Below are 55,815 nucleotides of genomic sequence, written 5' to 3'. Positions count from 1 at the left end.
TGGTGTGGGGAACGCACATCGTCCGTACCGGCATCCTCCGGGTGTTCGGTTCCAACCTGCGCCGCGTACTCAGCCAGAACATGAGTCGCCGGCCACTGGCCTTCGTCGCCGGTATCGTCGTCACCGCCCTGGTGCAAAGTAGCAACGCCACGGCCATGCTGGTCACTTCGTTCGTCGGCCAGGGGCTGATGGCCATGACCCCGGCCCTGGCGATCATGCTCGGCGCCGACGTCGGTACCGCGCTCATGGCACGGGTGCTGACTTTCGACCTGTCCTGGCTGTCGCCGCTGTTGGTGTTCCTCGGCGTGATCTTCTTCCTCTCGCGCAAGCAGACCCGCGCAGGACAACTGGGCCGCGTGGGCATTGGCCTGGGCCTGATCATCCTGGCCCTGGATCTGATCGTCCACGCCGCCACGCCCATCACCCAGGCCCAGGGGGTCAAGGTACTGTTCGCCTCGCTGACCGGCGACATCCTGCTCGATGCCCTGGTCGGCGCGCTGTTCGCCATGGTTTCCTACTCCAGCCTGGCTGCAGTGCTGCTCACCGCGACCCTGGCCGGCGCCGAGGTCATCAGCCTGCCGGTGGCCATCGGTCTGGTGGTCGGCGCCAACATCGGCAGCGGGCTGCTGGCCTTCATGACCACCAGCATGCAGAACGCCGCCGGCCGCCGCGTGGCTCTGGGCAGCCTGCTGTACAAGCTGATCGGCCTGCTGCTGATCATCCCGGCGCTGCACCCGCTGGTGGAGTGGATGGATTCGCTCGACTTCAGTCCGCAGGAGCTGGTGATCGGCTTCCACCTGCTCTACAACACGCTGCGCTGCCTGATCATGTTGCCGACCACCGCACCGATGGGGCGGCTGTGCAACTTCCTGCTACCAGACCGCGACAACGGCAACGGCCAGGTACGCCCGCGCCACCTCGACGCCTCGGCACTGGCCACGCCCAGCCTGGCCCTGGCCAACGCGGCGCGGGAAACCCTGCGCCTGGGCGACATCGTCGACAGTCTGCTGGAGGCCATGCTCGGCGCCCTGCGCGGCACCCAGACCGCCCTGCCGCAACAGGTGCGCAGCCTGGGCGAGGATGCCGACGCGCTGTACAGCGCGATCAAGCTGTACCTGGCGCAGATGCCGCGTGACGACCTCAGCGACCAGGACAACCGACGCTGGGCCGAAATCATCGAGCTGGCGATCAACCTCAAACTGGCCTGCGACCTGATCGAACGCATGCTGCGCAAGGTGCAACAACAGAAGACCAGCCAGCGACGCGAGTTCTCCCAGGTCGGCCTGCAGGAGCTCACCGGCCTGCAGGAGCAATTGCTGGCCAACCTGCGCCTGGGCCTGTCGGTGTTCCTCAGCGCCGACCCGCAGAGCGCTCACCTGTTGCTACGGGAGAAACGCCGTTTTCGCGCTCAGGAACGGCGCCTGGCCCACGCCCATGTCAGCCGTTTGCAACGCAAAGTGGTGCAAAGTATCGAGACCAGTTCGCTACACTTGGAGCTGATCGCGGACATGAAACGGTTGAACTCTTTGTTCTGCAGCAGTGCCTATGTGGTACTGGGCAGCGCGGACACCGGTGGACTGCTGCTCGACGGTGCGCCAGAGGAAGCCCGCCAGCCCTGATCTCGCCAATCTGGAGACCCACGCTCGCCCATGCGTTGCCTGATGTTCCTTTGCCTGCTGATCTGCAGCCTCCCCTCACTGGCCCTCGACCGTTCGCGGGTCGAAGGCTATCTGTTGCCCAATGGACTGCAGGTCATCCTCAAGTCCGGGTACGAACGCGACCACGTGGCCATTCGCCTGGTGGTCGGCGTTGGCCTGGACGACTTCGCCTGTGAGCAGAAAGAGCTGCCGCACCTGCTCGAACACCTGCTGTTCAGCGGCATCGACGAGACCGGCGAGGGCGGCCTGGAAGAACGCCTGCAAAGCCTGGGCGGGGAGTGGAACGCCTACACCAGCAGTGCCGACACCACCTTCGTCATCGAAGCGCCGGCGCGCAACCAGCGCAAAGTGCTCGACCTGTTGCTGGCGGTGATCCGCGACACCCGCATCGACGCCAAGGCCCTGGCCACCGCCAAGCGCATCATCGAGCGCGAGGACGGCGGCCATTACGGCCACCTGCAGCGCTGGCTCGACCGCCAGGACATCGGCCACCCAGCCAGCGACCAGCTGGCCACCGAACTGGGCCTGAAGTGTCCGGAACGCTCCAATCTCGACGACATGACCCTGGAGCAGGTGCAGGCCCTGCGCGACCATTGGTACGCCGCCAACAACATGACCCTGATCGTCGTCGGCGGCCTCGACCGCCTGCTGCCGGCCTACCTTGAGCGCACCTACGGCGAGCTGCCGGCCACCGAGCCGGAAGAGCGCCGCAACCTCGAGAGCATCAGCCAGCAGGCCGAACAGCGCCGCGACCTGGTCCATGGCTGGCTGGGTGACAACGTCAAGCTGCACTGGCTGTTCATCGAGCCGGTGCTGGACAACGACCACCAGCAGACCCTAGACCTGCTGTCGCGCTACCTGGAATGGGCCCTGTACGACCAGTTGCGGCTGCGCAACGGCTTGTCCTACGGGCCTTCGGTGCAACGCGAGAGCTTCGGCGACAGCGGCATGCTCAGCCTCAATGCCGACCTGGAACGCGACGATGTCGACCAGGCCATCGAGGTGATGCAGCAGCTGTTCGAGCACTTGCGCAAGGACGGGCTGGACCCGGACACCTTCGCCCGCATCAAGGACGCCGCCGTCGCCAAGGAGAGCTGGAGTACCCAGGGCAACAGCGCGCTGGCCGACTACTACTGGGGCGCGCTCAACGACTACGACAACGGCCGTTTCGCCGACCCGGCGCGCAAGCTGCGCCAGGTCAGCCTGGAGCAGGCCAACGACGCCCTGAAGGACATGCTCAAGGACCAGGGTTATCTGCGCATCGAAAAGCCGATGCTCGGGTATGACGAGTTCTATGGCTTGCTGGCACTACTGCTGGGCGTGATCGTCGCGGCAGGGTTGCTGCGCTGGCGGCGGCATCCGCCGCAGCGGCCCAGTGGTGCTACTCGGGAACGGTGAAACAGCGGTATCCTTTCGCGGGTAAACCCGCTCCTACAGGCGCCCCCTGTAGGAGCGGGTTTACCCGCGAAAGGGCCGGCACAGCCCCCCACCATGCCGTCGTAGATCCAATGCCTCCATTACCCCACTTCATCATCCGCATCATCGAACTGCTCAAACGCTACCCCGGCGTCATCGCGCTCGGTGGTTTCCTCTCCGGTATCGGCAGCTTCATCCTGGTCGACCGCCAAGCCGGCCTGGCCAGCTGGGTCGCCGTGCTGATGCTGGTCAGCTGGGTCTGGCTGATGTTCGAGAACACCCTCGTCGGCCTGTTCGCCCGCACCTTCAAGCGCGAGATCCCGCAACCGCTGCTGCGCTACGCGACGCAGATGATCCACCAGGAAAGCCTGTTCTTCGTCCTGCCGTTCTTCTTCATCACCACCACCTGGAACAGCGGCCAACTGGTGTTCACCGGCCTGCTGGGCGCCGCCGGGCTGATCTCGATCATCGACCCGCTGTACTACAAGTGGCTGGCTCCGCGGCGCTGGCTGTTCATGGCGCTGCACACATTGACCCTGTTCGCCGCACTGCTCACCGCACTGCCGATCATCCTCCACCTGACCACCGCGCAAAGCTTCAAGCTGGCCCTGATCGCCGCCATGGCCCTGTCGTTCCCGAGCCTGGCCAGCAGCTTCCCGGTGAACACCTGGCGTCGTGGCGTGGCCCTGGTGCTGGTGACCCTCGCCGTTGGCGGTGGCGGTTGGCTGCTGCGCTCCTGGGTGCCGCCAGCCACGCTATGGCTCACCGAGGTGGCGGTGAGTACCGAGGTGATCAACCGCCAGCCCGGCGACTCGCTGGACGAAATCGCGGCCAGCCGCATCCGCAGCAGTGGCCTGTACGCCTACACCGCGATCAACGCACCCCGCGGCCTGAACGAACGCATCTACCACGTCTGGCAGAAGGACGGCCAGGAAGTCGACCGTATCGCCCTGGATATCCATGGCGGGCGCAAGGAAGGCTACCGCGCCTGGACCCACAAGCAGAACTTCCCGCCCAATCCAGTGGGCAAGTGGCAGGTGCGGGTACTCACCGAGGATGGCCAGGTGATCGGCGTGCTGCGCTTCAAGGTGGTCGACGACGCGGCAGCAGATTGAGTCCACGGGGTGCCGCGCGCCGCCAAGTCCTACGGACAGCACATTTTCAACGAACCCCGGCAGCCTGGCTGGGCTATGATCAGCCTCTATGTTCCCGCGCCCAGTCAGATGCATGGAGCCTATGACCACGCCAAGCGCAACACTGGACACCAGCTGCCAGCCGGCCTGCCTGCGCATCGCCGGTGACTGGACCCTGGCGCACTACGCCAACCTGCGCCGCGACAGCGAGCAACTGCGCAGCCAATGCGCGGCCGATGCCGTGGCCGACCTCAGCCAGCTGGGGCGCCTGGACACCGCCGGTGCCTCGCTGCTGGCCGAACTGCTCGGCGCCGAGCGCCTGTCGCACTGCACCGGCCAGCTCCCGGAGGCCAGCCGCGCCCTGCTCAAGACCGTCTACTGCTCGGTCCAGGACTACTGCATCCCGATCAAGGCCGCGGAACGCAACGTGTTCCTGGTACTGCTCGAGCGCATCGGCTGCGCGGTCGCGACCCTTTGGCAAGACACCCGGCAACTGCTGGGTTTCATCGGGCTGATCCTCGAAACCCTCGTGCGGCGCCTGTTCCAACCCCATCGCTGGCGGGTCACGCCGGTGGTCGCGCACCTCGAGCAGACTGGGCTGGACGCCGCGCCCATCGTCGCGTTGCTGACCTTCCTGGTCGGCGCGGTAGTGGCGTTCCTCGGCGCCACGGTGCTGAAGGCGTTCGGCGCGACGATCTTCACCGTCGACCTGGTGGCGTTTTCCTTCCTGCGCGAATTCGGCGTGCTGCTGACCGCCATCCTGCTCGCCGGCCGCACCGCCAGCGCCTTCACCGCGCAGATCGGCTCGATGAAGGCCAACGAGGAAATCGACGCCATCCGTACCCTGGGCCTGAACCCCATCGAACTGCTGGTGGTGCCACGGGTGCTGGCCCTGCTGATCGCGCTGCCGCTGCTGACCTTCGTCGCCATGGTCTGCGGCATCGTCGGCGGCGCGGTGGTCTGCGCCCTGTCGCTGGGCATCACGCCGGCCATGTTCCTGTCGCTGCTGCAAAGCGACATCGGTGTGCAGCACTTCGTGGTGGGCCTGGCCAAGGCACCGTTCTTCGCCTTCCTGATCGCGGCCATCGGTTGCCTGGAAGGCTTCAAGGTCAGCGGCAGCGCCGAATCGGTCGGCGCCCATACCACCTCCAGCGTGGTCCAGTCGATCTTCGTGGTGATCGTGCTCGACGCCGTGGCCGCGCTGTTCTGCATGGAGATGGGCTGGTGAGCGATCGGCAAGCGGTGATCGAAGCCCGCGGCATCTGCAACCGCTTCGGCAGCCAGAGCGTGCATGAAAACCTCGACCTGGACCTGTATCGCGGCGAGATTCTCGCCGTGGTCGGCGGCTCGGGCAGCGGCAAGTCGGTGCTGCTGCGCAGCATCATCGGCCTGCGCCGGCCCAACGAAGGCACTATCAAAGTGTTCGGCGAAAACCTCGCGCAACTCGGCGAGCGCCAGCGTTCGCAGGTGGAGCGACGCTTCGGCGTGCTGTTCCAGAAGGGCGCGCTGTTCTCATCGCTGACCGTGACCGAGAACGTCGCCTTGCCGCTGATCGAGCATGCCGGGCTGTCGCGCGCCGATGCCGAGCACCTGGCGGGGGTCAAGCTGGCCCTGGCCGGGCTGCCGCTGTCGGCCGCCGACAAATACCCCTCGTCGCTGTCCGGCGGCATGATCAAGCGCGCCGCGCTGGCCCGCGCCCTGGCCCTGGACCCGGACATCCTGTTCCTCGACGAACCCACCGCCGGCCTCGACCCGATCGGCGCAGCGGCCTTCGACCAGCTGATCCTCACTCTGCGCGATGCCCTGGGGCTGAGCGTGTTCCTGATCACCCACGACCTCGACACGCTGTACACCATCACCGACCGGGTCGCGGTGCTGTCGCAGAAGAAGGTGCTGGTGGCAGGCCCCTTGGCCGAGGTCGAGCAGACCGACGACCCCTGGATCCACGAATACTTTCACGGCCCCCGCGGGCGTGCGGCTGCACAGGCCGCCAGCGGTGCACGGCAGGAGCGCTGAACCATGGAAACCCGAGCTCATCACGTTCTCATCGGCCTGGTCACCGTCCTGGTGATCGTCGGCGCCATGCTGTTCGGCCTGTGGCTGACCAAGTCCAGCGTCGACGATGCCTTCAAGGACTACGAGGTGGTCTTCAACGAAGCGGTCTCGGGCCTGTCCCGGGGCAGCCCGGTGCAGTACAACGGCATCAAGGTCGGCGACGTCACCAGCCTGCGCCTCGACCCGAAGGACCCGCGCCGGGTTTTGGCGCGGGTGCGTCTGAGTGGTGACACGCCCGTCAAGGAAGATACCCAGGCCAAGCTGACCCTGGCCGGGGTGACCGGCAACTCGTTCATCCAGCTCAGCGGCGGCACCCCGCAAAGCCCCGAGCTGCGCGGCAAGGGCAGCAAGCTGCCGGTGATCGTCGCGTCGCCATCGCCGATCTCGCGGCTGCTCAACGACAGCAGCGATCTGGTCACCAACATCAACCTGCTGCTGCACAATGCCAACCAGATGTTCTCGCAGAGCAACACCGACCGTCTGAGCAACACACTGGCCAACCTCGAGCAGACCACCGGCGCCTTCGCCAACGAGAAAGGCGGTATCAGCGACGCCATCGAGCAACTGGCCCTGGTCGGCAAGCAAGCCAACGCCACCCTGGCCGAAACCCAGGCACTCATGCGCAATGCCAACACCCTGCTCGGCAGCTCTGGCAAGCAGGCCATCGGCAGCGCCGAACAGGCCATGCAGTCGCTGGCGCAGAGCACCGAAACCATCAACAACCTGCTCAAGGACAACAGCCAGGCCATCGGCGACGGTGCCCAAGGGCTCAACCAGCTGACCCCGGCCATCCGCGAACTGCGCGAAACCCTCAATGCACTCAAGGGCATCTCGCGCCGCCTGGAGGCCGACCCCAGCGGCTACCTGCTGGGCCGTGACAACAACAAGGAGTTCCAGCCATGAAAGCGTCGCTGCGCCTGCTGGCCCTGGTGGCCGCCGCGAGCCTGGCCACCGCCTGCTCGATCCTGCCGCAGAGCGAGCCTGTGGATATCTACCGCCTACCAGTCAGCCAGGCCAGCCAGCACGGCACCCCGGTGGGCTGGTCGCTGCGCCTGAACAAGCCGCTGGCCAGCGAGGTACTGGCTGGGCCACGCATCGCCGTGATTCCCCAGGGCGACGTGATCAGCAGCTACAAGGGCGCGCGCTGGAGCGACCCGGTGCCGCTGCTGGTACGCAACCGCCTGCTCGACGGCTTCCAACGTGACGGCCGGGTACAGCGCCTGAGCGCCGACGACAGCAACCTGCAAGCCGACTACGAGCTGGCCGGCGAACTGCAGGCTTTCCAAAGCGAGTACCAGGCGGGTGGCGGGGTAGAGGTGCTGATCCGCTACGATGCGCGGCTGGTCCAGGGGCGCAGCCAGCGCATCCTCGCCAGCAAGCGCTTCGAAGTGCGCCAGCCGCTGGCCGGCCCCCAGGTGCCAGCGGTGGTCACCGGCTTTGGCGCAGCGAGCGACCAGCTAGCCCGGCAGGTGGTCGACTGGACCGTGAGCCAGGCCGGCCTCGACCAGGCTCAGGCGAAAAACCAGTAGCAGACGAAGATCGCCGCGACCACGCCAGAGAACTCCGCCAGCAAGGCACAGCCGACCGCGTGACGCACGCGCTGGATGCCGACCGCGCCGAAGTACACCGCCAGCACGTAAAAGGTGGTTTCGGTACTGCCCTGGATGGTCGCCGCCACCAGCGCGGGGAAGCTGTCGACACCGTGGGCCTGCATGGTCTCGATCAGCATGGCCCGCGCGGCGCTGCCCGAGAACGGCTTGACCAGCGCAGTGGGCAGGCCGTCGACGAAGCGGCTGTCCAGACCCATCCAGCCCACCGCATGGCGGATGCCGTCCAGGGCCAGCTCCAGCGCACCGGAAGCGCGCAGCACGCCCACCGCCACCAGCATCGCCACCAGGTAGGGCAGCAGGCTCTTGGCCACGTCGAAGCCCTCTTTGGCGCCTTCGACGAAGGCCTCGTACACCTTGACCCGCTTCAGCGCGCCGATCACCAGGAACAACACGATCACGCCGAACAGCGTGAGGTTGCCGAGGATCGACGACAGGCTGGCCAGCGCAGCCGCCGAGAGGGTACCGAGAAACGCCATGAAACCGCCCAGCAGCAGGGCGCCGGGAATCAGGTAGGCGAGCACCACCGGGTCCCACAGGCGCAGACGCTGCATCACCGCCACCGACAGCAACCCGACCAGGGTCGAGACGCTGGTGGCCAAGAGGATCGGCAGGAACACCAGGGTGGGGTCGGTCGCGCCTTGTTGCGCGCGGTACATGAAGATGGTGACCGGCAGCAGCGTCAGCGACGAGGCGTTGAGCACCAGAAACAGGATCTGCGCGTTGCTTGCCGTGGTGCTGCTGGGGTTGAGCTCCTGCAGGGCGCGCATGGCCTTGAGGCCGATCGGCGTGGCGGCGTTGTCCAGGCCCAGGCCGTTGGCGGCGAAGTTCATGGTGATCAGGCCCAGGGCAGGGTGGCCGGGCGGCACCTCGGGCATCAGCCGGGCGAACAGCGGGCCGAGCACCTTGGCCAGCCACTCGACGATGCCGGCTTTCTCGGCGATCTTGAGAAAGCCCAGCCACAGGGTCAGGGTGCCGAACAGCAGGATCATGACATCGACCGACAGCTTGGCCATGGCGAAGATGCTCTCGACCATGCTGGCGAAGATGCCGGCGTTGCCGCCTACCAGCCACTGGGCCAGGGCAGACACCGCCGCCACCAGGAAAAAGCCGAGCCAAAGGCCGTTGAGCATCCGTGTGTACCCCCTGATAAATGCCCGAATCATAACGTATCGGCGGTGCACTGACCTATGCAGTCCCTTGTAGGAGCGGGTTTACCCGCGAACCAGGCAACGCGGTGCGTGGCACCGGCTTTGCCGGTGTTCGCGGGTAAACCCGCTCCTACAAGGGACTGCAAATCGCAACCAATAACAAAAAGCCCCGACAGGTCGGGGCTTTCCGGTTCAGCAGGTCAAGCTCAGCGCTTGGCAGGCTCGCCCACCAGGGCCGCTTCCTGCTTCTCGGCAATCAACGAGGCATAGTACTGCTCGCCCTTGGCTGCGTCGTACATGCCTTCCCAGCGTGCCACCACCAGCGCGGCCAGGGCATTGCCGATCACGTTCAGGGCGGTACGCGCCATGTCCATGATGCGGTCGACACCAGCGATGAAGGCCAGGCCTTCGAGCGGAATGCCGACGCTGCCCAGGGTGGCCAGCAGAACCACGAACGACACGCCCGGCACGCCGGCGATACCCTTGGAGGTGACCATCAGCGTCACCACCAGCAGCAACTGCTGGCTCCAGGACAGATCGATGCCGTACAGCTGGGCGATGAAGATCGCCGCGATGCTCTGGTACAGGGTCGAACCATCGAGGTTGAACGAGTAGCCCGTAGGTACCACGAACGAGCAGATCGACTTCGGCGCACCGTACTTCTCCATCTTCTCGATCACCCGAGGCAGCACGGTCTCGGAGCTGGAGGTGGAGTAGGCGAGGATCAGCTCGTCCTTCATGATGCGCATGATCTTGATCACCGAGAAGCCGAACAGGCGCGCCACCAGGCCCAGCACCATGAAGGCGAAGAAGGCGATGGCGAAGTACACCAGCAACACCAGCTTGGCCAGCGGCAGCAGCGAGCTGAAACCGAAGTTGGCGACGGTCACGGCGATCAGCGCGAACACACCGATCGGGGCGTAGTTCATGATCATGTGGGTGACCTTGAACATGGTCTCCGACACGCCCTGGAAAGTCCGCACCAACGGCTCGCGCAGGTCGGCCTGCAGGCTCGACAGGCCCAGGCCGAACATCACCGAGAAGAAGATGATCGGCAGCATCTCGCCACGCATCAGCGCCGCGAAGATGTTCGACGGGATCAGGTTGAGCAGGGTCTCGATGAACGCATGCTCATGCTGTACCTCGGCTGCGGTGGCCTGGTACTTGGAGATGTCGACGGTACCCAGGGTGCTCATGTCGATGCCGGCGCCTGGATGGAACAGGTTGGCCAGCACCAGGCCGACGACGATGGCGATGGTGGTCACCACCTCGAAGTACAGGATGGTCTTCAGGCCGATGCTGCCCAGTTTCTTCGCATCGCCTACCCCGGCGATACCCACGATCAGCGAGGTAATCACGATCGGGACAACGATCATCTTGATCAGGCGAATGAAGATGTCACCGGCGGGCTGCAGCACGTTGCCGATCCACCAGGCCTTCTCTGCGCTGAAGTGGTTCAGGAGCGCGCCGACCGCAACGCCCAGGACCAGACCGATGACGATCTGCCAGGCGAGGCTCAGTTTTGCCTTCTTCATGTCTTTACCCTTTGTTCTAGTGATCATGGGTACCGACCGGAAAAGCGCGTAACAGAGCCGTTGGCAACGTCACGGGCAGCACGAGTGCTTCCGTCCGGGACCCCATGTAAGGACACCGCAAGCGAGCGAACAGGCGCTCGGGCCAGCGAAAAGGCGGCAACTATTGCGATGGCAAAGGGCGAAATCTAATGCCGGAAACGCATACCCCATACCGATCATGCATAGACTGACAGGTTGTCGCAGGGTACTCGTAAGCCATTGATTTATAACGTTCGGAAATCCGAACATGGCCAAAACGCCATTTTTAGGCCGATTTGGCGGCATGCAAATGAGGGAAAAATCGCTGTGTTCGACAATCCGAACGGCCTCAGCGGCGTCTCGCCACGCCGGGCACATTCGGAAAAAAAATAGATAGATGGTCGACGCAAAATGTGTCTCGTAGGGAAACGCGCGAAGGAGCACGCGCGGATGGCGCCTCGGAAGCCAGGTCGCGCTCAAGTGCCCCTCTGGCACGAACTCGACCTGGAACTTCCGATTCTGCCCGCCTGACCCGGCCCGATGCTGGAGGTACTCCCTGTACCCCTAGGCCACTCCGATCCTGCAACAATCAGAACAGCCCGGCCCCCTGGTCATGTGTCGCCCCTCCTCGGGGCGGCGCATCATAGAAGCGTGAACGATAGAAAGGTTCCGCTTCCATTACGTGACAATGCTCGACCGTCGGTCAGTACCACTTCGGGTCGCGCTTGAGTTGCTCCTGCAACATCGCTTTCATGCCGTCGTCCGGATCGCCCAGCCAACGGTACTGCGCATGGCGGGTGGGGGACTTGTCGCTCGGCAGGCCTTCGGGGACTTCCACGAGCATCCCGTAGGCATCGTCCTTGTCCCAGCTGAACGCCACGATCAGGCGTTTGTAGGTGCAGTTGTCGGCGGTCTCGCACAATGGCCCGACCAGGTATTTGTCACCGTCCTCGGTCACCGCCGACATTTGCGCCTGGGCACTGCCGGACAGGTTGATCACCCAATCCGGCAAGCGTTCTTCGCCCTTGATGGTGTCTTGCCAGGTTTCCCGGTATTCCGGGTCCGAGCCGAGCAACTGATCAGCCCGCAACTGGCCGTCATTGGCCGCCATCACCGCTGCACTGCCGCCCAGCAAGGCGGCAGCCAGGGCGGCACGGAGCTTCATGCCCATCGTCGTCAACCTCGACCACGTCCGAAGAAGAAGGACGCCACGAACAGCACCAGGAAGACGATGAACAGAATCTTCGCGATACCGGTGGCAGCGCCGGCGATACCACCGAAGCCCAGAACGGCAGCGACAATGGCGATGATGAGGAATGTGATAGCCCAGCTCAGCATGGTGGTTCTCCTTCTTTTCCTTGATGAAATCGGTGCGGCACAAGGCGGTCGACCTGGCCCTCAGAACACCCAGCGATCCTGGGGTACGACGTTGTCGACGGTGGCCGGTGCAACCTGCTTCTGGTCCTTGCCACTGACCTGGGCCAGCGGCTCGGCAGCACGGACCAGCGTGGTGGCACGCGAGGACTGCAGCTTCGCCAGCAGGGCAGTCTGCGCAGCCACCTGATCGGCCAGTCGCGAGGTCTGCCAGCTGTGATAGAACAGGCCGACGGCGAGGGTCAGCAGGAGAGCCATCCCGATCACCAGGAACTGGCGCAAAGGCAGTACGGCGATTGATGAGCGGTCGATGGTTGGGCGGTTCATGCCGGCTTCTCCTGCGGTCGTTGTTGTGCAAACCTGAGGAGGTAGTTGCAGCCTGCATGCCAGACTTTGATTTTCTATAAAATCCTTATAAATCAATAAGTTGAAGTTAGGACGCGACACGCGCCAGAACGTATCCTGCACGATGCCCCCCGTGGCATCGTGCGATTTGCACGAATCAGCCCTCGACCTTGGTCGCCACCTTCAGCAGATCGGCGTCCACGCCGCGCACGCCGATGATTTGCCGGGCGATCTCCACTGCGATGGTTTTCTGCTCGCTGCTCACCACCTCGCCAGACAACCGAACCAGGCCTTCATCACTGGCGACCTTGATGTTCAGGCCATCGAGGTTACGGCTGAAACGGAAGCTGTTCTGGATCTTGTCCACTACCCATTTGTCACTGGGCTGTGGCCCCGCAGGCGCATCCACCGGCTTCTCCCGGGCCTTGGCCATCGCCGCGCTGTCCAGGCTGACCAGGTTGTTGACCAGGTACACGCCGTCGGTGGTGCGCGCCACCACACCCGCCAGCTCCTTGGCCTCGGTGCTGTCCACCTTGCCGCGCAGGGTGACCACGCCTTCGCTGCTTTGCACCTCGATGGCGGCTTTTTCGGTCACGCGGCTCCACAGCAGGCGCGCGCGGATCACTGCGGCCAGGGTCGCATCTTCCAGCCGCTGGGCGTACGCCCGCGTCTCCAGCGGGCGCTCCACCAACTGCGGATTGACCTTCAGCTGGTTGTCGACCTGCTCGATGCCGCGGGTGGCCAGTGCGACGTGCTCGGCCAACTGGCGCTCGACCTCGTTCTCGACTTCCCCGGCCAGCCGGGCCTGCCGATCGTCGACAGCGACTTCGATGCGAAAGGGATTGAGCATGCGATTGAGCGACAGTGCGGTTTGCAGGGCCCCTTGCAGACGCGCGTCCTGAACGGGGTCCGCAAACGCCAAGACAGGTAGGCAACTGACCAGAAAGACGGCCGCTCGAGTAGGAAAATTCATAGCTTCATCTCCTTTCGTAGGCAAAAACAACAAATAGTCGCAACCAATGTGCCAGCTCGGATCTCTAACCCAATCATCGATATTCGGGAGCCACGAGCGGTTATTTGGCCATTGGCTAGCATGCAAAGGACAGAATCACTCAGAATGGACCATGCAACTTGCCCGATTTTTCCCACACTAATTAAAGATCTATCCGAAGGAGCGCAGGAAATGGAACCAACACAGGACAACAAAGGCCGCATTCTGTTGGTGGATGACGAGTCGGCGATCCTGCGTACGTTCCGTTATTGCCTGGAAGACGAAGGCTACAACGTGGCCACGGCCAACAGCGCCGCCCAAGCCGACGCGCTGTTGCAGCGCCAGGTGTTCGACCTGTGCTTTCTCGACCTGCGGCTGGGCGAGGACAACGGCCTGGATGTACTGGCGCAGATGCGTATCCAGGCGCCGTGGATGCGCGTGGTGATCGTCACCGCCCACTCGGCCATCGACACCGCCGTCGATGCCATCCAGGCCGGCGCCGCCGATTACCTGGTGAAGCCCTGCAGCCCCGACCAGCTGCGCCTGGCCACCGCCAAGCAGCTGGAAGTACGGCAGTTGTCGGCGCGCCTGGAAGCCCTCGAGGGCGAGGTACGCAAACCCAAGGACGGCCTGGACTCGCACAGCCCGGCGATGATGGCGGTGCTGGAAACCGCACGCCAGGTGGCCACCACCGACGCCAACATCCTCATCCTCGGTGAGTCGGGCACCGGCAAGGGCGAACTGGCGCGGGCCATCCACGGCTGGAGCAAGCGTTCGCGCAAGGCCTGCGTGACCATCAACTGCCCCTCGCTCAATGCCGAGCTGATGGAAAGCGAGCTGTTCGGCCATACCCGCGGGGCCTTCACCGGTGCCAGCGAGAGCACCCTCGGCCGGGTCAACCAGGCCGATGGCGGCACCCTGTTCCTCGATGAGATCGGCGACTTCCCACTCACCCTGCAGCCCAAGCTGCTGCGTTTCATCCAGGACAAGGAATACGAGCGTGTCGGCGACCCGGTCACACGCCGCGCCGACGTGCGCATCCTCGCCGCGACCAACCTCAACCTGGAAGAAATGGTGCGCGAAAGCCGCTTCCGCGAAGACCTGCTGTACCGCCTCAACGTCATCACCCTGCACCTGCCGCCGCTGCGTGAGCGCAGCGAAGACATCCTGACCCTGGCCGACCGATTTCTGGCCCGCTTCGTCAAGGAGTACTCGCGCCCGGCACGCGGGTTCAGCGACGAGGCCCGCAGCGCGCTGCTCAACTACCGATGGCCGGGCAACATCCGCGAGCTGCGCAACGTCGTCGAGCGCGCCAGCATCATCTGCCCACAGGAACGCGTGGAAATCAGCCACCTGGGCATGGGCGAGCAACCCGCCAGCAATGCCCCGCGCGTGGGTGCGGCGCTGAGCCTGGACGAGCTGGAGCGCGCCCACATCGGCGCGGTGCTGGCCGCCAGCGATACCCTCGACCAAGCGGCCAAGACCCTGGGTATCGACGCCTCGACCCTGTACCGCAAGCGCAAGCAATACAACCTATGAAATTATCGATGAGGCTGCGCACGCGGCTGTTCCTGAGCATTTCGGCGCTGGTCACGGTGGCCTTGCTGGGCCTGCTGGTGGGCCTGCTCAGCGTGCTGCAGATGGCCACCGCGCAGCAACAGCTGGTGCGCAACACCAACCACAGCCTGGAAATCGGCTTGAAGCTGCGGCAGAACCTCGGCGAACAGCTGATGCTGATGCTCGACGACAGCACTGCGTCAGAAAGCCTGAAGGCCCTGCAAGACAACTTCCAGGCCTTGCTCGAAGAGGGCCTGGAGCAGGGCGGCGAACGCAGCGGCTTCAGCAGGGCCAGTAGCCACTACCAGGCGTTTCTCCAGGCCTACCGGGAAAGCCCGGCCCCTGCCCGCAGCCTGGCTGCCGACCAACCTCTGGGCGCCGCCTTCAACCAGCTGCGCAGCGATCTGGTCGAGGGCCACCGCCAGGCGCTGGATCACATCACCCAGAGCGAGGCACGCAGCCGTGACCGCGCCCTGCTGGTCAGTGGCCTGATCGGTCTGATGGGCCTGGCGGTGTTGGTGCTCGGTTTCATCACCGCGCACAACATCGCCCGCCGCTTCGGCTTGCCCATCGAGGCCTTGGCCAAGGCCGCCGACCAGGTTGGGCAGGGCAATTTCGACGTTACCCTGCCGCTGACCCAGGCCAGCGAACTCAACCAGCTGACCCGACGCTTCGGGCTCATGGCCGATGCCCTGCGCAAGCACCAGGCCACCAACGTCGACGAACTGCTGGCCGGCCAGCAGCGCCTGCAGGCAGTGCTCGACAGCATCGACGACGGTCTGCTGATCATCGACCGCCAGGGCCGCCTCGAGCACTTGAACCCGGTAGCCCAGCGCCAGCTCGGCTGGAGCGACAGTCGCGTCGGCAGCTCCCTGGTCGCCGCCCTGCAACGCCCGGAGCTGGAACAGCAACTGCGCCAGGTGCTGCGCGGCGGCACCCTGGACCGCCAGCCGGACGATCTGGCCATCGAAGTCGACGAGGAGTCGCGGCTGCTGGCCTACAGCCTGACCCCGGTCAGCCACCCCGAGGGGCCGATTCTGGGGGCCGTGATGGTGTTGCACGATGTCACCGAGCAACGCCTGTTCGAACGCGTGCGCAGCGAATTCGTCCTGCGCGCGTCCCATGAGTTGCGCACACCGGTGACCGGCATGCACATGGCCTTCGGCCTGTTGCGCGAGCGAGTGAAATTTCCACCAGAGGCCAGGGAAAACGACCTGCTCGAGACCATCGGCGAGGAAATGCAACGCCTGACCCAGCTGATCAACGACCTGCTGAACTTCTCGCGTTACCAGAGCGGCCTGCAGAAACTGGAACTGGCGCCATGCGCCATCGACGAGTTGCTCGATCGCGCGCAGTTGCGCTTCGCCGAGCAGGCGGGCAACAAGCAGATCGAGCTGGTCAAGGCGCTGGAGGGGCCACTGCCACGCATCCAGGCCGATGTCGCCCAACTGGACCGGGTACTCGACAACCTGCTGCACAACGCCATCCGCCATACCCCGTCCGGTGGCCATATCCGCCTGCATGCGCGGCGGCACGCCGAGCGGGTGATCATCAGCGTCGAGGACAACGGCGAGGGGATTGCCTACGGGCAGCAGGGAAGGATCTTCGAACCCTTCGTCCAGGTCGGGCGCAAGAAAGGCGGCGCCGGCCTTGGCCTGGCGCTGTGCAAGGAGATCGTGCAATTGCATGGCGGGCGCATGGGGGTGTTTTCACGCCCGGGGCAGGGCACCCAGTTCTACATGGCGCTGCCGGTGTAACCGATGCCGGGCCTTCAGGCCTCATCCCCCCTCGGCGGTACGACCCTGTACCTGCCACGCAGCACCAGCTCGATGAACTGCCGGGCATTGAGCGGGTGGGCGAACAGCCAGCCCTGGCCGTAGTTGACCCCCTCGCTGTTGAGCAGCACCGCCTGGTCTTCGCACTCGATGCCTTCGGCGATCACCCGCAGGTGCAGGTCATGGGCCATGCGGATGATATGCGGCGCCACGCCGCTGCTGGCAGCATCGTGGCCCAACGCATCGATGAACGCCTTGTCGATCTTCAGGCAGTCGACCGGCAGGGTCTGCAGGTAGGCCAGGCTGCAATAGCCCGTGCCGAAGTCGTCGATCAGCACCTGATGGCCCACCGCTCGCAGTGCCTGCAGGTTGTCACGCGCCACCACCACGTCGATCAGCCCGCGCTCGGTGACTTCGAAGGCGATCTGCCGCGGCGACACCCGGTGATGCGCCAGCAAGCGTGCCGCCACCCGGCCGATGCGTGGCACCATCACGTCGCAGGCCGCCAGGTTCACCGAGATGTACAGGTTGCGATTCGCGCGCAACAGATGCCCCAGTTGTTCGAGTACCCGCTGCAACACGAAGTCAGTGATCTCGCAGATTTGCCCGGTGTTTTCCGCCAGCGGGATGAACAGGTCGGGGCTGGTCAGGCTGCCGTCAGGCCGGCGCCAACGCACCAGCGCCTCGGCGCCCACACAGAGACGGCTGTCCAGCTCGATGATGGGCTGGTAGAGCACCTGCAGCTCGCCACGGCGCAGAGCGTTCTGCAGTTCGTTGCTCATCGACCGCCGCTGCAGGATCAGCTGCAACACCAGCCAGCCGATGCAGCAAGCCGCCAGCACGCTGCCGGGGAACAACAGCCAGAGCGTGCCGTTCATGCGCAGGGGCAAGCTGGCCCGAGGGGCCATCAGCACTAGTTGATAGTCCGGCGACTTGGTCGGCATGCGGTACACCAGCCGGTCAGTCAATTCGAGCAGCGCTGTCTGCCCAGACACCCACCAGCCCGCCGCCGGTGGCCACGGTTGGCGCGGGCCAAGTACCGGAATAGCACGGTTGCCGTTGTCGAGCACCACCAGCAAGCTCCCCCCCGGCGGCAGGTCGACCACGTCGGTGAGGTGCCCACGCGAGGTGGATACCAGGAAATTGCCTCGCCCGAGCATCAGCGCGGCCAGGTTCTCGTCGGGTTCGGTGGTGGTGTTGAGCCAATAGCTATAGGTGGGCCCCTGGATATCCGGCGCGCGCAACGGCACGAAAGCCGGCAGCGCGCCGCGGTTGGAGCAGGCGAAGGTACGATCGACGTAGGCCGCTTCGTAGATGAACCGCGAACCCAGCGCGGCCTCGCGCAACGCCACCATCATCGCGGCGCTGCAACCGCGCAGGGGTTGTGCCTGCAATTGATCGACCGAACGGCGCAACTGGCCGAACACCTGCTCGAGGCGCTCGAGAAAGCGTTCGCCCTGGGCATTCATCTGCGCACTCTCGCTCTGTTTCATCTGGTGCAGGGCGATACCGAAGCTGGCGGTGAGCAATACTGCGGCGCTGGCCAATGCTGCGAGGGTGGCCAGCATCCAGGGTCGGTAGAAAAATTGGCGCAGCGCAGTCATGAGAGCCGGCATCGCAAGCATCCAGTTGATTACCAAGGTATAGCAACTGGATGGCGAATTGGCGCGGCCATTGAGCGGAGCGGCTCAACGCATGCGGTTGAGCACCTGCAACATGGCAGCGGTCTGGGCATCTGGAGTGCCGTCGAAGCGCTGCGGCCGGAAGCGCATCTGGAAGGCGGCGATCACATGCCGTGTGGCGACGTCCAACTGCCCGGTCTGTTCGATGGCGTAGCCGAAGCGCGCCAGTTCCTGCTGGTACCAGCCGATGGTCGGTGGGTTGGCGCTGAAATACATCTGCTGGCGCGCCACTGCGTTAGGCTCTGGCCAGATGCCCAGGCCCGCGTCGGCCAGGCGCTTCCAGGGGAACATCGGCCCGGGATCGAGCTTGCGCAGTGGCGCGATATCGCTGTGGCCGATGATGTGCCGAGGCTCGATGCCGTTGCGCTTGACGATGTCCTTGAGCAGGGCGATCAGCGACTGGATCTGCGCTTCGCTATAGGGGTACCAGACCCGGCCATTGGGGGTATCGTCGAAGCCCGGATTGACGATTTCGATGCCGATGGAGCTGGAGTTCAGCCAGGTACGGCCCTGCCACTGGCTGTCGCCGGCGTGCCAGGCGCGGCGGCTTTCATCGACCAGCTGGTAGATGGTGCCTGGGCCGTCGCCGATCAGGTAGTGGCTGCTGACCTCGCCGTGGGTGAGCAGCGCCAGCGAACGCTCCAGCGAGGCGCTGGTGTAGTGCAGGACGACGAACTGAATGCGGTTGTCCTGGTTGGCGGAAGGGTGGCTGCGGTCGATGCGCAGGCCGGTGGAACAACCGGCCACGGTCAACATCAGCGCCGCGATAAGCGTGGATTTAGCGAAGGAAAACACATCAAGAGCCTCTGCCTGGGAGCGCTACAGTATAACCGCTAGCCTTGCTCCACGCGGTTGCGTCCCAGCGACTTGGCGCGGTAGAGCGCCTCGTCGGCGCGTTTGAGCACCTGGTCGCCATGCTCGCCGGTGCGAAACGCACCCAGGCCGATCGACACGGTGATCACCACCCGCTCGCCCTTGAAGTGGAACGGGCAGGCCTCGATCGCCGCGCGCATGCTCTCGGCCACCTGTGCAGCGGCCGGGGGCGAGGTCTGCGGCAGCAGCAGGACGAATTCCTCGCCGCCGAAGCGGGCGATGAAATCGCGCCCGCGCAGGCGCTTGCTCAACTGCCCGGCGACGATCTTCAGCACTTTATCCCCGGCCAGGTGGCCGTAGCCGTCGTTGATCCGCTTGAAGTGGTCCAAGTCGAGGATGGCCATGGCCAGATGGCCGCCGTTTTCCTGCCAATCCTGGATCTCCTGTTCCACGCGCTCGCTCCATGCCGCCCGGTTGGGCAGCCCGGTCAGCGGGTCGATCAGGGCCTTCTGGCGTTGTTCCTCCAAGTGTTCGCGGTAGCCAAGCGCCTCCTGCTCCATGGTCGCCACGCGCTCGGCCAGCCCGTGCAGACGCCCGGCCAGCTCCTGCTCGCGGCGGTCACGGGCGTGCTGGTGCTCGTCCATGGTGGTCAACAGGCCTTCCAGGCGGTTTTCCAGGATGTGCTTGAGGCTGTCGACATCGGCCGCGCCCTGCACGCTGTTCTGCAGGCCGCCGACCTGTTCGCGCAGCTGGTTATCCAGTTCGCGCGCCGCCGAGCTGTTGTCGGCATGCCCGGCACTGGCTTCGTGCAGGTGGCTCTGGAAGCCTTCGAGGCGCTCGTTGAGCTGCTGCAGGTAGGCTTCGAATTCGTGCTGGCCACTGTCGGTGATCGCCAGCATGAGCACCGCCAGGTCGTCGAGCACCGGAATCAACTCGTACCAATTCAAGCCACGAGCCACCCGGTTGCGCATTTCCAGGGCCTGGGCCTTGTGCCGCTCGGGCAGGCTGAGGTCGTCGAGCAGGCCGAGCAGAGTCTGTTCGATATGCGCGGCGACCTGGCTGTAGGGGGGCTCGACAGCGTCGGGGAGGGCATAGGGGCCATCCTCCCCCAGCAACGCCTCGGAGGCCTCGGAGACAATGTCCTGGGAGACGGGGTTCGGGGCGTCGGGCGCTTGGTCCGCGGGTTCGGCGACGGGCTCAGGCCCAGGCTCGGAGCTTGCCGACTCGCTGGGCGACAGCGCCAGGGAGGTCTCGGGCGGGGTCTGGCCGGGTGCCGGCGGCGCCGGTGGCAGATCGGACGCGGCTTGCCCTTCGGGCTGGGGTGACGCGGGCTCTACCTGCGCCGGGTGCTCGGCGATGGGCGCCTGCTCAGCGGCTTCGGCTGCGGGAGCCAATGGTTGCAAAGCATCGATATCAGCGGCTTGCGGCGATTCGCTCGACGCCGGCGACCCGGGCGCAGCTACGCCAGGCACGGGCGCTGCGGCCTCTAGCGGGGGTTGTGCATCCTCGTGCGGCTCGCCGTCACGCCCCCCGAACAAGCGCTGGAGCAACCCCGGTCGGGCCGGCTCGCCCGGCGCGTTCAGCGCGGACAATGCACGCCCCTGCAGGCCGCTCAGCTCGCCCAGCAGCGGCGGTAGCTCCCGCGACTGGCTGACGCCGCCGTCGAGCTTCTTCGCCAGCTTCTTCAACGGCCGGGACAGGTCGCCCGAGAGCGGCAGGGTCTGCAGCTGGGTCACCAAGGCAGTCAGCGCATCGCTGACCTGGTTCATCCGCGTTTCCCGGCGCTGCTCGGAATCCAGCACGGCCTTTTCCAGGCGCGGGATCAGCCCGGCCAAGCCGGCATCCATGTTGTCGCGGCGGATGACCTCGCGCATTTCCTTCATGCATTCGTCGACCGCCTTGTCGCTGCCTTCGGCGGCCAGCGAGCTGCGCACCAGGCCACGGCGCAGCAGGTCGAGACGCGCTTCCCAGCGGCGCTCGAGCTTTTCCTGCTGCTCGATGCTCTTGAGGTATTTTTCTTTCCAGCGCTCAGCTTCTTCGGTCATGCCTTGATCCGCAACGGTGGTGCATCGGGTGGCTGTGATGACTGGCTTTCGGCAAGCGGCGGCAACACTTGAGGGTTGCCAAGCGCCAGGCTGAGCTAGGTCAGGACCGGCAGCGTATCCACAGTCAATGCATCAGGCAATCGGATCTCGACGGCGACTGGAAGGTGGTCGGAAATCGGCTGCGCCAGCACCTCGACCCGCTCCAGGGTCAGGCTCGGGCTGAGCAGGATATGGTCCAGGCAGCGCTGCGGGCGCCAGCTGGGGAAGGTCGCCTCGGCCTGCGGGGCGATCAGCCCCAGGTCGCGCAGGGCAGAACGCTCGAGCAGGTCGTTGGCATGGGTGTTCATGTCGCCCATCAACACCTGGTGGCGGTAGCCGCCGATCAGCTCGCGGATGTAGCTCAGCTGCAGGGCGCGGGTCTTGGCGCCGAGCGCCAGGTGCATCATCACCACGATAAGCGCGTCCTCGCCTTCGCCGAAACGCACCAGGATCGCGCCACGACCGGCGGGGCCGGGCAGCGGATGGTCCTCGAGCAGTTGTGGCTTGAGACGGCTGAGCACGCCGTTGCTGTGCTGGGCGAAACGCCCGAGGTTGCGGTTGAGCTGCTGGTACCAGTAGGGAAAGGCGCCCAGCTGGGCCAGGTGCTCCACCTGGTTGACGTAGCCCGAGCGCAGGCTGCCGCCGTCGGCCTCCTGCAAGGCCACCAGGTCGAAATCGTTGAGCAGCTCGCCGATGCGCTGCAGATTGCCGGCGCGCCCGGTATGCGGCAACAGGTGCTGCCAGCTGCGGGTCAGGTAGTGCCGATAGCGCTCGGTACTGATGCCGACCTGGATATTGAAGCTGAGCAGCCGCAGGCGACCATCCTCGGGCAGGCCGCTGGCCTGCAGGTGATGTTCGTTGACCTGCGGCTGGTGCAGGCCAATGCCACGCGTGCTACGGAAGCGGGGCATGGGTTGCGCCGCTTACTGAGCGGCGCGCTCCTTGGCGATCAGCTGGTCGGCGACGTTCAGCACGCCGTCTGGCCCGCCAGCGGTGCCGAGGTCGAAGCGATATTTGCCGTTGACCACCATGCTGGGTACGCCGGTGACTTCGTACTTCTTCGCCAGTTCCTTGGCCTGGTTGACCTGGCCCTTGATGGCGAAGGAGTTGAAGGTGGCGAGGAACTTGTCCTTGTCGACACCCTGGGTGGCGAGGAAGTCGGCCATGTCCTCAGGGTCGGTCAGGCGCTTGTGCTGGTTCTGGATGGCATCGAACACCGCGGCGTGGACCTTGTGCTCGACGCCCATCGCTTCGAGGGTCAGGAACATCTGGCCGTGGGCATCCCAAGGGCCGCCGAACATGGCCGGAACGCGCTTGAAGTTGACGTCCTTGGGCAGTTTTTCGACCCACGGGTTGATGGTCGGCTCGAAGTGGTAGCAATGGGGGCAGCCGTACCAGAACAGCTCGACCACTTCGATCTTGCCTGGCTGGGACACCGGAACAGGGTTGCTCAGCTCGATATATTCCTTGCCGGCGGTGGCAGGCTCGGCGGCCTGGACGGCAGCCATACCGAAGGCGCTGGCAGCGACCAGCGCGGCGCTGAGAATCAGTTTACGCATGCTTTACTCCTGAGCATTCATTGGTCGCCTCGACGCGACCGGTGCTATGACCGCTGGCGAAGGGCCCGGGTTCTGTAGTGTAACGGCTGCGGACGAAAAAAAGGGCGGTCCGCGCCGCCCTTTCATCTTTAGCCTTGCAGCATTAACCGAATGTTAATGAAGGCCCTGGATATAGCTGGCCAACGCCTCGATATCCTTGTTGCTCAGCTTGCCGGCGATGGTGCGCATGGTCATGGCATCGCCGTCGTTGGTGCGGTTGCCTTCGCGGAAGTCGGTCAACTGCTTGGTCACGTACTGCGAATGCTGGCCGCCCAGGTGCGGGAAACCGGCGAGGGCGATACCCGCGCCATTGGGCGAGTGGCAGCCCGTGCAGGCGGGCATGCCTTTTTGCAGGTCGCCGCCGTTGAACAAGGCGCGGCCACGTTCGACCAGCTGGGGATCGGCGGCGCCCACGCTGCCCTTCTGGCTGGAGAAGTAGGCGGCGATGTCGGCCAGGTCCTGCTCGCTGAAGTTGGTCAGCATGCCGGTCATCTCCAGCACGGTACGCTTGCCGGACTTGATGTCGTGCAGTTGTTTCTCGAGGTAGCGCTGGCCCTGGCCGGCCAGTTTCGGGAAGTTCGGCGCCAGGCTGTTGCCGTCGGGGTTGTGGCAGGCGCCACAGACGGCCGTCTTGGCCTGGCCGGCGGCGGCATCGCCTTGGATAGGTTGCGCAGCAGTGGCCGCACCTGCGACACCCATGGTCAACAGCAGACTCACGACTAGTTTGTTCATCAGCTAATCCAACACGGCTAAGGGTGAAATGTTATGTATCGGGACTGCCGCTCATCCAAAGGATGACCAAACGGTAGTCTTCGGCACTGCAGTCCATGCACAATCCACGCGGCGGCATAGCCTTGAAACCCTGGGTAACATGCCCCACCAGTGTGTCCATGCCTTGCGCCAGCCTAGGCTCCCAGGCTGCCCGGTCACCCCGCTCGGGTGCCTGTGGCAACTGCCCGGCGTGACAGGCCGCACACGTGCGGTTGTACAACGCCTCGGGATCCTGTGTAGCCTGTGCGCCGTAAAACGGCAGGAACATACCGACAGCAAGCAGCCATTGCGCCATGCGCAGCGACCTGACAGGGTTGGGGGCCGCGCTGCGTTCTATTGCGCGAGCTATTGTTCGGCACCCCATGCGCATTCCTCTTCGCTGGAAGAATGAGCACACAAAAACTGGGGCATTATATACTTCCGCCATCCAAACGGAAACGACACCGCTTGCCGGCCTTGGCCTTGGCAACACCCACATCGGATATCCCATGCAAGTCAAGAACCCCATCCTCGGCCTCTGCCAGAAAGCCACATTCGCCCTCAGCGCCGCCAAGGTCGAACAATGCCCGGACGACCAGGGTTACGAGGTGGCTTTCGCTGGCCGTTCCAACGCCGGCAAGTCCAGCGCCCTCAACACCCTGACTCATGCCAGCCTGGCGCGTACCTCGAAAACCCCGGGGCGCACCCAGCTGTTGAATTTCTTCAGTCTGGACGATGAACGGCGATTGGTCGACCTGCCGGGCTACGGTTATGCGAAAGTCCCGATCCCGCTCAAGCAGCACTGGCAGCGCCACCTGGAAGCCTACCTGGGCAGCCGCGAGTGCCTGCGCGGGGTCATCCTGATGATGGACGTGCGCCATCCGATGACCGACTTCGACAAGATGATGCTCGACTGGGCCAAGGCCAGCGGCATGCCGATGCACATTCTGCTGACCAAGGCCGACAAGCTGACCCACGGCGCGGGCAAGAACACCCTGCTCAAGGTGCAGTCGGAGATCCGCAAGGGCTGGGGCGATGGAGTGACCATCCAGTTGTTCTCGGCGCCCAAGCGCCTGGGCCTGGAAGAGGCCTACCGGGTGCTGGCCGATTGGATGGAGCTCGAAGACAAGCCGGCAGCCTGAGAGCCACACAGACTACCTGTAGGAGCGGGCTTGCCCGCGAAGCATCCAGCGCGGTGGATGGCCTGGGCTTTGCCCAGGTTCGCGGGCAAGCCCACAGTGTTCTTCACGAGCTCCGAGTCAAATTCCGGGCAAAAAAAACCCCGGACTTCGTATGGGGAGGGGGAAGTTCGGGGTTCAAGTCCGGACCGCTAGGGCGAGGTCCAGATATCTGCCAACACTTAACACAACATAGGAGCATCGAAAGGCTTCACCAGCCATTCATTAACTCTGAGTGGCGTTTCACCGGTTTAGTTCCTGGGCTCTGGAAACTATTTGCGATAGTTTCATGAAACTTCAGAACTGTCTGACAGGATCCGCAGCACTCGCCACGGATCCTACACAGCTTTGCCCGCTCGATCAGTGAGCTTCGTCCCAATTCGAACCAATGCCTACCTCGACCAGCAGCGGCACATCCAGCTGCGCGGCGCTGCTCATGTGCGTGCGGATTTCATCCTTCACCTGCTCGATCAGGTCTTCGCGCACTTCCAGTACCAGTTCGTCGTGCACCTGCAGGATCACCCGGGCATCCAGGCCGCTGCTGCTCAACCAGTTGTCGACGTTGACCATCGCCCGCTTGATGATATCGGCGGCGGTACCTTGCATCGGCGCGTTGATCGCCGTGCGTTCGGCGCCCTTGCGCAGGGCCGGGTTCTTGGCGTTGATGTCCGGCAGGTACAGGCGACGGCCGAACAGGGTCTCGACGAAGCCTTGCTCGGCGGCCTGGGCACGGGTGCGCTCCATGTAGGCCAGCACGCCTGGGTAGCGGGCGAAGTAGCGGTCGATGTAGTCCTGCGACTGCTTGCGATCGACGCCGATCTGCTTGGCCAGGCCAAACGCGCTCATGCCGTAGATCAGGCCGAAGTTGATAGCCTTGGCGCTACGGCGCTGGTCGGTGGTGACGTCTTCCAGGGCCACGCCGAACACTTCCGCGGCCGTGGCCCGGTGCACGTCGAGGTCGTTGCGGAAGGCATGCAGCAAGCCCTCGTCCTTGGCCAGGTGAGCCATGATGCGCAGTTCGATCTGCGAATAGTCCGCCGCCAACAGCTTGTAGCCGGGGCTGGCGACGAAGGCCTGGCGAATGCGCCGGCCTTCGGCGGTGCGGATCGGGATGTTCTGCAGGTTCGGGTCGCTCGACGACAACCGCCCGGTGGCCGCCACGGCCTGCTGGTAGGAGGTGTGGATACGCCCGGTGCGCGGGTTGATCTGCCCAGGCAGCTTGTCGGTGTAGGTACTCTTGAGCTTGCTCAGGCTGCGGTACTGCATGAGCACCTCGGGCAGCGGATAACCCTGTTCGGCGAGTTCGTCGAGCACCGCCTCGGCGGTGGATGGCTGGCCCTTGGCAGTCTTGCTCAGTACCGGCATGCCCAGCTTGTCATAGAGGATCGAGCCGAGCTGCTTGGGCGAGCCGAGGTTGAATTCCTCGCCGGCCAGCTCGAAGGCGCGGCGCTCCAGCTCGGCCATCTTCACGCCCAGCTCGCCGCTCTGCACCTTGAGCAGCTCGGCATCGACCAACGCGCCCTGGCGTTCGATGCGCGCCAGCACCGGCACCAGCGGCATCTCGATGTCCATCAGTACCGGCTGCACGCTCGGCGTCTGTGCCAGGCGCGCCTGCAACGCCTGGTGCAGGCGCAGGGTGATGTCGGCGTCCTCGGCGGCGTAGGGGCCGGCCTTGTCCAGGTGGATCTGGTTGAAAGTCAGCTGCTTGGCACCCTTGCCGGCGATGTCCTCGAAGGCGATGGTGGCGTGGTCGAGGTACTTCTGCGCCAGGCTGTCCATGTCGTGGCGGGTGGCGGTGGAGTTGTACACGTACGACTCGAGCATGGTGTCGTAGGCCACGCCGCGCATCTCGATGGCCGGCGAGCCGTTGGCGAGGATGTTGATATCGTACTTGGCGTTCTGCCCGACCTTGGCCTTGTTCGGGTCTTCCAGCAGCGGCTTGAGCGCCAGCAGCACGGCCTCGCGGTCCAGCTGGGCCGGGGCGCCTTCATAGTCGTGGCCCAGTGGCACGTAGGCAGCCTCGTGCGGCGCGACCGCGAACGACAGGCCGACCAGCTGCGCCTGCTGGGCATCCAGGCTGGTGGTCTCGGTATCGAAGGCGAACAGCGGCGCCTGGCGGAGCTTTTCCAGCCAGGCGTCGAAATCGGCCTGTTCAAGAATCGTGTGGTACTTCGGCTCGACCTGCGCCGCCGGAGGCTCCACCGCCTCGATGGCCTCGCCAGCCTGGGCCGCGTCACGCTGCACCTCGGCGATCCAGCTCTTGAACTCCATCTCGGTGTACAGCGCCAGCAACGCCTCGCGATCGGGCTCACCGCAGACCAGCGCCTCGACTTCGATGTCCAGCGGCACATCGAGCTTGATGGTGGCCAACTCGTACGACAGGAATGCCGCGTCGCGATGCTCTTCGAGCTTGGCCGGCAGGGTCTTGGCACCACGGATGGCCAGGGACGGGACCTTGTCGAGGTTGGCGTACAGGTCGCTCAAGCCTCCGCCGATGCCGGTCAGCAGGCCGACCGCGGTCTTTTCGCCAACGCCCGGCACGCCGGGAATGTTATCGACCTTGTCACCCATCAGGGCGAGGAAGTCGATGATGTGCTCGGGGCCGACGCCGAACTTCTCGTGCACGCCGGCAACGTCCAGCACGCTGCCGGTCATGGTGTTGACCAGGGTGACGTGGCCGTCCACCAGTTGCGCCATGTCCTTGTCGCCGGTCGAGATGATCACCGGGCGGCCCAAGGCCGCGCTGCTGCGGGCCAGGGTGCCGATCACGTCGTCCGCCTCGACGCCCTCGACACACAGCAACGGGTAGCCCAGGGCCTTGACGCTGGCGTGCAGCGGCTCGACCTGTACCCGCAGGTCGTCCGGCATGCTCGGGCGATTGGCCTTGTACTCGGCGAACATGGCATCGCGGAAGGTGCCACCCTTGGCGTCGAAGACCACGGCGAATAGGCTGTCGGGGTATTGCTTGCGCAGGCTCTTGAGCATGTTCAGCACACCCTTGACCGCGCCGGTCGGCATGCCCTTGGAGGTAGTCAGCGGTGGCAGGGCGTGGAAGGCGCGGTAGAGGTAGGAGGAACCGTCCACCAGGACGAGGGGCGCTTGGCTCATGAGCAGAATCAACCTTTTCGGCGGGTCCGGAGCTAGAATAGCCGGATCAATGACGACAAAGGGACAAGGTTATCATGCGTAGACTCAATCGCCTGTTACTGCTCGGCCTGTTGGCAACCACGCCTGTCGTCGCAATGGCAGCGGATGATGCGCCATCGGCCGATCCCGATGTAACCATCCGCACCGAAGGCGACCGGACCATCCAGGAATACCGCCAGAACGGCTTCCTGTATGCGATCAAGGTCACGCCGAAACATGGCAAGCCTTATTTCCTGGTACGCGCCGATGGCTCCGATGGCAATTTCATTCGATCCGACCAACCGGACATGCTGATTCCGTCCTGGAAGATCTTCGAGTGGTAATCTGACGCGTAACGTTCACATCAACCTGGCACTTCCCGGCGGAAGTGCCCGCATGGGCAACTCTTCATCATGTCAGTCTTCACCCCCGTGACCCGGCCTGAGCTGGAAACCTTTCTGGCGCCGTACGAGCTGGGCCGTCTGCTCGACTTCCAAGGCATTGCCGCCGGCACCGAAAACAGCAACTTCTTCGTCAGCCTCGAACAGGGGGAGTTCGTCCTGACGCTGGTCGAGCGCGGCCCGGTGGAGGACATGCCGTTTTTCATCGACCTGCTGGACGTGCTGCACGACGCCGACATGCCCGTGCCCTACGCCCTGCGTGACCGCGACGGCAACGCCCTGCGCGAGCTGTGCGGCAAGCCGGCGCTGTTGCAGCCACGGCTGTCGGGCAAACACATCAAGGCCCCCAACAACCAGCACTGCGCCCAGGTCGGCGAGCTGCTGGCGCACATCCACCTGGCCACCCGCGAGCGCATCATCGAGCGCCGCACCGACCGCGGCCTGGACTGGATGCTGGCCAGCGGCGCCGAGCTGCTGCCGCACCTCAGCGCCGAGCAGGCCGCGCTGCTGCAGCCAGCGCTCGCCGAGATCGACGCGCACAAGGCGCAGATCCTGGCCTTGCCGCGGGCCAACCTGCACGCCGACCTGTTCCGCGACAACGTGATGTTCGAAGGCACCCACCTGACCGGCGTGATCGACTTCTACAACGCCTGTTCGGGGCCGATGCTGTACGACATCGCCATCACCGTGAACGACTGGTGCCTGGACGAGCACGGCGCCCTCGACCTGCCACGGGCCCAGGCCCTGCTGGCGGCCTACGCGGCGCTGCGGCCGTTCACCGCGGCCGAAGCCGAGCTGTGGCCGGAAATGCTGCGGGTGGCCTGCGTGCGCTTCTGGTTGTCGCGCCTGATCGCGGCAGAATCGTTCGCCGGGATGGATGTGATGATCCATGACCCGCGTGAGTTCGAGGTGCGTCTGGCGCAGCGTCAGCAGGTGGCGTTGCACCTGCCGTTCGCGCTCTGATACCGCGTCGCCTGCTTCGCGGCTAAAGCCGCTCCTACAGGGATAGTGACGCTCTGTAGGAGCGGCTTTAGCCGCGAAAGGGCCGGAACCGCCTTACAACTGTTCCAGGCAACCGGCGAGGTCGCCACCCAGCTTCTCCAGCAACCGCTCATACCCCTTGGCATCCACCGGGTCGGTGCCCCCCAGCGGGTCCAGTTCCGCCAGCCGCACCGGCAACCCGGCAGTCAGGGTTTCGGCCAGGCGCGGGCGGATCGGTGGCTCGCTGAACACACAGGTCTTGCCCACCTCCTGCAGGCGCTTGCGCATCGCAGCCACGTGCTGCGCCCCCGGCTGCACTTCGGAAGCCACGCTGAAAACCCCAGTGTGCTTGAGGCCGTAGGCATCTTCGAAGTAGTCGAACGCCTCGTGGAACACGAAGTAGGGTTTGCCGGCGACACCCGCCACCCGCGCCTTGATGCGTGCATCCAAGGCATCCAGACGCTCGACGAAGGCCGTGCGGTTGGCCATGTAGCGTGCGGCGTTGTCAGGGTCGGTACGCGCAAGGTCGGCAGCCATGGTGTTGGCGATCACCCGGGCATTGGCCGTCGACAACCATAGATGCGCATCCAGACTGCCGGGGCGATGGTCATGATCGTGATCGTCGGCACCGGCCTCGTCATGAGAGTGGCTGTCCTCGGCGAAATGGCGCAGCCTCATGCCCTTGAGCGAGTACACGGCCACCGTCGGCTTGCTGCGCCCGGCCAGCACGCGGACCAGGAAGTTCTCCATATCCGGGCCGACCCAATAGACCAGGTCGGCGTCGGCCACCTTGCGGATGTCCGATGGGCGCAAGGCGTAGTGATGCGGCGACACGCCGGGCGGCAGCAGCACGTCGGGGGTGCCGACACCATCCTGCACCGCTGCGGCGATTTGCTGCAGAGGTTTGATGCTGGTCAGCACGCGCACGTCGGCCTGCGCCGAGCAGGCGATGAAAGCGACAAAAAGCACTAGGAATCGGGACACGTTCATTACTCGAGTCGTCAGAAACAGGTAACATAATAACGTCTCCATCCAGAACCGTCGCTGCCCATATGTCCATCACGCCGCTGGCCAACCGTCCCCACGATCATTCCCATTGCGTGCACAGCGCATTGTCCGAAGCCGATGCCCTGTGCACCCGCCAGGGCCTACGCCTGACCGCACTGCGCCGGCGCGTGCTGGAGCTGGTGTGGCAGAGCCACAAGCCGCTGGGCGCCTACGACATCCTGGCCGTGCTCAGCGAGCAGGACGGCCGCCGCGCCGCCCCCCCCACGGTGTACCGCGCGCTGGACTTCCTCCTGGAAAACGGCCTGGTGCACCGCATCGCCTCGCTCAACGCCTTCATTGGTTGCAGCCACCCGGAGCACGCGCACCAGGGCCAGTTCCTGATCTGCCGCGAATGCCACGTGGCCATCGAGCTGGAACAGCAGAGCATCAGCGATGCCATCGTCAGCAGCGCCCAGGGCGTGGGCTTCAGCGTCGAGACCCAGACGGTCGAGGTGGTCGGCTTGTGCAGCAACTGCCGGAGCGCAGCATGAGCGATGCACTGATCCGCCTCGAGCAGGTCGGCGTCACCTTTGGCGGCGAGGCGGTGCTCGACAGCATCGACCTGTCGGTGGCGCCAGGCCAGATCGTCACCCTGATCGGCCCCAACGGCGCCGGCAAGACCACCCTGGTGCGCGCCGTGCTCGGGCTGTTGAAACCGCACCGTGGCAAGGTGTGGCGCAAACCGAAGCTGCGCATCGGCTACATGCCGCAGAAGATCCAGGTGGATGCGACGCTGCCGCTGTCGGTGCTGCGCTTCTTGCGCCTGGTGCCCGGCGTGGACCGCGCCGCCGCCCTCTCGGCGCTGCAGGAAGTCGGCGCCGAACAGGTCATCGACAGCCCGATCCAGACCATTTCCGGTGGCGAGATGCAGCGTGTGCTGCTGGCCCGTGCGCTGCTGCGCGAGCCGCAACTGCTGGTGCTGGACGAGCCGGTGCAAGGGGTGGACGTGGTCGGCCAGACCGAACTGTACAACCTCATCACGCGCCTGCGCGACCGCCACGGCTGCGGCGTGCTGATGGTCTCCCACGACCTGCACCTGGTGATGAGCACCACCGACCAGGTGGTCTGCCTGAACCGCCACGTGTGCTGCTCGGGCCATCCGGAGCAGGTCAGCGGCGACCCGGCGTTCGTCGAGCTGTTCGGCCAGAACGCCCCGAGCCTGGCCATCTATCACCACCACCACGACCACAGCCACGACCTGCATGGTGCGGTGGTCGCCCCTGGCGCCCATGTTCACGGAGAGCACTGCAAGCATGGCTGATTTTCTTCTATATGCCCTGCTTGCGGGTCTTTCCCTGGCGCTGGTGGCGGGCCCGCTGGGCTCTTTCGTGGTCTGGCGGCGCATGGCCTACTTCGGCGACACCTTGTCGCATGCCGCGCTGCTGGGCGTGGCCATGGGCTTCGCCCTGGACGTCAGCCCGGCGCTGGCGGTGACCGTCGGCTGCCTGCTGCTGGCGATCCTGCTGGTGACCCTGCAACAGCGCCAGCCACTGGCCTCCGATACCCTGCTCGGCATCCTCGCGCCCAGCACCCTGTCCCTAGGCCTGGTGGCGCTGAGCTTCATGCATGACGTGCGCATCGACCTGATGGCCTACCTGTTCGGCGATCTGCTGGCGATCAGCACCACCGACCTGGCCTGGATTCTCGGCGGCAGCGCCCTGGTGCTGGTGCTGCTCGCTGCGCTGTGGCGCCCCTTGCTGGCGGTGACCGTGCACGAGGAGCTGGCGACCGTCGAGGGCCTGCCGGTGGCGGGCCTGCGCCTGGGCCTGATGCTGCTGATCGCGGTGGTCATCGCCGTGGCGATGAAGATCGTCGGGGTGCTGCTGATCACCTCGCTGCTGATCATTCCCGCCGCCACGGCGCAACGCCATGCCCGCTCGCCCGAGCAGATGGCGCTGGGCGCCAGCCTGCTGGGCGTGGTCGCGGTCTGTGGCGGCCTGGCCATGTCCTGGTTCAAGGACACCCCGGCCGGGCCATCGATCGTGGTCTGTGCCGCGGTGCTATTCTTGCTGAGCCTGGCCCTGCCTAAACGGTAGGTATTTCAGGGTGCGCCACGGCGCATCCTGCAACCATTTGGCAGGTAAATGGTCTGTAAGACTTGTTTTCGAGCGTGCGCACCTGGGTGTAGACTTGCTCGCTTTTTGCGCAAATAGAGAGTCGCAGGAATGAAGCCGTTCGCATCCCGTTATCTGCTTGTTGCCGCGTTTTCCCTGTTCCTGGCCGCTTGTTCCAGCGCGCCGGTCGAGCAGGCCACCGCACCTGCCCAAGCCGATGCCTGGCAGCAGCTGCAGCAAAGTATCGCCAGCAACGAGCTGGCCACCGCCGAAGACCAGTTGGCTGCCCTGCAGACGCAGTCGCCCGACGACGCGCGCCTGGAGCAATACCAGCGCCAGCTGGCCGAGGCCTATCTGCAGCGCAGCCAGATCGTGCTGCAGAAGGGTGACGTCAACGCCGCAGCCACCGCCCTGGCCCGCGCCCGCGCGCTGATGCCCCAGGCCCCGGCGGTGACCGGTGGCGATGCCGTGGCCATGGCGCGCAAGGCCGAGCTGGAAAAGGCCGAGGCAGCCTTGAAAGCGGCCGAGGCCAAGCCCGCCGCACGGGTCATTGATCCAACCGCGCCCAGCACCGTGGTGGCGCTGAAAACCACCGATATTGCAGCGATGCGTCGACAACTCGACGAGATCGCCAAAGACGTGGTGAATTATCAGTGTGACGTGGTGTTCCAGGTGCCGCGCACCGAGGACGCGCCTTGGCTCAAGACTTTGCTGCAGAAGCGCGTGCACAAGATCGACAGCGGGTTCGCGTTGAAGCAGAAGCACGAGATCCAGCGCTCGTTGCCGGCTCAGGTGGTACTGATCCCGCATCAGCGTTGATTTTTTCGCGGATTTACCCGCTCCTACAGGATATTCGCTATCCCTGTAGGAGCGGGTTTACCCGCGAATAGGCCCTATCAGGCCGGCACAGCTTCCGCCGCCGCCTCCCGCTCCCACACCCGATGCCCCTCGACCGCCTTGACGAATGCATCCACCGCCTTCTGGTCATCCCCCAGCAGCAAGCCCTTGTCCGCCTTGAGCCCCAGCCCATCGACCAACGCCTTGCCTTCAGCCGCGAAGCCGATAGCCTTGAGGTGCTTGTAGGCCTCGAGCAGGAAGTGCTTGGCCAACCCGCTGCCCGCCAGCGCCTCCAAGGCCTTCTTGCCACCCGGGACGATCACCCCATCGAACATCACCGAAGGCATCCCCTCCATCGAGGCATCGACTGCCAGCGCCTTGCCATCGGCCGTTTTCACCGGCGCCGAGGTCGGCCCCAGCACGAGCATGCGCGCGCTGTGCGCCTCGAGGGCCTTGCGCCAGTGATCGACACTGCCGGCATCCACGCCATCGGCCACCAGCACGGCAATCTTGCGGCCCTTGATGCCGACATCGCCCAGGTGGTTCATCTGGCTCAGGGCCGGCGACTGCTTGAGCTGGCTGCCCTTGACCTTCACGCTGCCAGCCTTGGGCGCCGGCAGGCCGAGGTTGGCCGCCACCGCCGCTGCCAGCTTCAGGTCGATGTTGGCGAGGATCTCGTTCACCTCGCGGGCGCGGATGTGCTCGCGCTCGACCTTGCCCAGCTCGAAGCTGTAGGCCTTGATGATGTGCTGCTGTTCGGTCTCGCTCATGCTCTGGAAGAACAGCCGCGCCTGGGAGAAGTGGTCACCGAACGACTCGCTGCGCTGGCGGATCTTGTGCGCATCGATGCGCTCCTGGTAGCTCTCGAAGCCACCATCCTCGGGGCCGGCGGGTGTTTCCTTCGGCCAACCACCGTCGATGGAGTTCGGCTCGTAGGACGCGCGCCCTTTGTGCAGCACATGCTGGTGCATCGCATCGCGCTGGTTGTTGTGGTTCGGCGCCACCGGCCGGTTGATCGGGATCTGGTGGAAGTTCGGCCCACCGAGGCGGCTGATCTGGGTATCGGTGTAGGAGAACAACCGCCCCTGGAGCAGCGGGTCGTTGGTGAAATCGATGCCCGGCACGATATGCCCCGGGCAGAACGCGACCTGCTCGGTTTCGGCGAAGAAGTTGTCCGGGTTGCGGTTGAGCACCATTTTGCCCAGGGGCGTGACCGGTACCAGCTCTTCGGGAATGATCTTGGTCGGGTCGAGCAGGTCGAAGTCGAACTTGTGTTCATCGGCCTCCGGAACGATCTGCACACCCAGTTCCCATTCCGGGTAATCGCCGGTCTCGATGGCTTCCCAGAGGTCGCGGCGCTGGAAGTCGGTGTCCTTGCCGGCCAGCTTCTGCGCCTCGTCCCACAGCAACGAGTGCACGCCCTGGCGCGGCTTCCAGTGGAACTTGACGAAGCTGGCCACCCCTTCGGCGTTGATCAGGCGGAACGTGTGCACGCCGAAGCCTTCCATCATCCGCAGGCTGCGCGGGATGGCGCGGTCGGACATGGCCCACATCACCATGTGCGCCGACTCCGGCACGAGGGAGACGAAGTCCCAGAAGGTGTCGTGGGCCGAGCCGCCGGTGGGCATTTCATTGTGCGGTTCTGGCTTCACCGCGTGAACGAAGTCGGGGAATTTGATGGCGTCCTGGATGAAGAACACCGGCATGTTGTTGCCGACCAGGTCGAAATTGCCCTCATCGGTGTAGAACTTCACGGCAAAGCCGCGCACGTCGCGCACCGTGTCGCCTGAGCCACGCGGGCCCTGCACGGTGGAGAACCGCACGAACACCGGGGTGATCTTCTCCGGGTCTTGCAGGAAGCCGGCCTTGGTCAGCTCGGCATGCTTGCCGTAGCTCTGGAAGTAGCCATGCGCCCCAGTACCACGGGCATGGACGATGCGTTCGGGTATGCGCTCGTGGTCGAAGTGGGTGATCTTCTCGCGCATGATGAAGTCTTCGAGCAGCGATGGCCCGCGCGCGCCGGCCTTGAGCGTGTTCTGGTTGTCGGCGATGCGCACGCCCTGATTGGTGCGCAGGGCTTGGCCGGTGGCGTCGCTGCGCACGTCTTCCAGGCTCTGCAACTTGGCATTGGTGTTGGCCCGGTCCGGGGTCTGGGTGCCGGCAACTTCGCTGTTTCTGGGCGCGTCCGGTTTCTTGCTGGGCATGATCGGCTCTCCTCGTCAGTCTTCAGGCGTGCCCATTCGGGCTTGTCTTGTAGTGACTGGAAGGCTTCGTCGAGCGTTCAATCGAGTTTACCGGTTGTCGCGTTATGCCCGCCGAATTGGTGCATTACGAAATTAATGCTAAGAACAGCTATGGGAAAACGCTAAAATGCGCCGCTCCCAGCTAACCGCTGACCCAAATTCCATGCGCCCCACAAGGTTCGCTACGTGATCGAGTTCCAACAAGTGCACAAGACCTACCGCGTCGCCGGTAGGGAAATCCCAGCCCTCAACCCGACCAGCCTGACCATCGAAGACGGTCAGGTGTTCGGCCTGATCGGCCATTCCGGCGCCGGCAAGAGCACCATGCTGCGCCTGATCAACCGCCTGGAAGAGCCTTCCGGCGGCAAGATCATCATCGACGGCGAGGACGTGACCGCGTACAACGCCGCCCAGTTGCGCGGCCTGCGCCAACAGGTCGGGATGATCTTCCAGCATTTCAACCTGCTGGCCTCCAAGACCGTTGCCGACAACGTCGCACTGCCGCTGACCCTGGCCGGCGAGCTGTCGCGCAGCCAGATCGACCAGCGCGTCACCGAGCTGCTGGCCCGCGTGGGCCTGCAGGACCACGCCCGCAAGTACCCGGCGCAGTTGTCCGGCGGCCAGAAGCAGCGCGTGGGCATCGCCCGCGCCCTGTCCACCAACCCGAAGATCCTGCTGTGCGACGAAGCCACCAGCGCCCTCGACCCGCAAACCACTGCCTCGGTGCTGCAACTGCTGGCCGAAATCAATCGCGAACTGAAGCTGACCATCGTCCTGATCACCCATGAAATGGACGTGATCCGCCGGGTCTGCGACCGCGTGGCGGTAATGGATGCCGGGCAGATCGTCGAGCAGGGCTCGGTGGCCGAGGTGTTCCTGCACCCGCAGCACCCGACCACCAAGCGCTTCGTGCAGGAGGACGAGCAGGTCGACGAAGGCGAACAGCGTGACGACTTCGCCCACGTACCGGGGCGCATCGTGCGCCTGACCTTCCAGGGCGAAGCCACCTACGCGCCGCTGCTGGGTACCGTGGCCCGCGAGACCGGCGTCGACTACAGCATCCTCGCCGGGCGCATCGACCGCATCAAGGACGTGCCCTATGGGCAGCTGACCCTGGCCGTCACCGGCGGCGACATGGAAGCGGCCTTCGCCCGCTTCACGGCAGCTGACGTACATATGGAGGTACTGCGTTGATGGACGCCCTGAATTTCTTCGCCAACGTCGACTGGGCCGAAATCTGGCTGGCCAGCGTCGACACCATGATCATGCTGTTCGGCTCGCTGTTCTTCACCGTGTTGCTGGGCCTGCCGCTGGGCGTGTTGCTGTTCCTCTGCGGCCCGCGGCAGATGTTCGAGCAGAAGGGCGTTTACGCGCTGCTGTCGCTGGTGGTCAACATCCTGCGTTCGCTGCCGTTCATCATCCTGCTGATCGTGATGATCCCGATCACCGTGCTGATCACCGGCACCTCGCTGGGCGTCGCCGGTGCCATTCCACCGCTGGTGGTGGGCGCCACGCCATTCTTCGCGCGTCTGGTGGAAACTGCCCTGCGTGAAGTGGACCGCGGCATCATCGAGGCGACCCAGTCGATGGGCGCCACCACCCGCCAGATCATCACCAACGCGCTGCTGCCGGAAGCCCGTCCGGGCATCTTCGCGGCCATCACCGTCACCGCCATCACCCTGGTCTCCTACACTGCCATGGCCGGCGTGGTCGGTGCCGGCGGCCTCGGCGACCTGGCGATCCGCTTCGGCTACCAGCGCTTCCAGACCGACGTGATGATCGTCACCGTGGTGCTGCTGCTGATTCTGGTTCAAGTCCTGCAGAGCGTGGGCGACAAACTGGTCGTGCATTTTTCCCGTAAGTAACCCCAATGGGGTCGGCCCGGCCGGCCCGTTCGGGGGCCGTCGCGGCCCTCACAAGGAGTGATCAATGAAGAAGCTGCTTGCTGTCGTCGCCGCTGTCGCGGCCTTCTCGGCGCATGCCGAAACCCTCACCGTCGCCGCCACCCCGGTGCCCCACGCCGAAATCCTCAACTTCGTCAAACCGCAACTGGCGAAGGAAGGTGTCGAGCTGAAGGTCAAGGAATTCACCGACTACATCCAGCCCAACGTGCAGGTGGCCGAGAAGCGCCTGGACGCCAACTTCTTCCAGCACCAGCCGTACCTGGATGAATTCAACAAGGCCAAGGGTACCGACCTGAAAAGCGTGGTCGGCGTGCACCTGGAGCCCCTGGGCGCCTACTCGAGCAAGTACAAGACGCTCAACGAGCTGCCAGATGGCGCCACCGTGGTCATCCCCAACGACGCCACCAACGGCGGCCGTGCCCTGCTGCTGCTGGACAAGGCCGGCGTGATCGCGCTCAAGGACAACAAGAACATCCTGTCCACCGTGAAAGACATCACCGGTAACGACAAGAAGCTCAAGTTCCGCGAACTGGAAGCCGCGACCATCCCGCGCGTGCTGACCCAGGTCGACCTGGCGCTGATCAACACCAACTACGCGCTGGAAGCCAAGCTGAACCCCGAAAAAGACGCCCTGGTCATCGAAGGCAGCGACTCGCCGTACGTCAACATCCTGGTGGCCCGCCCAGACAACATGGGCTCCGATGCCATGAACAAGCTCAAGGCGGCCCTGCACTCGCCCGAGGTCAAGCAGTTCATCATGGAGAAGTACAAGGGCGCGGTGGTTCCAGCGTTCTGAGGCAACAGGAGCGGCCCTTCGCGGCGCAAGGCCGCTCCTACACACAGGCCATGTATTGCTTATCACTCGTCCAAGGCCTGCAGGGCCTGGCGCGCATGGCCGCCTTCCAGGTAACGCCCTATCAGCAACGACAGCTGCCCGCCATTCAAGGCCTTGCCATCGACGCTCCAGCGGCCCAACGCCAGGGTCACCTGCCGGGTCCGCGCATCGAACTTGGCATCGGGCTCCCAGAACCTGCGCTTGTGGAACATCGGTAACGGCGCATCCTCGGCCAGCTGCAACACCACCGCCAGACCCGGCGAGACCTTGACCTGGTATTGATCGAAGCAATGCAGCGCGATCGGCTCCGGGGCATTGGCAAAGCGCACCGTGTCGCGTGTCAGCACCAGCGCGGGAGTGGCCGCACGCTTGATGAAGCGCCAGCCGAACACGCCCAGCATGACCCCAGTGACGGCAATGGCTGCGGCCAGCACGCGGAAGAAGGTGATCAACCCAGGCTTGGCGCCGTGCACGTCCACGCCCATAAGCAGCCATGCCGCAGCGACCATGCAGCCGAACGCCACCACCAGCAGAAACCGCCCGCGCAGCTGCGCACCCTCACGCACGATGCTTTCGCTCGGCACAGCCTGGGCACGCTCTTCCAGCTCGCGGCGGATATCCTCGCGCTGGCGCGCCAGGAAGTCGCCAAGGGCGGTCGTCAGCCTGCGCGACAACCCTGGCAGGTCCGGGACATCCTCGGCCAGGCGGGCCAGCGCCTGTTCGACCAGCACTGGCCTCAGCGCCTGGCCTTGGCGCGCATCTTCGGCGGACATGCCCAGTGCCTGGATGCGCTGCAAGGTCGGCGGGTGGGTATCGGTGGGGTGGGGCAGTTCATCCGCCAGCTCGGCGTCCGGCAGCACGATAGGCTGCTGCGCCAGATGGTTCAGCACCGCGCCCAGCAAGTCTTGCGGCCACAGTTCCGGCTGGCCGCACAGGTGCCGATGGTGTTCATCGATCAACGGCTCCAGCGCACCGATCCGCACCAGCGAATCGACCACCGCCTGCGGGCCGTCGATCCGTGCGCCTGCGGCATCGGCCAGCAGTTCGCGCTCGCGGCTCCAGTGGCTGACGGCATGGTCGAAACGCTGCATCGAATAGACCGCCAGCGCGAAGGCCGGCAAGGTCAGCAAGCCGCGCAGGAAACCGGCCTCCATGTGTTCGCCAAGCACGCCGATGCTGCGCCAAACACCTTGGTAGATGGGGGCGAAACGCATGCTGTAGGCAGTGTCCTCGCCCGAGAAGTGCGCCAGCTCATGGGCAATCACCGCATCGCTTTCTCGGCGGCTGAGCACCGCCAGCAACGGCAAGGGCAAGTACAAGGTACGCCCCTGCAGGCGACGCTCCTCCGGCTGCAGCAGGACATCGGCCGAGGTCACGTAGAAGCCTTCGAGGCAACCGACCACGATGTTGTCCGGCTCCAGTGCATCGAGCCGTCGCGCCAGCGAGCGCACCCGGGCCCACAACGCAGGCGCCTGCTGCTCGGTCAGCGGCGTGCCGAAGACGTCGTGGGGTTCGGGCTTGAACAGCTGCAGCATGGTTTTCAGGTGCCCAGGCAGGCGGTACAACGGCCAGAGCATCGCCAGCATCAACAAGCCGACCAGCAGTTGCAGCTTGAGCACCCCGGCCGAAGTCTGTTTCAGGGCGAACAGCCAGAGCGCCTCGTAGCCGATTTCCAGCACGGCGGTCAGGGTCAGCAGCAGCATCAGCGCAGCCAGCACCAGTGGCAACAACTGCCGCACCCGGTGGAACAAGCGCACCAGCCGGGCCCGTGAGGCTAGCGCGGCCTTGCCAGCCCAGTGCAGGGTCACCAGGGAAGCGATGCCCAGCAGCGTGAGCAGGGCCGCCAGGGGCTGCGACCACTGCGCCAGCACGGAACCGATGCGGGCGAAGGTCAGCTCACGCTCGGTCTCGTTCAGGCGCAGCACCGCCATGCTGTTGGCCATGTAGGGGTTGACCAAGCGGCCGTTGAACTGCACGTCACGATGGTCGCGCACGCGCTGCATCTCTTCCACCTGGGCGATGAAGACGTGCAGTTGGCCGCGATCCTCCAGCAGCAGGGTGCGGTGCTCATCGGCGCGATGGCCCTGCCAGAGGGCCATGGCCCAGAGCAGCAGCGGCAGCACTACCAGCCGCCAGGCAAGAATGCGCGTGTCGCGCGAGGTCATATCAGGCTCTCCATGCCAATGCTCGAAGGCGGTCATCCTAACCGACAGGGGAGTGCTTCGAAAGCGCGGCCCGGCTCAGTCGCGCTTGACCAGCCCGGGCAACTGCGCCACCAGCTTCTGGTTGTTGAACGGCGCGCGAATGAAGCCGCGCTGGCGTCCATCCGGGCCGACGATCGCCAGGTTGCCGCTGTGATCCACGGTGTAGCCCGGCTTGCTGGTGTCGGCCGGGATGAACGGGATGCTCAGGGCATTGGCGAGTTTCTGGGTGTCCTCGATCGACCCCGCCACGCCGACGAAGTCCTTGTCGAAGTAGCCCAGGTACTGCTTGAGCTGGTTCGGCGTGTCACGGTTCGGGTCCACGCTCACCAGCACCACCTGCAGGTGCTCCACCGCCTCCTTGGGCAGCTCGCTCTTGACCTGGCGCAACTGGGCGAGGGTAGTCGGGCAGATGTCCGGGCAGTAGGTGTAGCCGAAGAACAGCAACGACCACTTGCCCTGGAGGTCGTCCATCTGCACTGGCTGGCCGTCCTGGTTGGTCATGGTAACGTCTGCCACCGTGCGGCTCTGTGGCAGCAGGATGATGCCGGCGTCGATCAGCTCGGCGGGGTTGGGCTGGTTGCGCTCGTTCAGCACCTTGTTGACGGTCAGGCCGATGATCAACGCGACCAGGGCAACGAGGATGAAGACGGTTTTCTGGGTTCGGGTCATAGGCTCAGCAACAGGTAGTGGTCAACGAGCAAGGCGGTGAACAGCGCGAACAGGTAGCCGATAGAGTACTTGAACGTGCCGATCGCCGCATGCGGCCGGCTGCCACGGTACAACACCCAGGCCCAATGCAGGAAGCGCAGGCCCAGGGCCAGGGCGCAGACCAGGTACAGCGGGCCGCTCATGTGGATGGCGTACGGCAACAGGCTCACCGCCAGCAGGATCAGGCTGTACAGCAGGATGTGCAGGCGCGTGTAGCGCTCGCCGTGGGTCACCGGCAGCATGGGAATGTCGGCCTTGGCGTACTCGGCCTTGCGGTGGATGGCCAGCGCCCAGAAGTGCGGCGGCGTCCAGGCGAAGATGATCAGCACCAGCAGCAGTGGCTCGGCACCGACGTGACCCGTGACCGCCACCCAGCCGAGCAGCGGCGGGGCAGCGCCGGCCAGGCCGCCGATGACGATGTTCTGCGGCGTGGCACGCTTGAGAAAGCCGGTGTAGAGCACCGCGTAGCCGAGCAGCGAGGCCAGGGTCAGCCAGGCGGTGAGGGCGTTGGTGAAGATCAGCAGCAAGGCCATGCCCGCCAAGGCCAGGGCCAGGGCGAACAACAACGCTGGCAGTGGCTCGACCCGGCCCTGGGCCAACGGGCGCTGGTTGGTGCGCGCCATCAGCGCGTCGATGCGCCGGTCCAGCACATGGTTGACCGCCGCCGCGCCGCCCGCGCACAGGCCGATGCCGAGGTTGCCGAACAGCAGCACGCTGGCACTCACGGTGGTCTGGCTGGCCAGCAGCATGCCCACCAGCGAGGTGATCAGCATCAGCACCACCACCTTGGGCTTGGTCAGCTCCAGGTAGTCGCGCCAGCCTGCCCGCCGAACGTCTAGAAGCGTCGCCATGCCGAATGCCTCACAGGCTGCGCCACGCCGGCGCCGATCACTGGCGTCAGGCGCCAGCCTTGGCCGACACGGACCTTGTCGACCACACGGATGCGGTAGTTCACTAGCACCATGCACAGCAGCAGCATCGCCCCCCCGGCGTTGTGCGCCACGGCCACCGCCACAGGCAGGTGGAACAGCACGTTGCTGATGCCCAGGCCCACCTGCAAGGCCAGCGCCAGCAGCACCAGACGCGCCAGGCCGGCAAGGCCGCAGCGGTACAGTTTCCAGCTGAGCAGCAGCAGCACTGCGGTGACCAGCAGCGCACCCAGGCGGTGGCTGATGTGGATCGCCGTGCGCGCATCGCTGTCCAACTGCCCGCCGAGGTAGTTGGGGCCGACATGCTGAGTCAGATGGAAGCCGTTGCTGAAGTCCGCCGCCGGCCACCACTGGCCATGGCAGGTGGGCAGGTCGATGCAGGCGACCGCCGCGTAGTTGGCGCTGACCCAGCCGCCCAGGGCGATCTGCCCGACCACCACCAGCAAGGCCAGGGCCGCGATCCGGCGCAGGCTCAGGGGCAGCTTCGGCAACGGCGCAAAGGCCCGCGACAGACGCAGCGACAGCAGCATCAGCAGGCTCAGGGTGGTGAAGCCGCCAAGCAGGTGCGCGGTGACCACCTGTGGCCACAGCTTCAAGGTCACCGTCCACATGCCGAAGGCCGCCTGCGCCAGCACAACACCCAACAACAGCACGGGCAAGCGATAGGGCTGGCCATCGCGGGCATGCCGACGCAGCGCCTGCACGGCGAGCAGGGCGATCACCACGGCGAGGGTGCCGGCGAAGTAGCGGTGGACCATCTCGGCCCAGCCCTTGGCGGCTTCCACCGGGTGGTCGGGGAAGTGCAGCTCGGCGTGGGCCAGCTGCGCTTCGCCCTTGGGCACGCCAATGAAGCCATAGCAGCCCGGCCAGTCGGGGCAACCCAGGCCGGCGTGGGTCAGGCGGGTATAGGCACCGAGCAGGACGACCAGCAGTGCCAGCAAGGTGGCGAACACAGCAAGGCGAAATCCGGGTCTGGCCATGGCAGGCTCCTAGCCGATGTTGGACAGCTTGAGCAGGTGGCGCAGGTCGTCGAGCACATGCTTGCCGTCGACCTTGGTGTCGTAGCGCAGCACCAGGTTGCCGTGCGGGTCGACGATCCACAGCTGCGGGCCGGCTTCGCCGACTTTCTGCCGGTAGCGCGCGGCGTCGAGGGGGTAACGCTGCAATTGCGGGTATTCGCGGTCGAGCAGCGCCTGGTAGGTGCCGTCCAGTGCCTGGGCGGTCGCCAGCGCGTGGCTGGCGCGGGTGGCATCGCGGCCCAGGCCAACCTGGATCTGCCGCGCCAGGTAGACCAGGCGCTGACAGTCCTCGGTGCAGGCCTGGGGTGTGCTGACCAGCAGTTGCCAGCGCCCGTCCTCGCCGGCGATGCCGAGGTCGGCGCGGCTTTCGCCGTTGCCGATCATCGCGCCGTGGTAGCTGCGGCCTTCCGGCACCCAGAACTTGAGCTTGTACATGCAGGTGGCGAGGACCATCGGCCCGAGCACCACCAGGAGAATCAGGATCAGTTGCAAACGCCCGCGGGCTCTGGGCTTGCTACGTTCAGGCACTTCCAGCGGAGTGGCGACGGCCATGGGCTTTCTCCTTCTTCTTGCTCTTGTGATGCCAGCCGAAATACAGGTAGAGCAGCACCAGGGCGGTGGCCAAGGCAAACCACTGCACGGCGTAGCCCAGGTGTTTTTCCGGGCCCATGGCCACTACCGGCCAGTCCAGGCGGTAGCTGGCCGGGCCGGGCGCCAGGCGCAATTCATGGCTGAACCCTTCGCGCGCCAGCTGTTGCCACAACTGCCCGGCGTCGACTGCGGTCAACAGGTGCGGCCACTGGCCTCCGACCGGGTCGGGGTGCAACTGGAAGGTCCTGCCCGGCGCCACGTACACCGAGGCCTCCAGCGCCAGGGCCTGGTCCGGGGTGGTGAAACGCACCGGCACGCGGCGATCGGGCCACGCCAGCCAGCCGCGGTTGACCAGCAGCCACAGGCCGCTGGCCTGGTCATGGAACGGCTGCAGCAGCTCGACTCCGGCCTGGCCATCGCGCATGCGGTTGTCGAGCAACAGGCTGTGCTCGGCGTCGAACCGGCCATATAGATGCACGCGGCGATAGGCGTTGTCTTCACCCTGTAGCAACTGGCTGGTGGCGATGGGCGCATCCAGCTGGCGCTCGGCGTAGCTGGCCAGCAACAGGCGCTTTTCGTCAGCGCGACCGAGCTGCCAGCAGCCCAGCGCGATCAGCCCCGGCAGCAGCGCGAGCACCACCAGGGTGGGTATCCAGCCAGGGCGAAAGGGCCTCATCGGAGCCTCGCCAGGTCGACCGCTATACTTATCCACATCACTGCATCCCCCCGGAGTAGCGCCATGCTCAAGGCCGCGATTGTCCTGATGCTGTTGGCCACGATTGCCAGCCTGTTCAGTGGCCTGGTGTTCCTGGTCAAGGACGACGAACACTCGACCCGCCTGCTGAAAGCCCTGACCGTGCGCGTGGCCCTGGCCGCGGTGACCGTCGGCCTGGTGGCCTGGGGCTTCATCAGCGGTCAGCTGGTGTCGCACGCGCCCTTCTGACAGTTTCATCTGACCCTGTAGGAGCGGGTTCTCTGTTCACAGCACATACACAAAGATGAACAGCCCCACCCAAACCACATCGACGAAGTGCCAGTACCAGCTGGCCGCCTCGAAGCCGAAGTGCTTGTCGGGGTTGAAGTGCCCGCGCAGGATGCGCACGAACATGACGATCAGGATGATCGTGCCCAGGGTCACGTGGGCGCCGTGGAAGCCCGTGAGCATGAAGAAGGTCGCGCCGTAGATCCCCGAGCCGAGCGTCAGCCCCAGTTGGGTATAGGCCTCGTGGTACTCGTAGGCCTGCAGGGCGATGAAGCTGGCACCCAGCAGGATGGTCAGGCCCAGCCACAGCTTCAGCGCGCCACGGTGCTCGCGGCGCAGGGCATGGTGGGCGATGGTGATGGTCACGCTGGAGCTGACCAGCAGGATGGTGTTGATCAGCGGCAGGTGCCAGGGGTCGATCACCTCCTTGGGTGGTGGGAACAGTTTCGGGTCGGGGGTGTGCAGCAGCGGCCAGGTGAACTCGAAGCTCGGCCACAACATGTGCGCAACGCCTTTCGCGCCTTCACCCCCCAGCCACGGCCCGGCCAGCACACGCACATAGAACAGCGCGCCGAAGAAGGCCAGGAAGAACATCACCTCGGAAAAGATGAACCAGCTCATGCCCCAGCGGAACGAGCGGTCCAGCTGTGGGCTGTACAGCCCCGCGCGGCTCTCCCTGACCACCGCGCCAAACCAGCCGAACAGCATGTAGGCCAGAAACAACGCGCCGATGAAGAAGATCAGCGGCCCGTGGGAATCCGGGTGCCCGGCCTTGAGGTCGTTGAACCAGGTGCCCAGGCCGAACACCGTGATGAGCATGCCCAGGGTGGCGATGATCGGCCACTTGCTCTGCGCCGGGACATAGTAGTGGTCATGACGTGCCATTGCCGTTCTCCTTCCCTCAGCGGGCGCCCTGGGCGTTGGCTACCGTGGCATGGGCCACCGGTGGATGACGCGCAGTGATGTCGAACAAGGTGTAGGCCAGTGTCAGGTGCTTCACGTTGGCCGGCAGGTCGCGGTCGACGATGAAGCGCACTGGCATCTCGATACGTTCGCCGGGCTGCAGCACCTGCTGGGTAAAGCAGAAGCACTCGGTCTTGTGGAAATACGCCGCCGCCTCGGCCGGGGTGATGCTCGGGATGGCCTGGGCGCTCATCGGCTTGTCGGTGGGGTTGTGGGCAATGAAGATCATCTGGTTGACCGCACCTGGGTTGACCTCGATCTGGTCGGCGGTGGAGTAGAAGTCCCAGACCATGTCGCTGGCGTTGGTCGACATGAACTGCACCCGCACCGAACGGGTCTTGTCGCTGACCTGGCTGCCCTCGTACTGCCCACCGGTCTTGCCGTTGATGCCGAAGGCTTTGCACATCACGTCATAGATCGGCACCAGGGCGAAGCCGAAGGCGAACATCACCACCGTCAGCATCAGCAAGCGCAGGACCAGGCGTTTGAGCGGCAGGCCGGACATGGGCGGTTTCCTATTTCACTTCCGGAGGCGTCTGGAAGGTGTGATAGGGCGCCGGCGAGGGGATCTCCCACTCCAGACCCTCGGCCCCATCCCACGGCTTGGCCGGTGCCGGCGCGCCGCCGCGGATGCACTTGATGACGATGAACAGGAAGAAGATCTGGGTGGTGCCGAACAGGAAGGCGCCGATCGAGGACACCATGTTGAAGTCGGCGAACTGCAGGTTATAGTCGGGAATCCGCCTCGGCATGCCGGCCAGGCCGACGAAATGCATGGGGAAGAAGGCCATGTTCATGCCGATGAACGACAGCCAGAAGTGCAGCTTGCCGAGCGTTTCGTCGTACATGTGGCCGGTCCATTTCGGCAGCCAGTAGTACGCCGAGGCGAAGATGCCGAAGATCGCCCCAGGCACCAGCACGTAGTGGAAATGCGCCACCACGAAGTAGGTATCGTGGTATTGGAAGTCCGCCGGGGCGATGGCCAGCATCAGCCCGGAGAAACCGCCAATGGTGAACAGGATGACGAAGGCGATGGCGAACAGCATCGGCGTCTCGAAGGTCAGCGAGCCTTCCCACATGGTGCTCACCCAGTTGAACACCTTGACCCCGGTAGGCACGGCGATGAGCATGGTGGCGTACATGAAGAACAGCTCGCCGACCACCGGGATGCCGACCACGAACATGTGGTGGGCCCAGACGATGAACGACAGGAAGGCGATCGCCCCGGTGGCATAGACCATCGAGGTGTAGCCGAACAGCGGCTTGCGCGAGAAGGCCGGGATGATCGAGCTGACCGCCCCGAACGCCGGCAGGATCATGATGTACACCTCGGGGTGGCCGAAGAACCAGAACACGTGCTGGAACAGCACCGGGTCGCCGCCACCCGCAGCGCTGAAGAAGCTGGTGCCGAAGTGGATGTCCATCAGCATCATGGTCACCACCCCGGCCAGCACCGGCATCACCGCGATCAGCAGGAACGCGGTGATCAGCCAGGTCCAGACGAACAGCGGCATCTTCATCAGGGTCATGCCCGGGGCACGCAGGTTGAGGATGGTGGCGATCACGTTGATCGCGCCCATGATCGAGCTGATGCCCATCAGGTGGATGGCGAAGATGAAGAAGGTCACGCTGGCCGGCGCATAGGTGGTCGACAGCGGGGCGTAAAAGGTCCACCCGAAGTTGGGCCCGCCGCCGGGGCTGAACAAGGTCGAGACCAGCAACAGGAACGCTGCCGGCAACAGCCAGAAGCTGAAGTTGTTCATCCGCGGCAAGGCCATGTCGGGGGCGCCGATCATCAGTGGGATCATCCAGTTGGCCAGGCCGACGAAGGCCGGCATCACGGCACCGAACACCATGATCAGCCCGTGCATGGTGGTCATCTGGTTGAAGAACGCCGGCTCGACGATCTGCAGCCCAGGCTGGAACAGTTCGGCACGGATCACCATGGCGAACGAACCGCCGAGCAGGAACATCGTGAAGCTGAACCACAGGTACATCGTGCCGATGTCCTTGTGGTTGGTGGTCAGCACCCAGCGCATCAGGCCCTTGGCCGGGCCGTGGGCATGCTCATGGCCTTGGGCGTGGTCGTCGATCACTGCACTCATGTCCTGTCTCCTGCAATCCATTGATTGCCGCGAGTAACCCGCTTCATTTCGCTTCTGCCTGCTTGAGCGCCAGCACGTCCTTCGGCGTGACCATGTCGCCCTTGTTGTTGCCCCAGGCGTTGCGCTCGTAGGTGACCACGGCGGCGATGTCGACTTCCGAGAGCTGCTTGCCGAAGGCCGCCATCGCCGTGCCCGAGCGGCCATGGAAGACCACGCCCAGGTGCTCTTCCTTCGGCCCGGTGGCCACTTTCGAGCCCTTGAGCGCCGGGAACATCGGCGGCAGGCCCTGGCCCTCGGGCTGGTGACAGGACACGCAAGTGGTGTGGTAGACCTTGTCGCCGCGCTCGACCAGTTCTTCGAGGGTCCATTCCTTGCTGGTGAGCTCCTTGAGCTTGGCCGCCTCGGCCTTGCGCTCGGCGAGCCAGGTGTCGTAGTCGGCCTTGGACTTGACCTCGACCACCACCGGCATGAAGCCATGGTCCTTGCCGCACAGCTCGGTGCACTGGCCCCGGTAGATGCCCGGCTTCTCGATGCGCGTCCAGGCTTCGTTGACGAAGCCCGGGATGGCATCGCGCTTGACCGCGAAGGCCGGCACCCACCAGGAGTGGATGACATCGGCCGCGGTCACCAGGAAGCGCACCTTGGCGCCCACCGGCAGCACCAGCGGCTGGTCGACTTCCAGCAGGTAGTGCTCGTCCTTGGGCGCCTGGTTGTGGATCTGCTCGGTGGGGGTGGCCAGATTGCTGAAGAACTCCACGTCCTGGCCCAGGTACTTGTAGTGCCACTTCCATTGGTAGCCGGTGACCTGGATGTCGATGTCCGAATCGCTGGCGTCGTAGATGTCGATCAGGGTCTTGGTGGCGGGGATGGCCATGGCCACCAGGATCAGGAACGGGACGACGGTCCAGAGGATCTCGACCCAGGTGTGCTCGTGGAAGTGCGCGGCCTGCTGGCCAGTGGAGCGGCGGTGCAGGACCATAGACCAGAACATCGCGCCGAACACCACGATGCCGATGATCACGCAGATCCAGAAAATGGTCATGTGCAGGTCGAAAACGGCGTTGGAGACTTCCGTCGCCCCGGGCGCCATGTTCACGGTCCAGGCAGCGTTGGCCTGACCGAAAACCGTCCACAACACGAGGCCCATCCAGACATGTGGATGTCGCATCATTGCGGGTTCCCCTTATCGTTCTTGTTGTCCCGGAGGCGTGGCCTGCGGCAAGGGGGGGACGGCGGTCAAGACTGCCTGGCTTCGACGACCGAGCCCCTGCATAAAGCAGTCGGGCCTCATCAACGAATCACGTTCAACGGGAGTATAGACAGGGACCAATCCGCCGCAACGACGGGGATGAAATGAACTTCACGTGCAGGAGAAAACGCTCGAAAGGCGCACTCCAGAGCGGTTATGGCAAAATAGTGGCTAATCGTTATACCCAGGATCGCACACGTTTGCGCGGTTTATAACAAATGCGTCTTAGGTATGTTGTATACCGAGCTAATTTAGTGTCTTCCGTTTGAAACGTAACGTCCCTGGAGTTGTCATGAACATCGCAGCTGTACGCGAGCAGATCCAACAAGCCCATCAACATGAAGGCCGCACCGGCCAGCTCGCCGAGCGTCTGGCACTGCAACTGCCTCACCTGCACCCTTCGATCCAACTGCCCGAGCAGGACGCCCAGGGAACCTTGACGCGCTTCGTCCGCGCCTACGTTGAACAAGTACCGGAGTTGCTGGAAGCCGCCCACGAGGTGGCCCGCGAGGCCGGGATAGAGTCGCAGATCAAGCCGGTACTGAAGATTGCCGAAGCCTATTTCCTGCAACCGCCCAAGGAAGTGCAGGAACAGGTAGGCCTCGATTGCCTGCTGGATGAGGCGTACCTGGCGCACCGCCTGGTGGAGGAGGTCAACGACCTGTACATCCGCCACTTCCAGCAGCCGTTGATTCCGGTGGACACCACCGTCGCCAACCTGATCGCCCACCAGCTGATCGGCGAGGCCTTCGCCAACCAGCTGGATGAGGTGGTGCACCATTCGGTGGACGAGATGCTCGACGACGACAGCTTCGCCAGCGAGTCGGTGGAGGCGTACCGCGAAACCTTGAGCAGCCCCGCGACCGGAGCGGCCTGGAAGCGCTGGCCGTGTTTGTCGCGGCAGCTTGGGGTGGAGCTGGGGCAGCCTTCCTGAGGCTGGTTTTTTTATAGCCTATCCCGGCCTCTTCGCGGGTAAACCCGCTCCTACAGGTGCACCACCCATGTTGAATCTGCGTTGAACCTGTAGGAGCGGGTTTACCCGCGAATAGGCCAGGCCTGCCTATCTCAGGCCCCAACCCCCGCCGTCGTGCGCATCCGCCCCTCGATCCGCCGCTTCAACCGCCGCTGCTCGATCACCAGCCGCGATCCCTGCGCCGCGTTGCTGCGCCCCCAGTCCTCCAGCAACTCCAGGCACGAGTGGTCGATGTAGTTCAGGTTGCCCAGCGGCACATGCAGGGTGGTACCCGCCGGCACCGAGTCCAGCACCTGGGTCAGCGCCGGCACCTTGAGGAAAGTGGCCGAGCCGCTCAGGCGCAGTTCCATGTGCCCGACCGGCGCCAGCTCGACCAGGTTGATCTTCAGCCGCGCCGCCTTGAACGCCAGCTTCAGCAGGGTCAGGGCAAAGCCCAGCAGCACGCCGGTGAGCAGGTCGGTGAAGACGATGGCCAGGGCCGTGGCGGCGTAGGTGAACATCGGCATGCGGCCGTAGCGGCCAAGGCCACGGAAGGCCTTGAAGTCCACCAGCTTGATGCCGGTGTACACCAGCACACCTGCGAGGCTGGCCACCGGGATCTGCTGCAGCACGCTGCTCAGCGCCACGACGAAGGCCAGCAGCCATACACCATGCAGGATCGCCGAGGCGCGGGTGCGGGCACCGGCCTGTACGTTCGCCGAGCTGCGCACGATCACCCCGGTCATCGGCAGCGCGCCGAGGATGCCGCACAGCATGTTGCCAATGCCCTGGGCCGACAACTCACGGTCGAAGTCCGAGCGTTGGCCGCTTTGCATGCGATCGACCGCAGCGGCGGACAACAGGGTCTCGGCGCTGGCGATGAAGGCCAGGGCGAAGGCGGCGACCAGCAAGGTCGGGTCGGCCAGTTGCATCAGGTCGGCGGGGCGGATCCAGTCGATCGCCTCGGACAGGTCGGCCGGTACCACCACCCGATTCACCGGCAGCGCCAGCCACAGGCTGACCAGGGTCATGGCCGCCACGCCCAGCAACGCACCAGGGATGAACCGCAGCCGTTGCGGGCGTAGCCGCTCCCAGCCCCACATCAGGGCGATGGTGCCCAGGCCTAGGGCCCCGGCCTGCCAACCAGCGCCAGCGGGCTCGGAAGGCAGCGCGGCCATTACCGTCGCGGGAAACGCCAGCAGGTTCTGCATGCCCGATGGTTGCGGCGCCGTGTCGAACATCACATGCACCTGGGATAGCACGATCAGCACGCCGATGCCCGCGAGCATGCCGTACACCACCGCAGGCGCGGTGACCCGGAACCAGCAGCCCAGGCGCAAGCGCCCGGCCAGCAGCTGCAACACTCCGGCCAGCAGCAGGATCGGCCCGAGCATGGCCATGCCATGCTGGCGCACCAGCTCGAACACCAGTACTGCCAGGCCCGCCGCCGGGCCACTGACTTGCAGCGGCGAGCCGGCCAGAAAGCCCACCACCAGGCCACCGATGATGCCGGTGATCAGCCCCTTGGCCGGCGGCATGCCCGACGCGATGGCAATGCCCATGCACAAGGGCAGGGCGACCAGGAAGACCACCACCGACGCCAGCAACTCACGCGGCAGGGCCGCTTTCAACTGTGTAATGTTCACCGTGTTTCTCCTTTCTCTGTCGCACGGCCATTCCGCTGGCCGTGGGCACGTGGGCCCCTGACAAACGCGCGAGCGCGGGCCGCCAGCGAGGATGCCGGCAGGGCAGTCAGGGAATTCAAGGCAGCCGAAGGCCGCGCCACACCCTCAGCGGGTGCAGCCGGCTATCAAGGTTCTAGCGGTGGATGGGTCGCTTAGTAGCGGCCTCTCGGAGTGGCGCAGGGGACCGGCTCGCCAGCGGCCAGGGGCAGGAAGCTGTCGCTGGCGGCGTCGTAGGCTTCGATCTTGCTGGTCTCGATGTCGTAGACCCAGCCGTGGATGTACAGCTGGCCGGCCGCCAGGCGCGAGGCGACCGAAGGGTGGGTGCGCAGGTGATGCAGCTGGGCGATGACGTTTTCCTTGGTCAGCACCTGCATGGTCTCGTGCTCGCTGCCGCAGGAGCAGTTGTTCTCGACCACGGTGCGGGCGACTTCGGCGTGGCGCAGCCAGGCACCGACGGTCGGCATCTTGTCCAGCGAGTGCGGGTTCAGCACCGCACGCATCGCGCCACAGTCGGAGTGGCCGCAGATGATGATGTGGTGCACTTTCAGCGCGAGTACCGCGTACTCGATGGCGCTGGAGACACCGCCGTTCATCTGGCCATACGGTGGCACCACGTTACCGACGTTGCGGGTCACGAACAGGTCGCCGGGCGAGCTCTGGGTGATCAGCTCGGGGACGATACGCGAGTCGGCGCAAGTGATGAACATGGCACGCGGCGTTTGTGCCGTGGCGAGCTTCTTGAACAGCTCCTGCTGATCGGGGAAGACGTCATGGTGAAAACGCAGGAAGCCGTCGACGATGTGTTTGAGCGCAGCATCGGCGCTTTCGGCAGGAGCCTGCGGAACGACCTTGGATGGGTCCTTGACGGGCATGATTCATCCTCTTGACGGTGTGTAGGTAAATCCATTTTACCGGGGAAAGATTCTGGCTATGCAGGGAGTTAGATGACACGCACGGGCCATTGATCACAGTCTTCGTCGACTGGATGCCTACGCTAGCGGGGAAAACTTAACTGAAACTTAATTCGAGGGCTCTAGAACGGCTGTTCCAGATGGCAGAGGCGGGATTTGGATAATAGCAAAAAAGCATCAAATGGCTAGGGGTATTAGTGAAGTTATTTGTAGGAATTAGCCTCACTAGGGACATCCACGGGGCTTGCTTCGCGGCGGTTCGGCGCCCCGATAAACCCGCTCCTACACAAACCATCTTGTGCACGTCAGAACAACGCCAGCTGCCCGCCCGGCGGGCAGAACGCCGAGCAATCCAGCGTCTGCGCCTCGCGCCCGGCAAACTGCAACCGCTTCATGGCCCGGGCAAAGCGCTGCGCCAGCAGCTCGGCGAACACGCCTTCGCCACGCATCCGCGAACCGAAGCGGCTGTCGTACAGTTCACCACCGCGGCTCTGGCGGATCAGGCTCAGCACATGCGTCGCCCGCTGTGGGTAATGGTCCTGCAGCCATTGCTCGAACAACGGCGCCACTTCCAGCGGCAGGCGCAACATCATGTAGGCCGCGCTCTGCGCACCCGCTTCCTTGGCTGCCTGAAGCAGATGCTCCAGCTCGCTGTCGTTGATCATCGGAATCATCGGTGAGCACAACACGCCCACTGGAACGCCGGCCTCGCGCAGCACTCGGATGGCCCGCAAGCGCGCCTTGGGCGACGCCGCGCGCGGCTCCAGCACCCGCTTGAGTTCGTCGTCCAGGGTGGTCAGGCTAATCATCACCCGCGCCAGACGCTGGCTGGCCATTTCCGCCAGCAGGTCGAGGTCGCGCAGCACCAGCGACCCCTTGGTGACGATGGTAACCGGGTGGCGATAGCGCAACAGGACTTCGAGCAAACGCCGGGTGATTCGCTGCTCGCGCTCGATCGGCTGGTAAGGGTCGGTGTTGGCGCCCAGGTTGATCGGCGCGCAGACGTACCCTGGCTTGCTCAGCTGTTGTTCGAGCACCTCGGCGGCGTTGGTCTTGGCGATCAGCTTGGTTTCGAAATCCAGGCCCGGCGACAGGTCCCAATAGGCGTGGCTAGGCCGCGCATAGCAGTAGATACAGCCATGCTCACAGCCTCGGTAGGGGTTGATCGAACGGTCGAAGGGCAGGTCGGGCGAGGTGTTGCGGGCGATGATGGTCTTGGCGATCTCGACCCGCACCTCGGTGCCCTGGGTGGGTGGCACCTCCTGGTACCAGCCATCGTCCTCGACCAGCGAGCGGCTGGGCGCGAAGCGGTTGTGCGGATTGCTGGCGGTACCGCGACCGCGGATGGAAGTCGGGAGCATGGCGCGAGCCCTTGAGACACTGTATTTACGTACAGTATCGCAAGGGCCCGACCATTGCCACTACCGTCAGGCGGAGCCAAGGCCCGCCAGGTCACTCGGCGGGTTTCTTCAGCTTGGGATTGGGGAAGAACTGCACCGTCTGCACCTGGGCCGGGGCGGCCTTGGGCGCCTGGTGGTTGACCCGCGTACCGAGCTCCTTGGGCACCGACAGGCCTTGTTCGTTGAGCGTATCGGTGAAGCCGCAGGCCACGCATTCGCGGTGCGGCACGCCGTCCTCGTTCCACATCATCAGCTTGTCCGGCTCGCTGCACGCCGGGCATACCGCCCCGGCGATGAAGCGCTTCTTGGTCTTGTTCACGACGACCTCGCTCATGCTGCCGCGTCCTCGCTCAGGCCACAGTGGCGCAGCAATGCATCAATGGAAGGTTCACGGCCACGGAAGTCGACGAACAGCACCATCGGCTCACGCGAACCACCACGGGCCAGGATAGCCTCGCGGAAGGCGCGGCCGGTCTCGGCGTTGAGCACGCCCTCTTCCTCGAAGCGCGAGAAGGCATCGGCCGACAGTACTTCGGCCCACTTGTAGCTGTAGTAACCGGCCGCGTAACCGCCGGCGAAGATGTGCGCGAAGCTGTTGGGGAAGCGGTTGTAGGCCGGCGGGCGCATCACCGAGACCTCGTCGCGCACGCCTTCGAGCACCTGCAGCACGCTGCGGCCGTCGCCATGGCTGGCATGCAGCTCGAAGTCGAACAGCGAGAACTCCAGCTGACGCACCATCATCATGCCCGACTGGAAGTTCTTCGCCGCCAGCATCTTGTCCAGCAGGTCCTGGGGCAGGGCGGCGCCGGTTTCGTAATGACCGGAGATCAACGCCAGGCCCTCGGGCTCCCAGCACCAGTTTTCCATGAACTGGCTCGGCAGCTCGACCGCGTCCCAGGCCACGCCGTTGATGCCGGACACGCCGGCATGCTCGATGCGGGTCAGCAGGTGATGCAAGCCATGGCCGAACTCGTGGAACAGCGTGGTCACTTCATCGTGGGTCAGCAGCGCCGGCTTGCCGGGCGCTGCCGGGGTGAAGTTGCACACCAGGTTGGCCACCGGGCTCTGCAACGCGCCCTCGGCGGTGCGCCGGCGGTCGCGGGCGCCGTCCATCCAGGCACCGCCACGCTTGTTGGCGCGGGCATACAGGTCGAAGAAGAAGCGGCCGACATGCTGGCCGTTTTCCTTGATCTCGAACAGGCGCACGTCCGGGTGCCAGGCATCGAAGCCCTTGAGCTCGGCGATCTCGATGCCGTACAGGCGCTGGACGATGGCGAACAGGCCACCGAGCACCTTGTCGATCGGGAAGTAGGCGCGCAGGGTTTCCTGCGAGACGCTGTAGCGCTGCTCGCGCAGCTTCTCGCCGAAGTAGCCGGCGTCCCAACTGGCAAGCTCCGCGCAACCCTGTTCGGCGGCATAGGCCTTGAGCTGCTCCAGGTCCTGGGCGGCGAACGGCTTGGAGCGCTTGGCCAGGTCACGCAGGAAGCTCAGCACCTGGTCGCTGGACTCGGCCATCTTGGTCGCCAGGCTCAGCTCGGCGTAATTCTTGTAACCCAGCAGCGCGGCCAGCTCCTGACGCAGGTCGAGGATCTCGCGCATCACCGGGCCATTGTCGAACTGCCCGGCATTCGGGCCCTGATCCGAGGCGCGGGTGCAGTAGGCGGCGTACAGCTCTTCGCGCAGGGCGCGGTCACTGGCGTAGGTCATCACCGCGTAGTAGCTGGGGAATTCCAGGGTGATCAGCCAGCCGTCGAGGCCCTTGGCCTGGGCCGCGGCGGCCATCTGCGCCTTGGCCGAATCGGTCAGGCCGGCCAGGGCGGCTTCGTCGGTGACGTGCTTGGTCCAGGCCTGGGTGGCGTCGAGCAACTGGTTGGAGAAGCGGCTGCCCAGCTCGCTGAGCTTGCTCTGCACTTCGGCATAGCGCTGCTGCTGGTCGGCCGGCAGGTCGATGCCCGACAGGCGGAAGTCA

Annotated in this window: 52 protein-coding genes (2 of these 52 only partly in view); 21 read left to right on the top strand and 31 right to left on the bottom strand. The window is 64.9% G+C overall.

Going from position 1 to position 55,815, the window contains the following annotated elements; translation table 11 throughout:
• From IAE37_RS03685 to IAE37_RS03655, 7 genes are all read left to right on the top strand, one after another.
• Positions 1 to 1,619 carry the 3' portion of a Na/Pi cotransporter family protein gene (locus tag IAE37_RS03685; RefSeq protein WP_201169364.1) on the top strand. The gene continues 40 nt to the left of window position 1, outside the view, so only the last 1,619 of its 1,659 coding nucleotides appear in the window; its start codon lies beyond the left edge, outside the window; its stop codon occupies positions 1,617 to 1,619.
• Between the two features lie 30 nt (positions 1,620 to 1,649).
• A complete protein-coding gene (locus IAE37_RS03680; protein WP_201169362.1) occupies positions 1,650 to 3,056 on the top strand; it encodes a M16 family metallopeptidase in 1,407 nt (468 codons plus the stop codon).
• Between the two features lie 110 nt (positions 3,057 to 3,166).
• Positions 3,167 to 4,189 (top strand): DUF5924 family protein, encoded by a 1,023-nt coding sequence (locus IAE37_RS03675; RefSeq protein WP_201169360.1) that lies wholly within the window; start codon positions 3,167 to 3,169, stop codon positions 4,187 to 4,189.
• A gap of 112 nt (positions 4,190 to 4,301) precedes the next feature.
• Positions 4,302 to 5,435, top strand: a complete 1,134-nt coding sequence (locus tag IAE37_RS03670) for an ABC transporter permease (RefSeq protein ID WP_201169358.1) — start codon at positions 4,302 to 4,304, stop codon at positions 5,433 to 5,435.
• Positions 5,432 to 6,223 (top strand): ABC transporter ATP-binding protein, encoded by a 792-nt coding sequence (locus IAE37_RS03665; protein ID WP_201169355.1) that lies wholly within the window; start codon positions 5,432 to 5,434, stop codon positions 6,221 to 6,223. The genes IAE37_RS03670 and IAE37_RS03665 overlap by 4 nt, the downstream gene beginning before the upstream one ends.
• 3 nt (positions 6,224 to 6,226) lie before the next feature.
• Positions 6,227 to 7,165 (top strand): MlaD family protein, encoded by a 939-nt coding sequence (locus tag IAE37_RS03660; RefSeq protein ID WP_201169343.1) that lies wholly within the window; start codon positions 6,227 to 6,229, stop codon positions 7,163 to 7,165.
• Positions 7,162 to 7,791, top strand: coding sequence for an ABC-type transport auxiliary lipoprotein family protein (locus IAE37_RS03655; RefSeq protein ID WP_201169342.1), 630 nt, complete (start codon positions 7,162 to 7,164; stop codon positions 7,789 to 7,791). The genes IAE37_RS03660 and IAE37_RS03655 overlap by 4 nt, the downstream gene beginning before the upstream one ends.
• Here the strand turns inward: IAE37_RS03655 and IAE37_RS03650 are convergent.
• The 6 genes from IAE37_RS03650 to IAE37_RS03625 all read right to left on the bottom strand — a co-directional run bounded on the left by IAE37_RS03650 (position 7,773) and on the right by IAE37_RS03625 (position 13,265).
• Positions 7,773 to 9,002 carry a nucleoside recognition domain-containing protein gene (locus IAE37_RS03650; RefSeq protein ID WP_201169340.1) on the bottom strand — a complete coding sequence of 410 codons (1,230 nt, stop codon included), beginning with the start codon at positions 9,000 to 9,002 and terminating at the stop codon, positions 7,773 to 7,775. The genes IAE37_RS03655 and IAE37_RS03650 overlap by 19 nt on opposite strands.
• Before the next feature lie 224 nt (positions 9,003 to 9,226).
• Complete coding sequence (gltP, locus tag IAE37_RS03645) at positions 9,227 to 10,555, bottom strand: glutamate/aspartate:proton symporter GltP (protein WP_201169338.1); 1,329 nt, start codon at positions 10,553 to 10,555, stop codon at positions 9,227 to 9,229.
• Between the two features lie 721 nt (positions 10,556 to 11,276).
• Complete coding sequence (locus IAE37_RS03640; RefSeq protein ID WP_201169335.1) at positions 11,277 to 11,744, bottom strand: inhibitor of vertebrate lysozyme family protein; 468 nt, start codon at positions 11,742 to 11,744, stop codon at positions 11,277 to 11,279.
• A gap of 5 nt (positions 11,745 to 11,749) precedes the next feature.
• Entirely contained in the window at positions 11,750 to 11,911 is a 162-nt protein-coding gene (locus IAE37_RS03635; RefSeq protein ID WP_003252966.1) for a DUF1328 domain-containing protein, read from the bottom strand.
• Positions 11,912 to 11,971: 60 nt separating this feature from the next.
• The gene (locus tag IAE37_RS03630) at positions 11,972 to 12,274 is read right to left on the bottom strand and encodes a hypothetical protein (protein ID WP_201169333.1); all 303 of its coding nucleotides are present in this window, start codon (positions 12,272 to 12,274) and stop codon (positions 11,972 to 11,974) included.
• 175 nt (positions 12,275 to 12,449) lie between these two features.
• The gene (locus IAE37_RS03625; protein ID WP_201169330.1) at positions 12,450 to 13,265 is read right to left on the bottom strand and encodes a BON domain-containing protein; all 816 of its coding nucleotides are present in this window, start codon (positions 13,263 to 13,265) and stop codon (positions 12,450 to 12,452) included.
• Between the two features lie 210 nt (positions 13,266 to 13,475).
• Between IAE37_RS03625 and algB the strand changes: the two genes are divergently transcribed.
• Positions 13,476 to 14,822 (top strand): sigma-54-dependent response regulator transcription factor AlgB, encoded by a 1,347-nt coding sequence (gene algB, locus IAE37_RS03620; RefSeq protein ID WP_201169328.1) that lies wholly within the window; start codon positions 13,476 to 13,478, stop codon positions 14,820 to 14,822.
• A gap of 8 nt (positions 14,823 to 14,830) precedes the next feature.
• Positions 14,831 to 16,597 (top strand): KinB sensor domain-containing domain, encoded by a 1,767-nt coding sequence (locus tag IAE37_RS03615; RefSeq protein WP_201169326.1) that lies wholly within the window; start codon positions 14,831 to 14,833, stop codon positions 16,595 to 16,597.
• Positions 16,598 to 16,611: 14 nt separating this feature from the next.
• On the opposite strand, the gene IAE37_RS03610 is transcribed toward IAE37_RS03615, so the two are convergent.
• The 7 genes from IAE37_RS03610 to IAE37_RS03580 form a co-directional block, all read right to left on the bottom strand.
• Entirely contained in the window at positions 16,612 to 18,231 is a 1,620-nt protein-coding gene (locus IAE37_RS03610; protein ID WP_201169315.1) for an EAL domain-containing protein, read from the bottom strand.
• Positions 18,232 to 18,303: 72 nt separating this feature from the next.
• Positions 18,304 to 19,053: an N-acetylmuramoyl-L-alanine amidase gene (locus IAE37_RS03605; protein WP_201169313.1), complete on the bottom strand. Its 750-nt coding sequence runs from the start codon at positions 19,051 to 19,053 to the stop codon at positions 18,304 to 18,306.
• Between the two features lie 77 nt (positions 19,054 to 19,130).
• Positions 19,131 to 21,155, bottom strand: coding sequence for a GGDEF domain-containing protein (locus IAE37_RS03600; protein WP_201169311.1), 2,025 nt, complete (start codon positions 21,153 to 21,155; stop codon positions 19,131 to 19,133).
• 95 nt (positions 21,156 to 21,250) lie between these two features.
• Positions 21,251 to 22,105 (bottom strand): endonuclease/exonuclease/phosphatase family protein, encoded by an 855-nt coding sequence (locus tag IAE37_RS03595; RefSeq protein ID WP_201169300.1) that lies wholly within the window; start codon positions 22,103 to 22,105, stop codon positions 21,251 to 21,253.
• Between the two features lie 12 nt (positions 22,106 to 22,117).
• On the bottom strand, positions 22,118 to 22,753 hold the full coding sequence (dsbA, locus tag IAE37_RS03590) for a thiol:disulfide interchange protein DsbA (RefSeq protein WP_201169298.1): 636 nt from the start codon (positions 22,751 to 22,753) through the stop codon (positions 22,118 to 22,120).
• A 153-nt stretch (positions 22,754 to 22,906) separates the two neighbouring features.
• Entirely contained in the window at positions 22,907 to 23,524 is a 618-nt protein-coding gene (locus tag IAE37_RS03585; RefSeq protein ID WP_201169295.1) for a c-type cytochrome, read from the bottom strand.
• Between the two features lie 31 nt (positions 23,525 to 23,555).
• The gene (locus tag IAE37_RS03580) at positions 23,556 to 23,858 is read right to left on the bottom strand and encodes a c-type cytochrome (protein WP_201169292.1); all 303 of its coding nucleotides are present in this window, start codon (positions 23,856 to 23,858) and stop codon (positions 23,556 to 23,558) included.
• Between the two features lie 193 nt (positions 23,859 to 24,051).
• Between IAE37_RS03580 and yihA the strand changes: the two genes are divergently transcribed.
• Positions 24,052 to 24,684 carry a ribosome biogenesis GTP-binding protein YihA/YsxC gene (gene yihA / locus IAE37_RS03575; protein WP_201169289.1) on the top strand — a complete coding sequence of 211 codons (633 nt, stop codon included), beginning with the start codon at positions 24,052 to 24,054 and terminating at the stop codon, positions 24,682 to 24,684.
• Between the two features lie 396 nt (positions 24,685 to 25,080).
• Here the strand turns inward: yihA and polA are convergent, their stop codons facing one another.
• Positions 25,081 to 27,828 (bottom strand): DNA polymerase I, encoded by a 2,748-nt coding sequence (polA, locus tag IAE37_RS03570; RefSeq protein ID WP_201169280.1) that lies wholly within the window; start codon positions 27,826 to 27,828, stop codon positions 25,081 to 25,083.
• Positions 27,829 to 27,902: 74 nt separating this feature from the next.
• On the opposite strand from polA, the gene IAE37_RS03565 reads away from it, so the two are divergent.
• Positions 27,903 to 28,190 carry a DUF2782 domain-containing protein gene (locus IAE37_RS03565; protein WP_201169277.1) on the top strand — a complete coding sequence of 96 codons (288 nt, stop codon included), beginning with the start codon at positions 27,903 to 27,905 and terminating at the stop codon, positions 28,188 to 28,190.
• 69 nt (positions 28,191 to 28,259) lie between these two features.
• A complete protein-coding gene (locus tag IAE37_RS03560) occupies positions 28,260 to 29,210 on the top strand; it encodes a homoserine kinase (RefSeq protein ID WP_201169274.1) in 951 nt (316 codons plus the stop codon).
• Between the two features lie 93 nt (positions 29,211 to 29,303).
• Here the strand turns inward: IAE37_RS03560 and IAE37_RS03555 are convergent, their stop codons facing one another.
• Positions 29,304 to 30,260 (bottom strand): zinc ABC transporter substrate-binding protein, encoded by a 957-nt coding sequence (locus IAE37_RS03555; RefSeq protein WP_201169271.1) that lies wholly within the window; start codon positions 30,258 to 30,260, stop codon positions 29,304 to 29,306.
• A gap of 20 nt (positions 30,261 to 30,280) precedes the next feature.
• Here IAE37_RS03555 and zur point away from each other — a divergent pair, with 20 nt between their 5' ends.
• The 4 genes from zur to IAE37_RS03535 all read left to right on the top strand — a co-directional run bounded on the left by zur (position 30,281) and on the right by IAE37_RS03535 (position 33,148).
• On the top strand, positions 30,281 to 30,766 hold the full coding sequence (gene zur / locus IAE37_RS03550) for a zinc uptake transcriptional repressor Zur (RefSeq protein WP_201169263.1): 486 nt from the start codon (positions 30,281 to 30,283) through the stop codon (positions 30,764 to 30,766).
• Positions 30,763 to 31,536, top strand: a complete 774-nt coding sequence (znuC, locus tag IAE37_RS03545) for a zinc ABC transporter ATP-binding protein ZnuC (protein WP_201169261.1) — start codon at positions 30,763 to 30,765, stop codon at positions 31,534 to 31,536. Before zur ends, znuC begins: the two co-directional genes overlap by 4 nt.
• Positions 31,529 to 32,311, top strand: coding sequence for a zinc ABC transporter permease subunit ZnuB (znuB, locus tag IAE37_RS03540; protein WP_201169259.1), 783 nt, complete (start codon positions 31,529 to 31,531; stop codon positions 32,309 to 32,311). Before znuC ends, znuB begins: the two co-directional genes overlap by 8 nt.
• Positions 32,312 to 32,440: 129 nt before the next feature.
• On the top strand, positions 32,441 to 33,148 hold the full coding sequence (locus IAE37_RS03535) for a PA5502 family lipoprotein (RefSeq protein ID WP_201169256.1): 708 nt from the start codon (positions 32,441 to 32,443) through the stop codon (positions 33,146 to 33,148).
• 77 nt (positions 33,149 to 33,225) lie between these two features.
• On the opposite strand, the gene katE is transcribed toward IAE37_RS03535, so the two are convergent.
• On the bottom strand, positions 33,226 to 35,370 hold the full coding sequence (gene katE, locus IAE37_RS03530) for a catalase HPII (protein WP_201169254.1): 2,145 nt from the start codon (positions 35,368 to 35,370) through the stop codon (positions 33,226 to 33,228).
• A gap of 225 nt (positions 35,371 to 35,595) precedes the next feature.
• Here katE and IAE37_RS03525 point away from each other — a divergent pair, with 225 nt between their 5' ends.
• The 3 genes from IAE37_RS03525 to IAE37_RS03515 all read left to right on the top strand — a co-directional run bounded on the left by IAE37_RS03525 (position 35,596) and on the right by IAE37_RS03515 (position 38,109).
• Positions 35,596 to 36,603 carry a methionine ABC transporter ATP-binding protein gene (locus tag IAE37_RS03525; protein WP_201169252.1) on the top strand — a complete coding sequence of 336 codons (1,008 nt, stop codon included), beginning with the start codon at positions 35,596 to 35,598 and terminating at the stop codon, positions 36,601 to 36,603.
• Complete coding sequence (locus IAE37_RS03520) at positions 36,603 to 37,274, top strand: methionine ABC transporter permease (RefSeq protein WP_201169242.1); 672 nt, start codon at positions 36,603 to 36,605, stop codon at positions 37,272 to 37,274. Before IAE37_RS03525 ends, IAE37_RS03520 begins: the two co-directional genes overlap by 1 nt.
• Before the next feature lie 64 nt (positions 37,275 to 37,338).
• Positions 37,339 to 38,109, top strand: a complete 771-nt coding sequence (locus tag IAE37_RS03515) for a MetQ/NlpA family ABC transporter substrate-binding protein (protein WP_201169240.1) — start codon at positions 37,339 to 37,341, stop codon at positions 38,107 to 38,109.
• A gap of 62 nt (positions 38,110 to 38,171) precedes the next feature.
• Here IAE37_RS03515 and IAE37_RS03510 read toward each other — a convergent pair whose 3' ends face one another.
• The 6 genes from IAE37_RS03510 to IAE37_RS03485 all read right to left on the bottom strand — a co-directional run bounded on the left by IAE37_RS03510 (position 38,172) and on the right by IAE37_RS03485 (position 44,275).
• Positions 38,172 to 40,313, bottom strand: coding sequence for a M48 family metallopeptidase (locus IAE37_RS03510; RefSeq protein ID WP_201169239.1), 2,142 nt, complete (start codon positions 40,311 to 40,313; stop codon positions 38,172 to 38,174).
• 75 nt (positions 40,314 to 40,388) lie between these two features.
• Positions 40,389 to 41,021: an SCO family protein gene (locus IAE37_RS03505; protein ID WP_201169228.1), complete on the bottom strand. Its 633-nt coding sequence runs from the start codon at positions 41,019 to 41,021 to the stop codon at positions 40,389 to 40,391.
• Positions 41,018 to 41,911, bottom strand: a complete 894-nt coding sequence (cyoE, locus tag IAE37_RS03500; protein WP_201169226.1) for a heme o synthase — start codon at positions 41,909 to 41,911, stop codon at positions 41,018 to 41,020. Before cyoE ends, IAE37_RS03505 begins: the two co-directional genes overlap by 4 nt.
• Entirely contained in the window at positions 41,896 to 42,969 is a 1,074-nt protein-coding gene (locus IAE37_RS03495) for a COX15/CtaA family protein (protein WP_201169224.1), read from the bottom strand. The genes cyoE and IAE37_RS03495 overlap by 16 nt, the downstream gene beginning before the upstream one ends.
• A gap of 9 nt (positions 42,970 to 42,978) precedes the next feature.
• Positions 42,979 to 43,560 (bottom strand): hypothetical protein, encoded by a 582-nt coding sequence (locus IAE37_RS03490; RefSeq protein WP_201169222.1) that lies wholly within the window; start codon positions 43,558 to 43,560, stop codon positions 42,979 to 42,981.
• Positions 43,529 to 44,275, bottom strand: a complete 747-nt coding sequence (locus tag IAE37_RS03485) for an SURF1 family protein (RefSeq protein ID WP_201169220.1) — start codon at positions 44,273 to 44,275, stop codon at positions 43,529 to 43,531. Before IAE37_RS03485 ends, IAE37_RS03490 begins: the two co-directional genes overlap by 32 nt.
• 63 nt (positions 44,276 to 44,338) lie before the next feature.
• Here IAE37_RS03485 and IAE37_RS03480 point away from each other — a divergent pair, with 63 nt between their 5' ends.
• Positions 44,339 to 44,542: a twin transmembrane helix small protein gene (locus IAE37_RS03480; RefSeq protein ID WP_201169219.1), complete on the top strand. Its 204-nt coding sequence runs from the start codon at positions 44,339 to 44,341 to the stop codon at positions 44,540 to 44,542.
• A 36-nt stretch (positions 44,543 to 44,578) separates the two neighbouring features.
• Here the strand turns inward: IAE37_RS03480 and IAE37_RS03475 are convergent, their stop codons facing one another.
• Genes IAE37_RS03475 through coxB form a run of 4 tightly spaced genes read right to left on the bottom strand, consistent with a single transcriptional unit; the run spans position 44,579 to position 48,820 of the window.
• Positions 44,579 to 45,466: a cytochrome c oxidase subunit 3 gene (locus IAE37_RS03475; protein WP_201169218.1), complete on the bottom strand. Its 888-nt coding sequence runs from the start codon at positions 45,464 to 45,466 to the stop codon at positions 44,579 to 44,581.
• Positions 45,467 to 45,482: 16 nt separating this feature from the next.
• The gene (locus IAE37_RS03470) at positions 45,483 to 46,049 is read right to left on the bottom strand and encodes a cytochrome c oxidase assembly protein (protein ID WP_201169215.1); all 567 of its coding nucleotides are present in this window, start codon (positions 46,047 to 46,049) and stop codon (positions 45,483 to 45,485) included.
• A gap of 10 nt (positions 46,050 to 46,059) precedes the next feature.
• A complete protein-coding gene (ctaD, locus tag IAE37_RS03465) occupies positions 46,060 to 47,649 on the bottom strand; it encodes a cytochrome c oxidase subunit I (RefSeq protein ID WP_201169212.1) in 1,590 nt (529 codons plus the stop codon).
• A 43-nt stretch (positions 47,650 to 47,692) separates the two neighbouring features.
• Positions 47,693 to 48,820, bottom strand: a complete 1,128-nt coding sequence (gene coxB, locus IAE37_RS03460) for a cytochrome c oxidase subunit II (RefSeq protein WP_201169210.1) — start codon at positions 48,818 to 48,820, stop codon at positions 47,693 to 47,695.
• 370 nt (positions 48,821 to 49,190) lie between these two features.
• On the opposite strand from coxB, the gene IAE37_RS03455 reads away from it, so the two are divergent.
• Entirely contained in the window at positions 49,191 to 49,832 is a 642-nt protein-coding gene (locus IAE37_RS03455) for a hypothetical protein (RefSeq protein ID WP_201169207.1), read from the top strand.
• A 131-nt stretch (positions 49,833 to 49,963) separates the two neighbouring features.
• On the opposite strand, the gene IAE37_RS03450 is transcribed toward IAE37_RS03455, so the two are convergent.
• From IAE37_RS03450 to prlC, 5 genes are all read right to left on the bottom strand, one after another.
• Positions 49,964 to 51,496: a SulP family inorganic anion transporter gene (locus IAE37_RS03450; RefSeq protein WP_201169205.1), complete on the bottom strand. Its 1,533-nt coding sequence runs from the start codon at positions 51,494 to 51,496 to the stop codon at positions 49,964 to 49,966.
• Between the two features lie 191 nt (positions 51,497 to 51,687).
• Positions 51,688 to 52,407, bottom strand: coding sequence for a carbonic anhydrase (locus IAE37_RS03445; RefSeq protein ID WP_201169203.1), 720 nt, complete (start codon positions 52,405 to 52,407; stop codon positions 51,688 to 51,690).
• 344 nt (positions 52,408 to 52,751) lie between these two features.
• Entirely contained in the window at positions 52,752 to 53,807 is a 1,056-nt protein-coding gene (locus IAE37_RS03440) for a PA0069 family radical SAM protein (RefSeq protein ID WP_201169202.1), read from the bottom strand.
• 91 nt (positions 53,808 to 53,898) lie between these two features.
• Positions 53,899 to 54,180, bottom strand: coding sequence for a YheV family putative zinc ribbon protein (locus IAE37_RS03435; protein WP_201169200.1), 282 nt, complete (start codon positions 54,178 to 54,180; stop codon positions 53,899 to 53,901).
• On the bottom strand, positions 54,177 to 55,815 hold the 3' portion of the coding sequence (prlC, locus tag IAE37_RS03430) for an oligopeptidase A (protein WP_201169197.1). The gene runs 449 nt beyond the window's last position; the window shows 1,639 of its 2,088 coding nt (coding positions 450-2,088); its start codon lies off the right edge, out of view; it ends in the stop codon at positions 54,177 to 54,179. Before prlC ends, IAE37_RS03435 begins: the two co-directional genes overlap by 4 nt.

Origin of the sequence: Pseudomonas sp. S31, from assembly GCF_016648105.1 — a bacterium.
Classification (GTDB): Bacteria; Pseudomonadota; Gammaproteobacteria; order Pseudomonadales; family Pseudomonadaceae; genus Aquipseudomonas.
This window is presented reverse-complemented; position numbering and strand designations above follow the sequence as displayed.

What these genes read in the sequence shown, in the direction of transcription:
- IAE37_RS03680 (WP_201169362.1), top strand. Translation starts at nt 1,650, where the DNA reads ATGCGTTGCCTGATGTTCCTTTGCCTGCTGATCTGCAGCCTCCCCTCA.
- IAE37_RS03675 (WP_201169360.1), top strand. Translation starts at nt 3,167, where the DNA reads ATGCCTCCATTACCCCACTTCATCATCCGCATCATCGAACTGCTCAAA.
- IAE37_RS03670 (WP_201169358.1), top strand. Translation starts at nt 4,302, where the DNA reads ATGGAGCCTATGACCACGCCAAGCGCAACACTGGACACCAGCTGCCAG.
- IAE37_RS03660 (WP_201169343.1), top strand. Translation starts at nt 6,227, where the DNA reads ATGGAAACCCGAGCTCATCACGTTCTCATCGGCCTGGTCACCGTCCTG.
- IAE37_RS03655 (WP_201169342.1), top strand. Translation starts at nt 7,162, where the DNA reads ATGAAAGCGTCGCTGCGCCTGCTGGCCCTGGTGGCCGCCGCGAGCCTG.
- IAE37_RS03650 (WP_201169340.1), bottom strand. Translation starts at nt 9,002, where the DNA reads ATGCTCAACGGCCTTTGGCTCGGCTTTTTCCTGGTGGCGGCGGTGTCT.
- gltP (WP_201169338.1), bottom strand. Translation starts at nt 10,555, where the DNA reads ATGAAGAAGGCAAAACTGAGCCTCGCCTGGCAGATCGTCATCGGTCTG.
- IAE37_RS03640 (WP_201169335.1), bottom strand. Translation starts at nt 11,744, where the DNA reads ATGGGCATGAAGCTCCGTGCCGCCCTGGCTGCCGCCTTGCTGGGCGGC.
- IAE37_RS03635 (WP_003252966.1), bottom strand. Translation starts at nt 11,911, where the DNA reads ATGCTGAGCTGGGCTATCACATTCCTCATCATCGCCATTGTCGCTGCC.
- IAE37_RS03630 (WP_201169333.1), bottom strand. Translation starts at nt 12,274, where the DNA reads ATGAACCGCCCAACCATCGACCGCTCATCAATCGCCGTACTGCCTTTG.
- IAE37_RS03625 (WP_201169330.1), bottom strand. Translation starts at nt 13,265, where the DNA reads ATGAATTTTCCTACTCGAGCGGCCGTCTTTCTGGTCAGTTGCCTACCT.
- algB (WP_201169328.1), top strand. Translation starts at nt 13,476, where the DNA reads ATGGAACCAACACAGGACAACAAAGGCCGCATTCTGTTGGTGGATGAC.
- IAE37_RS03615 (WP_201169326.1), top strand. Translation starts at nt 14,831, where the DNA reads ATGAGGCTGCGCACGCGGCTGTTCCTGAGCATTTCGGCGCTGGTCACG.
- IAE37_RS03610 (WP_201169315.1), bottom strand. Translation starts at nt 18,231, where the DNA reads ATGCCGGCTCTCATGACTGCGCTGCGCCAATTTTTCTACCGACCCTGG.
- IAE37_RS03605 (WP_201169313.1), bottom strand. Translation starts at nt 19,053, where the DNA reads ATGTTGACCGTGGCCGGTTGTTCCACCGGCCTGCGCATCGACCGCAGC.
- IAE37_RS03600 (WP_201169311.1), bottom strand. Translation starts at nt 21,155, where the DNA reads ATGACCGAAGAAGCTGAGCGCTGGAAAGAAAAATACCTCAAGAGCATC.
- IAE37_RS03595 (WP_201169300.1), bottom strand. Translation starts at nt 22,105, where the DNA reads ATGCCCCGCTTCCGTAGCACGCGTGGCATTGGCCTGCACCAGCCGCAG.
- dsbA (WP_201169298.1), bottom strand. Translation starts at nt 22,753, where the DNA reads ATGCGTAAACTGATTCTCAGCGCCGCGCTGGTCGCTGCCAGCGCCTTC.
- IAE37_RS03585 (WP_201169295.1), bottom strand. Translation starts at nt 23,524, where the DNA reads ATGAACAAACTAGTCGTGAGTCTGCTGTTGACCATGGGTGTCGCAGGT.
- IAE37_RS03580 (WP_201169292.1), bottom strand. Translation starts at nt 23,858, where the DNA reads ATGGCGCAATGGCTGCTTGCTGTCGGTATGTTCCTGCCGTTTTACGGC.
- yihA (WP_201169289.1), top strand. Translation starts at nt 24,052, where the DNA reads ATGCAAGTCAAGAACCCCATCCTCGGCCTCTGCCAGAAAGCCACATTC.
- polA (WP_201169280.1), bottom strand. Translation starts at nt 27,828, where the DNA reads ATGAGCCAAGCGCCCCTCGTCCTGGTGGACGGTTCCTCCTACCTCTAC.
- IAE37_RS03565 (WP_201169277.1), top strand. Translation starts at nt 27,903, where the DNA reads ATGCGTAGACTCAATCGCCTGTTACTGCTCGGCCTGTTGGCAACCACG.
- IAE37_RS03560 (WP_201169274.1), top strand. Translation starts at nt 28,260, where the DNA reads ATGTCAGTCTTCACCCCCGTGACCCGGCCTGAGCTGGAAACCTTTCTG.
- IAE37_RS03555 (WP_201169271.1), bottom strand. Translation starts at nt 30,260, where the DNA reads ATGGAGACGTTATTATGTTACCTGTTTCTGACGACTCGAGTAATGAAC.
- zur (WP_201169263.1), top strand. Translation starts at nt 30,281, where the DNA reads ATGTCCATCACGCCGCTGGCCAACCGTCCCCACGATCATTCCCATTGC.
- znuC (WP_201169261.1), top strand. Translation starts at nt 30,763, where the DNA reads ATGAGCGATGCACTGATCCGCCTCGAGCAGGTCGGCGTCACCTTTGGC.
- znuB (WP_201169259.1), top strand. Translation starts at nt 31,529, where the DNA reads ATGGCTGATTTTCTTCTATATGCCCTGCTTGCGGGTCTTTCCCTGGCG.
- IAE37_RS03535 (WP_201169256.1), top strand. Translation starts at nt 32,441, where the DNA reads ATGAAGCCGTTCGCATCCCGTTATCTGCTTGTTGCCGCGTTTTCCCTG.
- katE (WP_201169254.1), bottom strand. Translation starts at nt 35,370, where the DNA reads ATGCCCAGCAAGAAACCGGACGCGCCCAGAAACAGCGAAGTTGCCGGC.
- IAE37_RS03520 (WP_201169242.1), top strand. Translation starts at nt 36,603, where the DNA reads ATGGACGCCCTGAATTTCTTCGCCAACGTCGACTGGGCCGAAATCTGG.
- IAE37_RS03515 (WP_201169240.1), top strand. Translation starts at nt 37,339, where the DNA reads ATGAAGAAGCTGCTTGCTGTCGTCGCCGCTGTCGCGGCCTTCTCGGCG.
- IAE37_RS03510 (WP_201169239.1), bottom strand. Translation starts at nt 40,313, where the DNA reads ATGACCTCGCGCGACACGCGCATTCTTGCCTGGCGGCTGGTAGTGCTG.
- IAE37_RS03505 (WP_201169228.1), bottom strand. Translation starts at nt 41,021, where the DNA reads ATGACCCGAACCCAGAAAACCGTCTTCATCCTCGTTGCCCTGGTCGCG.
- cyoE (WP_201169226.1), bottom strand. Translation starts at nt 41,911, where the DNA reads ATGGCGACGCTTCTAGACGTTCGGCGGGCAGGCTGGCGCGACTACCTG.
- IAE37_RS03495 (WP_201169224.1), bottom strand. Translation starts at nt 42,969, where the DNA reads ATGGCCAGACCCGGATTTCGCCTTGCTGTGTTCGCCACCTTGCTGGCA.
- IAE37_RS03490 (WP_201169222.1), bottom strand. Translation starts at nt 43,560, where the DNA reads ATGGCCGTCGCCACTCCGCTGGAAGTGCCTGAACGTAGCAAGCCCAGA.
- IAE37_RS03485 (WP_201169220.1), bottom strand. Translation starts at nt 44,275, where the DNA reads ATGAGGCCCTTTCGCCCTGGCTGGATACCCACCCTGGTGGTGCTCGCG.
- IAE37_RS03480 (WP_201169219.1), top strand. Translation starts at nt 44,339, where the DNA reads ATGCTCAAGGCCGCGATTGTCCTGATGCTGTTGGCCACGATTGCCAGC.
- IAE37_RS03475 (WP_201169218.1), bottom strand. Translation starts at nt 45,466, where the DNA reads ATGGCACGTCATGACCACTACTATGTCCCGGCGCAGAGCAAGTGGCCG.
- IAE37_RS03470 (WP_201169215.1), bottom strand. Translation starts at nt 46,049, where the DNA reads ATGTCCGGCCTGCCGCTCAAACGCCTGGTCCTGCGCTTGCTGATGCTG.
- ctaD (WP_201169212.1), bottom strand. Translation starts at nt 47,649, where the DNA reads ATGAGTGCAGTGATCGACGACCACGCCCAAGGCCATGAGCATGCCCAC.
- coxB (WP_201169210.1), bottom strand. Translation starts at nt 48,820, where the DNA reads ATGATGCGACATCCACATGTCTGGATGGGCCTCGTGTTGTGGACGGTT.
- IAE37_RS03455 (WP_201169207.1), top strand. Translation starts at nt 49,191, where the DNA reads ATGAACATCGCAGCTGTACGCGAGCAGATCCAACAAGCCCATCAACAT.
- IAE37_RS03445 (WP_201169203.1), bottom strand. Translation starts at nt 52,407, where the DNA reads ATGCCCGTCAAGGACCCATCCAAGGTCGTTCCGCAGGCTCCTGCCGAA.
- IAE37_RS03440 (WP_201169202.1), bottom strand. Translation starts at nt 53,807, where the DNA reads ATGCTCCCGACTTCCATCCGCGGTCGCGGTACCGCCAGCAATCCGCAC.
- IAE37_RS03435 (WP_201169200.1), bottom strand. Translation starts at nt 54,180, where the DNA reads ATGAGCGAGGTCGTCGTGAACAAGACCAAGAAGCGCTTCATCGCCGGG.